This is a genomic window from Gilliamella sp. CG25 (genome assembly GCF_046635705.1).
Classification (GTDB): Bacteria; Pseudomonadota; Gammaproteobacteria; order Enterobacterales; family Orbaceae; genus Gilliamella; species Gilliamella apicola_I.
The window spans coordinates 1-57,671 of the sequence record NZ_JBIDFJ010000002.1 but is presented as its reverse complement, the minus strand read 5'-3'; the positions used below and the strand labels follow the sequence as shown (position 1 = coordinate 57,671).

Below are 57,671 nucleotides of genomic sequence, written 5' to 3'. Positions count from 1 at the left end.
CCTGGTGGATATTATCTACAAAATGGGGAATATAAAACTTTCGATCAATCCATGTCGGGTATGCGATTTAGACGTATCAGACGTTCACCCAATGGCGAAGATGTCCTTTACATATTTTATGATCCGAGTTCTGGTCGTTTAGCACTATTTAACTACAATATGATCGAACGAAAACTTGATAATCCAATTTTAGGTCATGGTTATGCAGTGTTTGAAGACGGTCGAATGGTGGTATTTGAAGGTGAAAATAATGACCCGACTCGTGTTCATCCAATGCAAATTTGGCAAACCCCCTTTTATAGTGACGAATTTGCAGCAACACAACCAACTAACAACAGTTTTTTAGGCAAGATTGGTAATGCGGAACTGGTCAGAGGGATTTCAGATCTTTACTTTATTGCACGTGAAATTGATAACCAATCGGTTTCATCCCAACTATACAGCAAACTAAGTGAAGACACAAAACGGTTATTTGACAGCTATTTTTGGCTCAACGACGAGAAAAATCTATCTTTTACGCCTGTACTACGTAACATTATACAAACGAGTGAATTAGTGATAGATGAATATGAAAAAGTGGAAAGCATACGCCGACAATCTGAAAGCGCCATGCGTGAAGCGATTTCAAACCAACAAGACTTATTAGCCAAACTCTATCCCGACAGCTGGCAAGAAACACAAGAATATGTCGATGCGCTAAATGCGATAAAAATGCAGTTAGGTAGTTTAGTGACATTAAGAACCTACCGTTATATTGATTTGAATCAGATGGACATAATGGAAAAAGCCTTAAAAGAACGCCAATCTATCGTATCATTAGCGACAGCCGAATTTTTAGGCAGTGACAAAGCCCTTGAACCGTTTATCACACAAATAGATGAAATTGAAAAGTATCTTACTAAAGCGGACACAGTCGCCAAGCTTATCGAACCGATAAAAACCGCTGACCAAATGTCTGAAAACTTAGATATGCTTTCACAATTAATGGCATCATTAAAATTTGATGACGTAACACTACAAACCAAAATCATTGAATCGATCGCCGAAGTTTATGCCAAACTCAATCAAACCAAAGCACGCATTAACCAAAAACGGAAAAATCTATCCAGCGTTGAAATGGTGGCGCAATTTGGTGCGCAATTCAAACTATTCAGTCAAAGTATTGCCAGTGCATTAAGCTTAGCCACCACGCCAGAAAAATGTGACGATGAACTATCAAGGCTATTAGTTCAACTTGAAGAACTGGAAAATCAGTTTAGCGAAAGTGAAGAATTTTTAAATGACATACTGGCAAAACGTGAAGAAATCTTAGAATCATTCGAAACGCACAAACAAGCATTACTTGAAGATCGAACAAGACGAACCGAATCGCTACTCACTGCTGCTGACAGAATTTTAGACAGTATTCCAAGACGAACCGCTAAATTTTCAGATCAAAACGAACTCAATGCCTTTTTTGTTGCCGATCCTTTAGCGCTGAAAATTCGTGAAATAGTCGAAAAATTACGTGCACTTTTTGATAATGTCAAAGCTGATGATATTGAATCACGCTTCAAAAGTGCCAGAGATCAAGCAATACGTTCTTTACGTGACAAATCCGAAATCTTTGAATCGGGTGGAAATGTCATTAAATTAGGGCCAAGACATAAATTTAGCGTCAATACACAAGAACTTGACCTTACCATTGTACCCAAAGAACATCATCTTTACTTACAATTAACAGGTACCGATTACCAAGAAAAAATAGTCCATCCAAAATTAGAAAGTTATCAACCTTTTTGGACTATCTCGCTTGAATCTGAATCCCCTACTGTCTATCGAGCAGAGTATCTTGCCTATTCGATCATCAACTCGGCATTAAAAAAAGAACATAATTTAAGTTATGAAGATTTAATCAGCCAACTTAATCAACCCGAAATTCTAAATAAAACGGTACGTGACTACGCTGCCTTACGCTATCGAGAAGGTTATGAAAAAGGGATACATGATCACGATGCGGTAAAAATATTATCGAAAATTGTTCCACTTGGTGAAGCCGCCAAACTACTTAGATACAATCCATTAGCACGTAGCTTAGCGATACTATTTTGGTATCACAATCAAAAAAATGATATCGTCAGATTATGGCCAGAACGTGCCAAAACGTGTAAGGATATACAAGCATTATTCGGACATGAAGAAGGATTAAAAAATCTACAACACGAAATATCGGTTGAACTTACTCAATTTTTACAAAAACAGCCTATCGACCATGAACCTTACCATATTAAACAGGCAAGCGAATACTTAAGCTATGTCTTAGCTGAAATTCCACAACAATTTACGTTAAGCAAATATAGCCATTATTTATATGAAGGATTAAACACTCGATTAGAAGAATCCCATATGTGGAGTGATTTTAACCAATCGCAATTAAATCTTAAAAAACGACTGGCTGACCGTTGGAATCTTATTGAAAGTTGGTTTAAAGGGCTTTGTACCCTACCCCAATATCAAAAATTGAGTGAATACATCGCCGAAGCCACTTTACTATGCATGTTGGATAAAGAAAGTAACATCACTTTAGCAATCAGCGAAATTGAACTGGATATCACCGTCAATGATTTATTAGGTGAACACCCTTCAATTACACAAGGGGTGTTACAAATCAATCTTGATGACTTCTTTAGTCGCATGCGTAAACAATCACGTGTCGTTATACCGCAATTCCAACATTACCAAAGCCTGCGTCAAGAAGTGCTGGATGAACAACGTGAGCAATTACATCTTGAAGAATTCAAAGCTAAACCACTCAGTTCATTTGTGCGTAATAAACTGATCAACCAAGTTTATTTACCAATCATTGGGGACAATTTAGCAAAACAAATGGGCACTGTCGGTGAAAGTCGCCGTACTGACTTAATGGGGTTATTACTACTTATCTCGCCACCAGGTTACGGTAAAACAACCTTAATGGAATATGTGGCTAATCGACTTGGCTTAATATTTATGAAAATTAACGGCCCGGCACTAGGACACAGCGTATTATCATTCGATCCACATCAAGCGCCAAATGCCACCGCGCGACAAGAACTTGAAAAACTCAATTTAGCGCTCGAAATGGGTAATAACGTCATGCTTTATATTGACGATATTCAACACACTAACCCAGAATTTTTACAAAAATTTATTTCGTTATGTGATGGTTCTCGTCGTATTGAAGGGGTATGGAAAGAAAAAACCAAAACCTATGACCTTCGGGGTAAAAAATTCTGTGTCATTATGGCTGGAAACCCTTATACCGAATCGGGTGAAGTTTTCAAAATCCCTGACATGTTAGCCAACCGTGCAGATATTTATAACTTAGGTGAAGTTTTAGGTGGCATGGATGAAGTGTTTGCATCAAGTTACATTGAAAACTGCTTAACATCAAATCCAATATTATCGCCATTGGCACTACGTGATCTTAATGACCTATATCAGTTTATCGACCATGCGCAAGGAAAACCGCTTAACACCAACGAACTTAGCTATGCCTATAGCCAAGCGGAAATTAGCGAAATTATCGCTGTACTGCGTCATTTACTGAAAATTCGAGAAGTAGTCTTTAAAGTCAATCAGCAATACATTATTAGCGCAGCGCAATCCGATAAGTACCGAACAGAACCGCCGTTCAAGTTACAAGGTAGTTATCGAAACATGAACAAATTAGCCGAAAAAGTTTCTTCCGTAATGAATGATGAAGAACTCAATCAAATTATTGAAGATCACTACTTGGGCGAGGCACAACTGCTGACCAACGGCGCTGAAGAAAATCTGCTTAAACTTGCTGAAATTCGAGGGGTGTTAACAAAAGAACAAACTAAACGTTGGCAACAAATCAAAGCTGACTTTATGCGCAATAAAACACTAGGTGGTGACGAAGCGAATACCGGTAACCAAATTGTTACCCAACTAGCTGACTTAGTACAAAGTGTTCAAGCATTAAAGTTATAAACTGGTTATTTTATTAAAAAAGCGGAAATTAATTTTCCGCTTTTTCTTAGAAAATGATGACCATGATTATTCAGTTAGGTTAAAACAAAATTGATAAACAATTAAACCAGACAATAATCAAGATGTTTAACTTAATAACATCAAATTCATTAATTCAGAAGACACATAAATATTCATTTTTAATTCAGGTGAATAAGGATCTTTATTCTTTAATTAATAATTCACCAAAGAATATAATATTAATTTTAAAACTAACTGTTCTATCATCATATATTGATATAAACGAGTAAAATTTTTCGCATCATGCATGAATCCTTAATTAATTAATGTTGTCACAGAATAATAAATTTCTCGCAATTTTTAAGTGATTATCAAATGTCCAATATATTGAACGAATTGATCATAATTCAGGGTAAGTTCCATCTTCCGTTGAAGCAATATATTGCTCTTCAAAACACGCAATGAGTTGGATTAGTAAAAACAAAATCATTAATTTAAACGTCACAAAATTTCTAATCAACATTTAGAAATATTGATTAAATACCTATCTCGTTTTCAAAATACAAAATATGAACTTTCAAAAAACAAATTTTATCGTTTAAGCATATGACATGATGACTATTTGCTTTAATTTTTAAATTCTGTTGCTTAATAACAACTCATTGATAATATTACATAATGTAATTTAATTTGATCAAAAATATTACATTTTGTTAGTTGTCTATTAAAAACAAACTGTAATAATTTAAGTTAAGGAGAAGTTTTATGCTTAACACATGGCAAAATATAGTAAAAAATAAAATGAGAATGTTAGGTGAAACTCAGGAGAGTTTGGCTGAAAAATTAAATGTTACCCAAGGTAGTATTGCTCACTGGTTGTCGGGTAGACGAAAACCAGATACCGATATAATCAGCTCAATAATGAAAACATTGGAAATTAATAAAATCATTATAAATTCCGATGGTTCTGCTTCAGAAAACATCACCCCGAACGAATTCAATGACGATAATTTTTACATCGAAGTTTTAGATATTACTTCTTATTCAGGTAAAGGTTATATTGATTCTGATGTTATGCAAGTTATTAAATTGGTTAAATATGATTTAGATCAAGCAAAAATAATATTTAAGGGTATTAATGCTAGTGATTTGAAAATTATTAATATAGCCAGTGATTCGATGCAGGGAACATTCGATAGTGGTGATGCTATTTATGTCGATGTCTCAAAGAAGGAATTCATCGGTGATGGCATTTATGTTTTTACTTTTGGACAGTGTCTATACGTAAAACGTCTTCAAAAAATCAAGAACAAACTTATTGTAATATCCGATAATAAAAAATACAAAGAATGGGATATTAGCGAAGATGAGATTGATCAACTTTATATACATGGAAAGGTTATGTTAAGCCAATCCATGTTATTGAGGAAGCATGGATAACCGAATTGACGGTTTTTTTTAGAAGAAAAGAGATAACCATAATTTTATATTTGATAACTAAAGAAGAAAATAGCAAGTAATATTATAGTACATAATATTTATAAAATAGTTCTAATTCCACCTAAAGTTATTTGGGAATAAAAATAAAACATAAATAAAATGATACGCTGTATACATACACTGAAATTATTGAGGTAAATATGATTAATTATGTCTTAAGATTAATTTTAACAGGTAGTTCAATAGCTCCCGTTTGTTTTACGGTATCGTTCATTGGATTTATGAATAATAATTACTATTTATTATTTATATCGCTTTCTGTAGGAATTTTAATTTGTTTTCTAGGTATCCTAATTATTTTTTTAATAAATAATTATGTACAGATATTAAAAAAAAAATTACATCTGTTACACCAGCTAACAAAGAAATTACTAATTACTTTATAGCTTATGTATTTCCTTTACTTGGTTCAGAATCCATTTTTCAAAATACAAGCATGACTATTTTTTTCTTCTTATGCCTGATTGGATACACACTTTTTTCTGAATCATACAATTTCAATCCACTGTTATCATTATTTGGTTATAAATTTTATGAAGCTCAAGATCCTAACGGTGTAGGGTTTGTTTTATTATCAAGAAATACTTTAATATCGATAGATCCAAAAAAATCAATTAATCTAAAAAAAATAACTAATTATATTTACATTTATTACGATGAAAAAGGAAATTAATATGGTGTACTCATTATTTGCAATTATGAATGACAACGTTGCAACTGGTGTATTAATGATAAATATGTCGGCTGATACCCAAAAAAAAGTAACAGATATATTAAATCAGCAGTTAAGCGTTTTTAACTCTCATTATAATCGTGAGATAGAATATTGTGCAGGTTACTCACCTAGCCAATCTGAAATATTTACAATAAATAATTTTACAGACTGTCATGAATTATTTCAGTATACTTCTGGAGAAAAGACAGCATCAGAATTTAATCACAAAACACATTCTGCAGACAATATTAAATGCCTTTTTGCAGGTGATTCAAAAACTATAATTTTACAAAATTTTGACAAAAAACAAGTTTTAAATGTAAATAAAACTTTATTTTTTTCAAACAACGTTTTTGAATTATCTAATTCTATTGGATTTAATTTACCCGATAAATTAGCTGGTGTAGTAATTGAAGATAAAATCCGTTTCAAATCATTTCAGAATTTAAGAAAAATATTTAATATGAACAAATATTTTAGAGAAGCCACAGAGGAAGAGCTTAAAACATTCGTTGCTAATGATAAATTCTATACAGATCCCGGATTTGATATTATAAGAATATCTGATACCGAAATTTTAACAAAAGTAGCTTTAATAAGCAAAATTAAGACAATGACACAATCTATTTCAAATATAAAAAAATATGCTAAACAAGTGGGCTTTACTTTAAAAACAACCATTGATAATGGTGAAGAAAAAATAGTAATGCCTACAGATAAAAAAGAGATAAAACTACTTTTAAGCTTTTTAAATGAAGACATTTTCAAGTCAGGTATGTCAAAACAAACATATAAATCAAACTCCAAAAGACCAATATAAACAGATAACTATTTAATTGTACCAGCGCAATTTTTTGAGAATTTTTTAACATCTAATATTGCCCTAAATTTTAAAGTATTGTGTTTGTTAAAAATAGGCAAATAATATTATATTTTATAATGTGCGCACATCAAAACAAGTTAAAAAGATTAAAATAGCTAATTAGGACATAATATGATCACACAACAATTTTGAGAATAATTATCAACAGTACAATTGGTTAAGCAACGTAATCACTTCTAGCCTCAACCTCGAGAGAGACCAAGTTCTTTAGTAAATAAATTACTACGATTATGCAGTAACCAGTGATTAGAGGCGATTACTGTTTGCTGATCCCGCTTAGTGAAGGGTGACATGATAAACTGTGAAAGTAAACCACCACACAGGCTGAATGGTCTAGATAATATTCAAAATAAATGCCCTTCAGTGAGAGATATCTAATTTGAACAGAATTGATGTTGGTCACCCCACCTTAACGGATGACCTAATAATTAGGGAACTTTTGTAATTGTTTGTATCGATTTATAACACTTCAGTGTGTTTACAGGTTAAAAATACAGATGTAAACGGTTGTAAGGCTACTGCGTAACTAAATGTAGTATGTCGCAGCTGTCATCATAGACTGAATATGCTGTCGCGCATAACCAGACAACCAAAGCTATCACTCTCCAATAAGTAACGCCATTATTTTTTAATAGATTAAATAAACCAACAAGAACCAGAATCGAATTTAAAAAATTAATTGAATAGATAAATAAGATTACGCTAATTCTAAGCAATGTTGGAACGTGATATGCGTTGAAAATAGAAGTAATTGCAAAATAAATTACAATTAGAATCACACTAAATAAAACACCGAACACCCAAAAAGTTACAGCTAGGCCTAGATCGCCTTTCACTAATCTCTTAAATATATTCATATCAGTTTCTCGTGTATAAATAAAGCACACTATACAGCCAAATACATTATTCACAAAATTATTTACGGGTGAATTTATGAATACTGATAGCTCGAAAAGACGAGCATCTTATATACTTTGCCTTCTTTTGAGGGCTTTTTTAGAGATGATTATGACTAAAAAAATTTTGTTAATGTGAAAATCAAAGATAGGTTTTAGAAAGTTTATGAGTTAATAAACTGCGAAATTAATTTTCACCTTACTTTGCACATACGTGGTGAATTTAGGTGGATTATTTGGCTTGTTCTACTGGATGTTTATCCTAGGTTTTGCAGATTCAATGGCTTTTACAATTAGCCTATTTACAGTATTTTTTTGTTGCTGAATTAGAATATACCGTAACGACACCGTTAATAGATTGGTGTTGTCAATCCTATAGAATCATATTAGATCGTGTTAAAAATTCTAAAAATCAAGTATCAATGGGATTTAATCGTGGTCGGTCGTCTTGAGTCATTGATGAAATGGCGTCCCCTACAGGATTCGAACCTGTGACCTACGGCTTAGAAGGCCGTTGCTCTATCCAGCTGAGCTAAGGAGACATGTTATCATTGATTTGTTGATTTAACGCTGTGTATTATATAAAGCTATTTCGATCCGTCAATGATTTTTAGTCGTTTGTCTGCTTAGATTATCAAAATATCATCAATTTATCGTTTTATTTGTCTATATTTGCTAATCGTTATAACGGTATTTGTAGGTTATCTGTTTATCGGTTTTATTTAACTTCTATCGATCACTTAAACATTTTCTATTTGGAAATTTTAATTTTAAATTTCTATCTGCTTTTTTCCGCCTGTTTTTAAATTTTTTCGAATCAAGTTTAATTGTAATTGATATTTATTTAGCATTGGCTATCTGCGCTTTTAACATAGCAAGTCTACTTTGTCCTTGTTGCATATTCTTCTCAGGGGATAATTTTGTTCGTTCATCTGTCCAATTGAGATCATCTTGAGGAAGTTCCAGCAAAAAACGGCTTGGCTCTACGTAAACTGTTTCGCCAAATTGTTTGCGTTGACGACTAAAGGAAAAAGTGAGTTCTTGTTGTGCTCGGGTAATGCCAACATAAGCAAGACGACGCTCCTCTTCTATATTGTCCTCATCAATACTGTTTTGATGCGGTAAAACGCCTTCAGACATGCCGACCAAATAAACATAAGGGAATTCTAATCCTTTAGATGCATGAAGCGTCATAAGCTGAACTTGATCGAGCTCTTCTTCGGATTCGTTGCGTTCTAGCATATCCCGTAAGGTAAACCTTGCTACGGCTTGTTCAAGTGTCATGCCTTCGTCAATGTCATCACCTTGTAACATATCATTTAACCAACTGATTAATTGCTCTACATTGCGCATTCGCATTTGTCCTGCGGTTGGTGAAGGCGATGTTTCATAAATCCAACTTTCATAATGGATTCCATGCAGTAACTCGTGAATGGCTTCCATGGGTTCATTATGGGATTTTTGAATTAGTGAATCAAACCAATGAATAAAGAGTTGTAGCGTTTCCATTCGTTTGCCAGATAATACTTCCGTAAGTCCCATATCATGACTTGCTTGATATAAACTGACAGCTCGATGATTTGCCCATTCCCCTAGTTTTTGGATCGTGACTGGCCCTATTTCACGTTTTGGCGTGTTGATAATTCGTATGAACGCATTATCGTCATTGGGATTTGTCAATAATCGCAGGTAGGCCATGAGATCTTTAATTTCAGTTCGAGCAAAAAAGGAAGTGCCCCCCGAAATTCGATAAGGGATCCGGTATTGCATTAACATTTTTTCGATCAATCTGGCTTGATGATTTCCACGATATAAAATTGCATATTGACCATATTGGCTGTTATTCGCAAATCGATGACCAATTAAATCATTGATCACCTTTTCCGCTTCGGACTCTTCACTATCGGCAGAGATAACTTTAAGCTGTTCACCATAACCTAGTTCTGAAAATAATTTTTTTTCAAATATATGGGGATTATTTTCAATTAAAATATTGGCAACTTTTAAAATTCGCCCGGAAGATCGATAATTTTGTTCGAGTTTTATAACTTCTAGATTAGGAAAATCTTGTTGGAGTAAAACTAAATTTTTAGGGCGGGCTCCTCGCCATGAGTAGATCGATTGATCATCATCGCCTACAACAGTAAATTTGGCTCGATTACCGACTAATAATTTAATGAATTCATATTGACTGGTATTAGTATCTTGATATTCATCAATGAGAAGATAACGAACTCGATTTTGCCATTTTTCTCGAACTTCTTCATTATTTTTTAATAATAAGGTAGGCAATAAGATAAGATCATCAAAATCCAAGATACTGCAAGCTTTTAATTGTTTTTCATAAAGCTGATAACAATGAGCAAATAATTTTTCTTTATTGGTTTGCGCTCTAGCCATGGCTATGGTTGAGTCGACAATATCATTTTTCCAATTCGAAATAGTTGAACGTAGTTGGTTAATGAGATCTTTATCGCCATCTAACCATTGTTGAGTCAGTTCTTTGAGTAATGCAGTTTGATCATGATCATCAAATAAAGAAAAGTTAGCTTTAATGCCAAGATGTTTATATTCTCGACGAACGATATCCAAACCCAGTGTATGAAAAGTCGAGATTTTAAGCCCTCTTGCCTCTTGTTTGCTGAGTGATTGAGCAATACGCTCTTTCATTTCACGCGCGGCTTTGTTGGTAAAGGTCACAGCAACAATGTGGCGTGGCAAATATTCCTTAACACGAATTAAGTAAGCAATTTTGTTTATTATAACCCGTGTTTTTCCCGAACCTGCACCGGCTAAGACCAGGCAAGGGCCAGAAACATATTCAACAGCTTGTTGCTGACTTGTATTTAACCGCACAGAATTTAGACCTTCATGAAAATGGCTTAATAGTATATAACGATTTGCTTGTCACCTGCAATTACGCTTAATTTTTAAACAACCATAACAACAGGATGACGCTGGCAATGTTACTGAATAAAGTTTAAAGCATGTTCGATAACTTCAATCCCTGCCCCTTTTTTATGTGCATTTTCGCTAAGATAGCGTCGCCATTGTTTTGCACCTTTTTGTCCATTAAAAATACCCAATGTATGACGCATAATGTGATTAAGTTGAGCACCTTGTAAAAGTTGTTGTTCGATATAAGGATAAAGACATCGTATTGCCGCTATTGGATCTATGGGTTGCGTATCTAAGCCAAAGATTTGGGAGTCAATTTGTGCTAATAACATGGGATTCTGATAGGCTTCTCGTCCCACCATGACGCCATCAACATAATTTAAATGGTGTTTTATTTCGTCGATCGTTTTAACACCACCATTGATGGCTATAGTTAAGTTAGGGTAATCTCGTTTGAGTTGATAAACTCGTTCATAGTCAAGTGGTGGAACTTCACGATTTTCTTTAGGGCTAAGTCCGGATAACCATGCTTTACGTGCATGTACAATAAACGTGTTAGTATAAGGTAGAACTGTTTCAATAAATTGGCATAAAAAAGCGTAGCTATCTAGATCATCGATCCCGATTCGTGTTTTAACCGTTACGGGGATATCAATTTGTTCTTGCATGGACTCAATACATTTAGCCACTAAATCAGCATTTCCCATTAAGCACGCACCAAACATCCCATTTTGAACGCGATCTGAAGGGCAGCCAACATTAAGATTTACTTCATCATAACCATGATTTTGAGCTAATTTAGCGCACTGTGCTAATGCATTGGGATCACTTCCGCCAAGTTGTAAAGCAATAGGATGTTCATCGACGTTAAAATCAAGGTAATTCCCTTTACCAAATAAGATTGCTCCTGTTGTTACCATTTCGGTATACAGTAAAGTTTGTTTGGTCAATATCCGATGAAAATACCGACAATGTTTATCGGTCCAATCGAGCATGGGCGCTACAGAAAATTTATTGTTTGTTGATTTCATTTATGTACCAGATTTAAAGCGGTAATTAAATTATGAAGCAAATAACTAAACATATATTCTATCATAAAACATAGAATACAATGATGTTAGGGTTTTGTGTTTAATTTAGAAGTGTATCAATAAAAAGTACATAATTTAACTTGTTTTTTATCTTGTTATATTGGATTTTAATTTATAAAGATATATTATTTAATTAATTCAATAGTTTTGTTAAATCTTTAAAAGATTACTTGTTAAAAGTCTTAAAGTTATTAAAAGTATCATATTTATACGAGTAACCTATCTATTCATCGTAGTCTTTATTTGCTGTAGAATTTTAATTTGTTGCGCAATAATGATAACTATTTATGAAAGAACAAACTATAACAATAAACCCCAGTTAAATAACTGAGGTTTATTTGGTTAGATTAATCAAATTTCAAATGGTCAAAAATGTACACTAATACAGCAAGTGCGAATTTGCCTATAAGATAAACAGAAATACACACTAATCCTATTATGAAAAGAAACGCCAAAGTAGTTGCAAGTGCATCGACGATTTTATTTTCAATCCGTAGATGATCATTAGAATTTGAACTAATTTCATTTGTGGTTTCATCAGATGTATCAGAATATAATACATTGTAATCCACTTTACACATGCCATAGACATGATACTTACGTTTCTTTAGATCAGGATAATCATCTATCAGTCTATCAAAACGCTTTGAAGTTAATTCAACTCCAATGGTACCTTCAATTTGTTCGCCGTTTCGCATTGCTACTAATTTAACAATTGAACGATCAGGATCCATCAATATTGCTATTGATACTCCCCTTTCACTGTTTTCGGATAAAAATCCGATGATTTTACAATCTGACATAATGCAATTTTTTTAATTAGGCATGTGAATTACTTCACCAGTAGGTAGTTATATAATTCATCATTGTGAATTAGACTAACCTGTTTTTATGTTAGACCGATAATCGTTAAATTTCAATATTTTTTTAATCCCCCAAACTGTTTTACTCAATTCTACAGTAATAATTTTTTTATCTCTTTAGTTAGTTTATTAAACTATATTGAATCAATTTAGCTTTTTATCAAAACACCATCAGCGTTAATATTAACTGTATTACCCAGTTATCATCCCAATTGATTTTAATTAATCATAGATTTCCAGCTAATTAAATAGCTTTTTTATTGAAAGAGGAGTGAAATGAATTGCGTAAAATTTGTAGATAATTTTAGTTTTATATCAAGGTAACTTTGGGTTAATTAGATGCAATATGATTGATAATTTATAAAGATATGTTATTTAATTAATTCAATAGTTTTGTTAAATCTTTAAAAGATTACCTGTTAAAAGTCTTAAAGTTATTAAAAGTATCATATTTATACGAGTAACCTATTTATTCATCGTAGTCTTTATTTGCTATAGAATTTTAATTTGTTGCGCAATAATGATAACTATTCATGAAAGACCAAACTTTAATAATAAACCTCAGTTAAATAACTGAGGTTTATTTTGTTGAATTAATAAAATTCCAAAACTATGGCCAAGAAAATAATTCTACTATATATAGAACAAATTTACCTAAACCAAAGAGTAAACAAGCCAGAATTCCAGATATACAAATAAGGAAGAGTATATGTATAAATACATGTTCTAGCGTTCTATGATTTCTCGGTACAGTACGAAACGTATTAGGATATAATACATTTTTATTTACTTTACACAAGCCATAGACATAATACTTACGCTCTGTTGGATCTGGATAATCATATAACAGTCTATCAAAATCCTTTGAGGTTAATTTAACTTCAATAGTACCTTCAATTTTCTTGCCGTTTCGCATTGCTACTAATTTAACAATCGAACGATCAGGTTCCATCAATATTGCTATTGATACTCCCTCTTCTTCTTGTTCGGATAAAAATCCGATTATTACAAAATTTGACATAATGGAATAAATTAATTAAATTTGTGAATACTTCACCAGTAGGTAGTTATATAACTCAACATTGTGAATTAGACTAACCTACTTTTATACTAAACCAATAATTCTGAAATTTCAATATTTTTTAATACCTAAGGTTTTTTACTCAATTCTACAGTAATCATTTTTTTATTTCTTCAGTTAGTTTATTAAACTATATTGAATCAATTTAGCTTTCAATCAAAACGCAATCAGCGTTAATATTAACTGAATTAGCCAGTTATCATCCCAATTGATTTTAATTAGTCATAGGTTTTCAGCTAATAAAATAGCTTTTTTATTGAAAGTGGAGTGAAATGAATTGTGTAAAATTTGTAGATAATTTTAGTTTTATATCAAGGTAACTTTGGGTTAATTAGATGCAATATGATTGATAATTTCAAGGCAATGAACCCTTATATCATTCAATAAAAACCCCAGTTAAATCAATAACTGGGGGGTAAAATAAATTAAAAATTTAATTTATTTTTTGGATTGAGACCATGTTTGATGTAAATCGCGAATCTTATTTAAATCTAATTTCATCAACTTCAATGCAATATGAAACTTCGTATAAGAATCAAAATAATCTTTGAAATTATCAAAATAATCACTTTTACTTATAAAAGTTTCAGTTTCACTAACAATGATATCTTCATCAAAGCGAAGAACCAATGAGTATTCTAAGTAAGGGAAATAAGTATAAACTAAGATTTCACATCCTTTTACCTCTTCACTAGAAAAACAACCATAATTAAATTTTCCTCTAGGCATACGTCTAAATCTTTTTTTCATGATTTAAATATTTTTTAGTTAATAAAATTTTTAAATTCATTAAGGCATAGGTAAATTATACTTTTGTAGTAAATTAATTTTAAAAATTAATTCTAGATTAGATTATATAGATAATCGGATTATGTCAATTACATTCCTAAAAGTGATTAATTGTGAAAGTCTATAATATTGATATCTGAATTCATAATATTTTTGCTCTCTATTAATAAGGAAGTTGTGAGTTTCATAAACTTTTAAATAATTCTTTAGTTTTAAATCAAGATAGCTTTGGATTGATGAGATATTTTATAATAGACTATTTAAATTATTCCATGACGACTTTTACTTAAGTCAAGCAATAAAAACCCCAGTTAGATCGACAACTGGGGGGAATTAAATTAAAATTTAATTTTTAAACATAATATAACTTTTTAAGAAAGACTATTATGCGTGTAAAGACATTACACAACTTCACTGTTTTATCAAACAATTCAAGACTTGAAATACCAGATAAATGGTCATTAAAGACTTGTTGACTTATTATAGTTACTGTTGCTTTAATGGGATTTGCATTAATACGAAGTACCAATAAGTACATCTCAGTTTCTTCGATTTCATAAATGAAGATGTCAATTCTTTCTGGCATTGACGCAACACATTTAGCCACTAAATCAGCATTTCCCATTAAGCACGCACCAAACATCCCATTTTGAACGCGATCTGAAGGGCAGCCAACATTAAGATTTACCTCATCATAACCATGATGTTGAGCTAATTTAGCGCACTGTGCTAATGCGATGGGATCACTTCCACCAAGTTGTAAAGCAATAGGATGTTCATCGACATTAAAATCAAGGTAATTCCCTTTACCAAATAAGATTGCTCCTGTTGTTACCATTTCGGTATACAGTAAAGTTTGTTTGGTCAATATCCGATGAAAATACCGACAATGTTTATCGGTCCAATCGAGCATGGACGCTACAGAAAATTTATTTAGTGTTGATTTCATTAATGTACCAAATTTAAAGCGGTAATTAAGTTATGAACTTAACATATATTCTATCATAAAACATAGTATACAATGATGTTAGGGGTTTGTGTTTAATTCAGAAGAGTATCAACAAAAAGTGCATAATTTAAGTTGTTATTTATCTTGTTATATTGGATTTTAATTTATAAAATTATATTATTTAATTAAATCAATAGGTTTGTTAAATCTTTAAAAGATTACTTATTAAAAGTCATAAATTTATTAAAAGTATCATATTTATACGAGCAATCTATTTATTCATCGTAGTCTTTATTTGCTATAGAATTTTAATTTGTTGCGCAATAATGATAACTATTTATGAAAGAACAAACTTTAACAATAAACCCCAGTTAAATAACTGAGGTTTATTTGATTAGATTAATCAAATTTCAAATGGTCAAAAATATACACTAATACAGCAAGTGCGAATTTGCCTATAAGATAAACAGCAATACACACTAATCCTATTAGGATAATAAACGCCAAAGTATTTGCAAGCTTATCTACGAATTTAATTTGAGTCCGTAGATGATCATTAGAATTTGAACTAATTTCATTTTTGATTTGATCAAATATTTCAGGATATAAATTAACGTAACCCACTCCACATAAGAGATAGACATACCACTTACGTTTCTCTAGATCAGGATAATCATCAATCAGTTTATCAAAATGCTTTAAACTTAATTCAAGTTCGCTAGTTCCTGCCATTCGTTCGCCGTTTCGCATTGGTAGTAATGTAACAATTGAACGATCAAGATCCATCAATATTGCTATTGATACTCCGTTTTCACTGTTTTCGAATAAGAATCCGATAATTTTATTATATGACATAATGTAAAAATATTGATTAATTAACTAATTAATTATGTGAATTACTTCACCAGTAGGTAGCTATTAACTCAACATTGTGAGTTAGGCTAACCTGTTTCTATATTAAACCGATAATCGTTAAATTTCAATATTTTTTCCATAATGTATTTTACTTAATTCTACAGTAATAATTTTTTATCTCTTTAGTTAGTTTATTAAACTATATTGAATCAATTTAGCTTTTTATCAAAACACCATCAGTGTTAATATTAACTGTATTACCCAGTTATCATCTCAATTGATTTTAATTAGTCATAGTTATTCAGCTAATCAAATAACTTTTTTATTGAAAGAGGAGTGAAGTGAATTGCGTAAAATTTGTAGATAATTTTATTTTTTATATCTAGGTAACTTTGGGTTAATTAGATGCAATATGATTGATAATTTTGATAATTTCAAGACAATGAACACTTATATCATTCAATAAAAACCCCAGTTAAATCAATAACTGGGGGGTAAAATAAATTAAAAATTTAATTTATTTTTTGGATTGAGACCATGTTTGATGTAAATCACGAATCTTATTTAAATCTAATTTCATCAACTTCAATGCAATATGAAACTTTGTATAAGAATCAAAATAATCTTTGAAATTATCAGAATAACTACTTTCACTTATAAAAGTTTCAGTTTCACTAACAATGATATCTTCATCAAAGCGAAGAACCAATGAGTATTCTAAGTCAGGGAAATAACTATAAACTAAGATTTCACATCCTTTTACCTCTTCACTAGAAAAACAACCGTACTCAGGTTTTCCTCTAGGCATACGTCTAAATCTTTTTTTCATGATTTAATTATTTTTTAGTTAATAAAATTTTTAAATTCATTAAGGCATAGGTAAATTATACTTTTGTAGTAAATTAATTTTAAAAATTAATTCTAGATTAGATTATATAGATAATCGGATTAAGTCAATTACATTCCTAAAAGTGATTAATTGTGAAAGTCTATAATATTGATATCTGAATTCATAATATTTTGCTCTCTATTAATAAGGAAGTTGTGAGTTTCATAAACTTTTAAATAATTCTTTAGTTTTAAATCAAGATGACTCTGGATTGATTAAATGCTTTATAATTGATTATTTTAACTATTTCATGACGATTTTCGTTTATATCATGCAATAAAAACCCCAGTTAGATCAATAACTGAGGGGTAAAATAAATTAAAAATTTAATTTTTGAGAACAGAAGAAAGTTTTATAAGAAAGAGTATCATGCGTGCATTGATATTACACAATCCCACAGCGTTAACAAACAAGGTTTCAAGAGTAAAATCACCCGCTAGATTGTCAATAAAGACTTGTTCACTTATCGTAGTTTCTGTTGATTTAACTGTTTTTCCATCAATACGAAGTACCAATAAGAACTTCTTAATTTCTTCAATTCGATAAACGAAGATGTCAATTCTTTCTTTCAAATTTGGACAGGAAATATAACCTAATTCGGTTAATTTCTTGCCGTCACTTCTTTTTTTCATGAGTTTAATATTAAAATTTAACAATAATTTAAATTCATTAAGGTATAGATAAATTATACTTTTGTAGCAAATTAATTTTAAAAGTTAATTCTATTCTATACTATATAGATTATCAAATTAGGTCAATAACACTTATAAAAGTTATTAGTTAATAAAGCCTATAATATTGAGATTTGAATTTATAATATTTTGCTCTCTATTAATAAGGGAGTTGTGAGTTTCATAAACTTTTAAATAATTCTTCAGTTTTAAATCAAGATAGCTATGGATTGATGAGATATTTTATAATAGACTATTTAAATTATTCCATGACGACTTTTACTTAAGTCAAGCAATAAAAACCCCAGTTAGATCGACAACTGGGGGGTGAATTAAATTAAAATTAAAATTTAATTTTTAAACATAATATAACTTTTTAAGAAAGACTATTATGCATGTAAAGACATTACACAACTTCACTGTTTCATCAAACAATTCAAGACCTGAAATACCAGATAAATGGTCATTAAAGACTTGTTGACTTATTATCGTTACTGTTGCTTTAATGGGATTTCCATTAATACGAAGTACCAATAAGTACATCTCAGTTTCTTCGATTTCATAAATGAAGATGTCAATTCTTTCTGGCAAATTTAGACAAGGAATATATCCGAATTCGATTAATTTCTTGTCGTTGTTTGTTTTTTGATTCATAAATTTGTAATTAAAATTAATTATTAATTTAAATTCATTAAGGTATAGGTAAATTATACTTTTGTAGTAAATTAATTTTTTTAAAATTAATTCTATTTAATATTATATAGATAATCGACTTAAATCAATAAAAAGATTAAAAATTATGAATTGAATAAGTCTATAATATTGTTAGTCCAATTCATAATATTATTACTTTCTATAAATATAGATATATCTTTATTAAATATCATTTTATTTGTTTATATCATTATTTACTTTTTTGAAAGGTATTTTTAGGGATCGTTACTAACTACTTTCGATGGGTATATGGAATATTTTGTTTAATGTTCCTTTCTCAAACTCACCATGCTTTATATAATAAAAACCCCAGTTAGATAACTGGGGTTCTTTTGGGTCAATAAAAAGTATTAAAAATAAATTAACACGATTTAGAAGCCAAATAAACTAAGGTAGCCATCATGATAATCAGAATCATCACTAGTAATAACGTAAAAGTGATTGCTCTGAAGCCATTTTTTGTTCGCAACATTGTTCAAATTCGTGTTTGAAATTTAAATCTCTTTTTGTAGATTCTTTTATAAATTCTTATTTTTTCTTTTAAAAGTATCTATAATTAATAACATACCTCTTTTCAATCCATTAAGTAAAGACGATAAAAACGGCTTTATCCCCTTTTTTTCTGAATTTGAAGAATTGACATGTACCACAAATCTACAAAAATAGAACTGATGAAAAATATTACATGCAATATTAAGATCCTTACAAAAAATCTCTTCATAAAGCTTTTTAGGCATTTCTAAAATAAGTGAATCTTCAACAATTTCATTTCCACGCATTAAAACTATGCGATAAATAGTAAGATCTGCATTTGCAAAAATTCCTAATGACATTTCATCTTGACTATCTAGGAGCAAATAGCCTTTAAAATCATAATGTTTCATTTTTTAATTTTTTAATTGATTTAAAATGTGTGTACCACACCTGGGAGTTAAAAGAAACTCAATAGTTATATTATACCGATAACAAAAATATTTCAATTTTTCTTAACTTATAATAAGATTTTTTGATAATAACACACAAATTCTAAATACATTTTCATTTGCAAATAATAACAATTAATCATAACCTTTAATTAACATCTATTAGCATTAAAACAAACTAGATTTGAAATATTCTTAAGTTACCTTAATATTGCTTTAGATCACATATTTACTCTTTAATTTATTCTAAGTATGACCTCAACAAGACTTTTGTTTTAATAATGTAATAAAAAAACCCCAGTTAAATAACTGAGGTTTATTTAGATCAATTAATTAAATTCAAGATGATCTTAAAAAACTTTTGACAGATAAAGGAAATTCTATCTAAAAAATATGAAGCCATTTACCTAACAAATAAAACAAAGCCATAACTAAAGCAATTATCAGCATAAATTCGAAATGTAAACGATCTCCCTTACTTAGTAAATATTTCTTAGATTTTGAATCAGTCCTAGCTATTGTTCGAACAATTACACTTGGTGATAATAAATCCTTGTCCACTTTACACATGTCAAAGACATGATACAAACGTTTTGATATGTCAGGATAATCAGCTATCAGTTCATCAAAACGCGCTGAAGTTAATTCAACTTCAGTTGTACCTTCAATTTTTTCGTCATTTCGCATTGCCACTAATTTGACCATCGAACGATCTGGATTCATCAATATTGCTATCGATATTCCATTTTCACTGTTTTCGGATAGAAATCCGTTAATTTTAAACATCATAATAAGATTTTAATTAATTAAATTTTGTGAATTACCTCACCAGTAGGTAGTATTTAATTCAATACTGTGAATTAAAGCAACCTGTTTTTATACTATACCGATAATCATAAATTTCAATATTTTTTTATCCCTAATGTATTTTAATCAATTCTACTATCATCATTATTTGTTCATCGAATAGTTTATTCAATACTTAATCACATTTTAACTTGATTAATTTATCTTTCAGCCAAAACGTCATCAATGTTATTACGTTTGATGTTAGCGGGTTATCACCTCGATTTGATATTAAGTTATCAGAGGTTTTCAGTAATTAAATAGCTTTTTTATTGAAAGAGCAATGGTGTGAATTGCGTAAAATTTGTATATAAAATTCTGTTTTAAATCAAGTTTGTTTTAGATTAATTAGATACAATATGATTGGCAATTTTGATAATTTGATGTCAATGTCTACTTACATCAAACAATAAAACCCCAATCTAAATTAATAAATTGGGGTTAGATAAAATTAAACTAATTTAATTTTTTGAGTCTAGAAGATATTTCTGTATAGATGGCAATCTTAACAGAATTAGAAGGAAACAACTTAAATGTTTTAACAACCCTTGTATATCGATCATCATAATTATCGAAATTTTCTTTAAAAACTTGTTCACTTATAATAACCTTCGTTCTTTCAATGGGCTGTCTATCCTTACAAAGGATCAACGAGTATTGATTGTCTTCTTCAATTCGATTAACTGAGATTGTCACCGCTTGGAACATTGAACACGAAAGCATTCCGATTTCGCGAACTGTTCTTTTTGTACTTCTTCTTTTTCTTTTTTGCATGATTTAATTTTTTTTATTATTTAAAAATTTTAAAATCATTAAGGCATAGTTAAATTATACTTTTGTAGTCAGTTAATTTTAATAATTAACTTTTTTATATTATATTGATAATCTACTTAAGTCAATAACATCCTTAAAAATTATCAATTAAGAAAGCTCATAAAGTTGATAACGAAAATCACAATATTCCTGCTTTCTACTAAATAAATATGTCTTGATTGAACATTATTTTCAATCGGTCGAATAATCATTCACTTTTTTTGAAAAGTATTTTTTTCGATTACGCTTAACTAGTTTGGATTGATATAAGTGACATTTTGTTAAATGTTTCTCACTTGAAATCATTCATGCTTACTATAATAAAAAACCCCAGTTGAATTACCGGGGTCTGTTTAGAACAATTAAAAGATATAAGAAAAAAATAGTCCCAATAACAAAATTATCAATAAAATCCAAATAACATTAAAAGCAATAATCGAGAACCTCACTATCAATCTTTTTAATTCAGCCCTTTTTTCCATTTTTCGGATAAGCTTATTAATTTCATCGATTTCTAATGTACAACCATAAGCTTTATAAGCTTTTAATAATCGTTTGTTTTTCCGACATACAGATAAAATAAATTTCTCATACTCTTCTTTAGTATAGTCGGCAAAAATGCTTTCACCTCTTTGTTCTGATTTCGAGCCTATTATGGCTATACGATAACAAGTAGAATTTATATCTGTATAAACTGCTACTGAGATTTCACCTGTACGACTTTCATATAAGAAGCCTTTAAATAGTAAATCATTCATTTCTTAAATTTTTATTTTTGTTTAATATGTGCACCTCACATGGGAGTTAACAAAACTCAGAATTTATATTATACCGATAATTCATATAATTCAAATTATTTATTTCTCAAAAACTGTTTTATGTAGACAGTAGGCAACGCTAACGCCACTGTCAGTTATAAAAATTATGGGAATGCTAATTTTGTTTAATAAATTAAAATAGAAGATTTGATAGAATTTGCCATTTTTTGTTTTGTTTATCTTGTAATGACTATTTATATAACTTCCATAGTTTATTGATCGATACTTAATCATACCTTTATTTGGTTAATTTATCTTACTGCCAAAACGTCATTAACATTAGTGCTGGTTTTGTTAGCTAGTTTATTAGCCCGATTTGATACTAAGTTATCAGAGGTTTTCAGTAAAAAAATAACTTTTTATTGAAAAGAGCAATGGTGTGAATTGCGTAAAACTTGTAGATAATTTTTAAGTTAAGTTAGTATTGGATTAAATAATAAAATATAATTGACAATTTAAATAATTTTTGATGATATCAAGCAACAAAACCCCAGTTACATAAATAACTGGGGGGTTGAATTAAATTAAAATTTAATTCGTTGTTAAACTTCCAAACACTAATTTGTCGAATCCAACCAACTTCATCGCATTATAAAACAGGATAGAAGAATCAAAATGACTTTGAAAATTCTGCCGATAAACTTGTTCAGTTATAATCGTTTCTGTTTGTTTAATGCGCATTCCATCGACATAAACACACAATTTGAAGTACACTCCTTTTTCGGAAGTTTTACCTCGAAAAACTAGAATTTGTAAGTTTTTAAAAATTGAACCAGGAATATACCCGATTCTGAATTCATGAACATTGGTTTTGAACTTTTTTGCCATCGTTAAAAGTTTTTGAATTAAACTATGTTTTAAATTCATTAAGGCATAGGTAAATTATACTTTTGTAGTTAGTTAATTTTAAAAATTAACTGCTGATTATATTATATAGATAATCGAATTAAGTCAATATCATTTATAAAAATAACTAATTTAAGAAAGCCTGTAATATTTAAGCATAATCTTATTAGAACTATCATTCTGATTATACAATAAAAAACCCCAGTTATTAATAACTGGGGTTCATTGGATGAAATCATGAATTATAAGGACGAATATCAAATTTTGCGTGCTTATTCAATCTACAAATTTGGGCAGTTTTAGTAAAAACATATCCAGATTCGTCGTCGTCACAATTACTGGTAATTTCATTATAAGTCTCTTCGCTAATTGAGACTTGCGTTCCAGGAATTGGTAAACCATAATACTCAGCTAATAATCCATAACACTCACAATTAGTCTCAGGATCTCGATAGCCTAGTACTTTGATTTCGAGACCTGACAGACATGATCCTGCGACACATCCTAGGTCTTTTAACTTAAAATTTTTAAGTTCGTTTTTCATAATAAAAATTTTTTTTAATTGCATAGTAACGCTATGTTCGTATCATTTCAAAACTAAAGAAATGACGATTTATATTATAACGATAACCTACAAAAGGTCAATACTAATCACTCACTTTAACGCATAAATTTTTTATAGTAACTTTAAACACTATTTATTGTGATTATTTAAATACTCTTTATATATAAAAGTATTTTCCCTAATTTTGCCTCTCAAAACATAAAGATTAAAATGTAAAAATCTTAAATATTATCGCAATTATGAATAGTAATTAAACCTTGTAATTTATGATGAAAAACGCCTAGACATCTATGATAAAACTGATATTCTATGCTCCTTTTTAAATACAAACTATAAATGAAGAAAGTGGAAAGAAATGAATACAACTGAAAATAAGATAATATCATTTAGTATGAACCAATTGTTATTTAAACAATTAAGATTTGTGGGAACGATGCAGCAAATTTTTGGGGTTTTAGGAATCATTAGTGGCTCTTTAACTTGTTTAGGTATTATTACAGCAATAGTAGGTGTTCCGTTAATTATAGCTGGGGTCAAACTGTTTCAATCGGGAAAAGGATTTAATCAAACAGCGACTCTTGGACGAGAAGAAGATATTATTTATGCTATTCAAAATTTACATGGTTATTGGAAATTCAATCTTATTGTTTTTATCTGTTCTATTGTAATGATGGTTATTTACTTTATATTTATCTTTTTATACATTTTTAGTGTAATGAATAATCAATATCATTAACAATGAGTTATCGTTCCTAAATTTAGGCTTTAAATATAAAAGATAACAATAAAAACCTCGTTAATTAATGAGGTTTTTATTTTTTGGGAAAAACAACTTTGGAATGAGTTTTATTCTATATCTTCGTTGTTGTCAGAAATTACATCGATAGGATCAGAAATGATTTGTTTATTCATTTCTTGTAGTGTTTTGGAACCATCAAGCGTTGAGTTTTTAATGTCAGTCACTATGCCCATTTCGTTAAAATAAATAGAATAAGTAATTTGGCTTATACCATTATGTTGTGGTTGTTGACGAAAAACATAATACCAAACGTTATCACCAAATACCGACGTTAACATAGGTGAACCCATTATAAAAATAACCTGATCTTTTGTTTGACCAACTTTCAATAAATCAATTGCATCTTGTGTTACATAATTACCTTGATTGATATCAGGTCTATATACCCAACGGTCTACCACTGAACAACCAGTTAATAATATACTAGCCACAATTGCAAGCGAGGTAAATTTACGAAACTGCATTTAACTTAATCCATATTGAAATTATAATAAAGTGTATTATCGCTGATATTTGCACTAAGTGCTAGCCAAATTAATAAATTCTTTATGCATTTTATAAAAAAAGCGTTATTCTATTTTATTAATTAATATTTATTCTGTTGATCACAAACTTAATGGGTCTCGAATACTGTTTATAAACGACAAACAAAAGGTAAAAAATGAAATTAGAAACCATAGATCAAAAAGCGAGTTATGCTATTGGATTACAAATTGGACAACAATTAAAGGAGTCAGGTTTGAATGGTCTAGATCTTGATGCATTAAAATTAGCTATGCAAGACGTTCTAGCAAATAATCAACCTGTTCTACCATTACAAGAACTGCATGATGCGCTTCGTCATATGCATGAAAAAGCCACTCAAGAGAAAGCAAAACAAGCTGAAAAAATTGCTCAAGCAGGTAAAGATTTTTTAGCAGAAAATATTAAAAAAGATGGAATTAAATCAACTGAATCCGGCTTGCAATATGAAGTCATTACCGAAGGTACAGGTTCCTTACCTAAATCAACAGACCGTGTTCAAGTTCATTATACGGGACAATTAATTGATGGTACGATTTTTGACAGTTCTGTACAACGTGGACAACCAGCTGAGTTTCCTGTTAATGGCGTTATTCAAGGTTGGGTTGAAGCTTTACAGCTAATGCCTGAAGGTTCAAAATGGAGATTGTATATTCCTCAAGAACTTGCTTATGGAGCACAAGGTGCAGGAGGCTCAATTCCATCCTACAGTACATTAATTTTTGATGTCGAATTATTGAAAGTTTTATAAATCTAATGGACGCATTTAAGCGTCCTTTTTTTATAATCTAACTATAGGCTCTAAATAACTTGCCAATAACAATAATGTTTAAAAGTTAACGACGATTAAAATAGAAATCAGCACCAATAATACCATCCTTTCCGATGTACCAAGAACAACAGATAAAATTGTTCATTTAAAGAATTACGATACATCACTTATATTACAGCATTTTAATTTTGCACGGTGTATAAGTCTTTTGTTTTCCGATATAATATTTGATAATATTTTGAAAATAGGTAAGGAAAATTTTATGTCAACTAACCTCATCCGTATCGCTATTGCTGGCGCAGGTGGAAAAATGGGACGTCAATTAATTCAATCTGTTGCACAAATCGAAGGAGTAACTTTAGGTGCGGCATTTGAAAGACAAGGTTCTTCCCTCATTGGAAGCGATGCAGGTGAACTTGCTGGAATAGGCATTTGTGGTGTCACTATTACAGATAATTTAGAACTCGCCAAAGATCAATTTGATTTGTTAATTGATTTTACCCGACCTGAAGGTACGCTTGCCCATTTGAATTTTTGTGTTGAACATAAAAAAATGATGATTATAGGAACCACTGGTTTTGATTCTACAGGCAAGCAAGCCATTACGGATGCGGCAAAAAATATCGCTATTGTTTTTGCTGCCAATTTTAGTGTAGGTGTAAATTTGGTGCTTAAATTACTTGAAAAAGCGGCAAAAATCATGGGAGATTATACGGATATTGAAATTATTGAAGCTCATCATCGTTATAAAGTCGATGCCCCATCGGGTACTGCACTTGCGATGGGTGAATCGATAGCTGAAGCTTTAAAATTCAATTTGAACGATCGTGCGATTTATTGTCGTGAAGGTCATACAGGTGAAAGACCCAAAGGAGCAATTGGTTTTTCAACTATTCGAGCGGGTGATATTGTTGGCGAACATACGGCAATTTTTGCCGATATTGGCGAACGTGTGGAAATAAGTCATAAGGCGTCTAGTCGGATGACATTTGCAAATGGCGCCGTCCGTGCTGCATTATGGCTTGCAAAACAGCCTGTCGGACTTTATGACATGCGAGACGTATTAAATTTGAATAATCTATAAATAATTGCAATGTCAGATGAATATTGGATGCAATATGCATTAACGCTTGCCAAACGTGCTGAATCCTTAGGTGAAATTCCGGTAGGAGCGGTAATTATCGATGAAAACAGTCAAGTCATTGGAGAAGGTTTTAACCAATCAATACTTACCCATAATCCAACTGCTCACGCTGAAATGCTTGCTATCGAGCAAGCTGGTAAGTGTATCAATAATTACCGTTTAATTAATACGACCCTTTTTGTCACACTTGAACCGTGTATGATGTGTGCTGGTGCCATTATACATAGTCGAATAAAACGAGTAGTATTTGGAGCAAGCGATTATAAAACAGGGGCTGCCGGCTCGTTTATTAATATTCTAGCTTATCAAGGCATTAATCACATTGCACAAGTGCAAGGTGGCGTATTAGCTGATGAGTGCAGCTTGCTACTCAGTCAATTTTTCAAAAAACGTCGCTTAGAAAAAAGAGCAGCCAAGATCGATGCTAACAAGATGATAGATAAGAACATACTATGAATAGTATAGGGTTATCAAATGTTATGCTAAGCAGATTAAAATAAGCTTTGTTATTCTTTTTATCTATGAAAATTGTTAGAATCTAATTTAAATTTTATTTTTTGAGTATTAGTAATGAAGAAACACACTTTAGAAATGATGATATCAACGGATGATATTCAAAAACGTATCAAAGAACTAGGGCAACAAATTAGTCAAGATTATAAACACAGCCAAAATGAACTTATTTTAGTCGGTCTGCTACGTGGTTCATTTATTTTTATGGCGGATTTAAGCCGTGCTATTACTGTAGGGCATGAAGTTGATTTTATGACCGCATCAAGTTATGGTAATGCCGTTGTCAGTAATCGAGATGTCAAAATATTGAAAGATTTGGATGAAGATATTCGTGATAAAGATGTGCTAATTGTTGAAGATATTATTGATACTGGTAATACGTTAAGTAAAGTCATGGCAATTTTAAAATTACGTCATCCTCGTAGTATCGAAATTTGTACGCTTTTAGATAAGCCATCACGTCGGGAAGTGGCTGTACCAGTAAAATACATTGGTTTTTCAATTCCTGATGAATTTGTCGTTGGTTATGGAATTGATTATGCTCAACATTATCGCCATTTACCTTATATCGGTCAGGTTACACTGCTAGAAGCCTAAATAAATGTTGGTCGAAAATTTAGTCATTAATAGAATAAATCTGTGATACGACTTAATTAAAAGCCCTTAGTATTAAACTGAACAAATGTTAATAAATCGTAGTTTGCATAATCATTTAAAGTTATAGTACTGCATTATAGCGCAATCAATAACCTTTTTAAAATTTCTGAAACAAAAAAGGATCGATGTCTATCAATCGATCCTATATCAAAACAGCTAAATATTTTTTTACATTTTAATAATGTTAACTTAAGGTATCTGCATAAATTAAGTAAATATACCATTAATTAGTCCCTACTTTGCTTCATTGATATTATACATTAATGAAATAGTAGAAATCTTAGTCCCACTTTAGAATAAACTAAATGCTTATAGTAATTTATAATATTTTATTTGCTTATAAAAGGTTTTTCCCAAAGATCAATGGGTTACCTTTACAATCTTAAACTTAAAATGTTAAAACTCAATATTAATAATATTAGACATTGATCCTTACAAAAGATGATATCAAAACTGATTTAGTTAGCTTATCATAGACGATGAAATATTAAATATGTTAAATTTACGTTCATGATTAGCCCAGAAATTAACAATTGATCGTTTTTTAACTTAAACTTCTTCGAGGTCTTTGTGTCACAATTTTACTTTAGGTTTTGTTTACTTTTAATGTTTACAATCATATCAACATCAAGCTATGCTGATATGAAGTTATCGATTAAAGGTTTATCGGGTGAACTTGCTGACAATGTCGATGCTCGTGTTTCATTAATTACCCCAGACAAAGTCGATAATACGCCTAATTTTAAACGGTATTTTGAAAGCGAGGTTAAAAAAGCGCTCCGAGCTTTGGGTTATTACGCTCCTGTGTTTCAATATAACACTCAAAATCCAAGAGTATTAGCGGTAACGATTTCAGCTGGTGAACCGATTAAAATTGAACAATTAAATGTGATTATTGAAGGTGAAGGCCAGCATGATAATGATTACCAACATTTACTCGAAAAAAACCTACCTAAAACGGGTGATATTTTAAATCATGGCATTTATGAGTCTTTCAAGAAAAGTTTGAAAAATCTCGCGTTAGAAAAAGGCTATTTTGATGCCAATATGACGCAACACCAATTAGCGGTGTCCATGGATCATCATCAAGCTTTTTGGAATATCGATTTTAATACCGGGCAGCGCTATAAATTCAGTCAAGTTAAATTTTCTAATACCAAAATTAGAGATGATTATCTTAAAAATATTATACCGTTTAAAGAAGGTGAACCTTATAGTGCCGAAAAACTTTCCATTCTTAATCGTCGATTAACTTCTACAAATTGGTTTAGTTCAATTGTTGTTGTTCCTGATTTTCCAAATGTTACAGCAGACAAATCACTACCAATCAATGTTGTCACCTCTCCCCGAAAAAAAAATAGCATGGATTTAGGGCTTGGATACTCAACCGACAATGGCGTATATGGCAAAATAACTTGGAATAAACCGTGGATTAACAGTCGTGGACAAAGTTTACAAAGTAATTTATCACTTTCTTCACCCGAACAATCCATTACAATGAGCTATAAGATCCCACTCAAAAAATCTCCCCTTGAACAATACTACACTGTTCAAGGTGGTTATAAAAAAATTGACAATAACGATACTAAATCACGTTCCTATACCTTTGGTGTGGTTCGATATTGGGACAATTTTGAAGGGTGGCAAAGCGCGCTAGGTTTAAATCTTTTACATGATGACTTTACGCAAGGTGACTCAAGTTTTAATACCCTTTTGTACTACCCTTCTATTAGTCTTTCACGAATTCGTAGCGATGGCAATCTTATGCCAATGTGGGGAGATTCACAACGCTATTCTGTTGAGGCAGCTACAAATTCTTTAGGATCCGATCTCAATCTTATTCGTTTTCAAACGCAACAAACTTGGATTCGATCCTTGTTTGATAGTCATCGATTTATTTTTCGGGGCAATTTCGGCATAATTCAGGCAAATAATTTTGATCGTGTTCCGCCTTCATTTCGATTCTTTGCAGGGGGTGACCGTAGTATACGAGGTTATAGTTACCAATCTATTTCGCCTAAAGATAAAAATGGTAAATTAAAAGGTGCGTCAAAGCTCATCACAGGTTCAGTTGAATACCAATTTAATTTAACAGGTGCTTGGTGGGGTGCTGTTTTTATTGATTCAGGTGAAGCAATTGATAAAGTCGATAAAACTAAATTTTATACAGGAAGTGGTATTGGTGTGCGTTGGGCTTCTCCGGTTGGACCAATAAAATTCGATTTAGCAACTCCGTTAACGCGAAGAGACTCTGGTTCAGTTCACCTATATATTGGTTTAGGATCCGAATTATAATATGGCTAAAAATCCCATTAGAGAAAAAAAATTAAAAAAAATTAAAAGAATACGAAAATGGAAAAAGCGTAGTATTGTAGTATTATCTATTTTCGTGTTTTTGGTCGTGTTTATTATCTTACTGCTTTATACCAGTTTAGGCGTTAAGTTGACCACTTATGTCTTAGGTAAAGCCCTACCCGAATTGAAAATTGAACAAGTGGAAGGGACATTAAGCGATTTACAGGTGAATGGTCTTTCATTGCAACTACCGGGTATTGATGTTCAGGTTGATAATGCATCGTTAAAATTATCTGGGTTATGTTTGCTTGAAACTAAAATCTGTATCGAACAGTTTGAATCAAAGGGTATTAAAGTAAAACTGAACACCGATCAGATTATTACTGACCCCAATAAGCCAATACCAGACAAACGGGTTATTTTGAAAACCCCATTACCAATCGAGCTGAAAACGGCACATGTATCAGATGTGAAAGTTGATATTGATGATATGCAATTTGGTCTGTCTTATTTTACGGGTAAGGCGACTTGGGTAAACGAAAAAATTTATGTATTTCCTGCTGAAGCACAGGATTTAAGTGCTATTTTTGCTGATCACCCACAAGTAAAATCAACAACAGATTCAGTTCAGAATGATTTGCCTCTAAATGAAAAGATAAATCAATTATTCAATCAGCCGTTAATCGAATCATTACCCCAAGTTACTATTCCTCTCGATATCAATGTCGGACGCTTAACGGGTAACAATTGGCTTTTACATATTGGCGGAGAAGATTATCGATTTAACAATGTGACTATTCAAACTAATATCATCGATAATCATATTATCGTTCAACAGGTGAATACAGATGCGATAACTCCTTATGCTAATGGACATGCTTTTGTTTCAGGAGATATTACATTAGGCAATGATTGGCCTATTTTGGCATTTATTCAATTAAAAACAACCAGTAATCAATTACATAGCCAATTTTCAGGTAAATTGTTAGGTGAATTGACGACAAATACGGTACTTGAAGGACTGAATTCAGCAAAAATTAATGCAAAAATCAATTTTATCGAAAAATATTTACCGGTGATGACCGACTTAAAGGGTAAACACATTCAATGGCCAATTGAAGGACAAGCGCAGTATCAAGTTAATAATTTTAATCTTTCAATAGGGGGTAACGTCCAACAGTATGACTTATCAGCTAAAGGTAAATTTAAAGGTGACGATCTGCCCGATACGTCGTTTGATGTTATAGGCAAGGGAACGAATCAATCAGCCATATTCGATCATGGAATAGTGAAACTACCACAAGGGGAAATCAATGTTTCAGGTAATTTCGACTGGCAAAAAGCCTTACACTGGGATGCAAAAGTTAAATTTACTGATGTTGATACCAGCAAAGATTTACCAAACTATCCTATACGATTAAATGGTCAACTTAAAACCAATGGTCAGTTAGAAGGTGATAAATGGCAATTGAATCTTTCCGAAATCCAATTAAAAGGTAATATTAATCACGCTGATTTTTCAACTAATGGCAGTATTCAAATTAATTCTCATCAATCAATCAGTGCGAATAATTTTGTTATGGATTGGGGAAAAAATCATATCAATATCAATGGCGCTTCAGATAAAGAAAATTTAAGTGCTAAGTTAGAGTTATCCTCTTTATCATTATTGGCTGATGACTTACAAGGTTCAATTGTCGGCACGTTGAAAATGAATGGCAGCTTTAATGAACCAAACGTGGATACCGATATCAATATTCACCAATTAAGTTTGATGAATATGTCAATATCATCAGCCCAACTTTCCGGAAAAATAGAATATAAAAAACAAATTAGTGGACATTTAAAACTCATAGGACACGATATAGAACTTCCTAATCAAAGCATAAAAAATGCCAATATTGAGCTTAAAGGTAATGAAAGTCATCATGTTTTAGATATCAATCTTACAGGAACACCAGCCTCATTTACAACATCACTCAATGGAAAATTAGATCCTGATCGAACAAAATGGACGGGGGATTTATCCCACGCTGTGTTAAATTTAGGTGATAAAAATCATTGGCAATTGGTTAAAACATTACCTTTATCTTATGATGTTACTCATCAAGTGTCCACTATAGGCACGCATTGTTGGTCAAACCAAGGGTCAAGTATTTGTTTAGATCAAGCACTATCTCCAACAGCTAACAGTAATACAAGTATCACGTTAAAAGATATTGATCTGGCAAAACTTCCTATTCCAAACGATGGTGAAACAAAACTAGCTGGCTTGATAAATGGTAAAGCTTATATAAAATTTAATGCAAATAGTGAAATGCCGAATATCAAGGCCAATATCAAAGGGAATGAAGTTTATATTCAACAGATGATCACATCCCAATCATTATCTATTCCATTTGAAATATTTACTATTAATGCTGAATTTAATCAACAACAAGCAAAGTTTGATTGGTTATTTAGCTTAAAACAATTAGGTAAAATGAGCGGTGATTTAACTATTATCGATCCCACTCAACAAAAGAAATTAAATGGAAAATTAAACATTGATCATCTTGCCTTAGCAATAATCAATCCCTTATTAGATAAAGATGATTTTGCTAAAGGCTCGATAAATGGCAACGTTAATTTTTCCGGGTCTTTAATGGATCCTTATTTAACAGGTAATATTGATTTAAAACACAGTGAAATAAAATCCAGTCAATTACCAATTGATTTGAAATCAGCAAAGGTAGATCTTAATTTCAATGGTAAATCCTCCAACTTAAAAGGAGTTTTAACCACCAAGTCTGGTAATATTGATATTAACGGTCACGCCAATTGGGATACATTTGATAAATGGCAAGCGGATCTTTCTGTCACGGGTGCAGCAATGGAAGTTACCGTACCTCCAATGGTTGTGTTAAGTATTATCCCCAATATTAGAATTGATGCGACCCAAGATGAGATAATTCTTTCCGGAAAAGTCAGTATCCCTAAAGGTAAGATTACCGTCGAATCGTTACCGGCATCCAGTGTTGATGTATCGCCTGACGAAGTTATGTTAGATAAAAATTATCAAGTAATCGAAAAACAAAAACTTGGCATAAAAATCAGTAGCCATATTGAAATTGATATTGGTGAACATGTGACTGTCGATGCTTTTGGGTTAAACGCATCACTGAAAGGCAATCTCCTTGCAGCACAAACCAACAAAGGCTTAGATCTGCATGGGCAAGTTTTGATTCCAACAGGAAGATTTCACGCTTATGGTCAAGATTTAGTTATCCGTAAAGGTATTATCACTTTTTCGGGCCCTACTGACCAAGCTAAGTTAGATATTGAAGCTATTCGTAATCCAGACTCAATTGATAACAGTAGTATTACAGCGGGTATTCGTGTAACAGGATCTTCGGAAGAGCCCAAAATTGAAATATTTTCAGATCCTGCTATGTCCCAGCAAGAAGCATTATCTTATCTAATACGAGGTCAAGGACTTGAAAGCACCGACCAAAGCGATAATGATATGATGACCGCCCTACTCGTTGGTATCGGTACGGCAAAAACAGGTAAATATATTGGTGATATTGGTAATGTCTTTGGAATAAAAAATCTTTCTTTAGACACGCAAGGAGCCGGTAATAACTCTAAAGTAGTTGTTAGTGGGTATATTTTGCCTAACTTACAACTGAAATATGGAGTAGGTATTTTTGATTCACTGGCGACATTTACTTTACGATACCGATTGATGCCAAGACTCTATTTAGAAGCAACATCTGGACTTGCACAAACGTTAGATTTTATCTACCAATTTGAATTTTAATCACTTATTAGGATAATTGAGTTAGCCTTATCAATTATTTGGTTAAGGCTATCTCATTTTTACTGCCGATTAACATTTCTCTTTTTAAGCCAAAACCTTTTTGTTTTATCACATTGAATCCAGCATTGATTAAGTTTCGCCGAACAAATCCAGCCGCACTAAAAGTTGCAAACGTTCCCTTTTGTGACGTATATTCAAAACAGCTTTTAAATAAGGATTCTGACCACATGTCAGGATTTTTAGCGGGTGAAAATCCATCAAAGAACCAAGCATCAATCAACCCATTTTGTTTAGCCAAAAATTCCGGAAAATATTGAATTTCATCATAAAGTATATCTAAACTGACCTTGTCTAAATGACAGGTGTTATCCGTTAAATAAGTATATAACTGCTTGGCTAATAGTTGAAGTTGGCGTTCATCTTCTATGGCGGCTTGATGCATCTTCATCATTTCTGTCACTGATAACGGATATTTTTCAATACTAATAAATTTAAGTTGCTGAAGTTGATGGTTGGGATATTCTTTTTTAAAAGTTAAAAACGTTTGCCAGGCTATAAGAAAACTTAACCCCGAACCAAAACCCGTTTCACCAATAATAAAAGTATCTTTATCATGTTGGATAAAACGTTGCTGTAGATGATTGCCTTCAATAAAAACATATTTTGTTTCAGCAACTGCACCTTGTGTGTTGAAATAGATATCATCAAAATAGACAGACACTGGGGCTTGATTTTCGTTCCAAATAATAGTTGATTTTTGCATGACGCCTCTTTACTCAGTTATCGTTGATCAAACTGTATATTGGCACAGTTTACGTATATAATACGCTAAATCAATTTATGAGGTAAATTATGGTTTTTCTTTTCCGCTTAATTACAGTTGTATTAATAGGTATTGTAGTTTGTGTACTGGGCGTTATATTTTGCCTATTCAATCCTCGGAATCCCAAAAACGTAGCCAGATTTGCACATTTATTTAGTTTTTTCTTTAAACCTATTTTGGGCGTTAAAGTTGATACTCGTCTCTATCCTGAGATTAGTAAAATAGGCAGTTGTGTTTATATCGCTAATCATCAAAACAACTTTGATATGGTTGTTGCCGCAGACGTTGTCCAACCGAAAACCGTGACTGTCGGAAAAAAAAGTTTAGCGTGGATTCCTTTTTTTGGGCAATTATACTATCTCACCGGTAATATTTTAATTGATCGTAATAATAAATCAAAAGCCCACGATACCATTGGACAAGTTGTTAAAGAAATTAAAACACGTGGCATATCGATTTGGATGTTTCCTGAAGGAACACGAAGTCGAGGACGTGGATTATTACCGTTTAAAACAGGTGCATTTAAAGCAGCAATTGCGGCAGGCGTCCCTATTGTGCCTATTTGCGTCTCTGATACCAATAACATTCAATTAAATCGTTTAAATAACGGTCATATGATTGTTGAAATGTTGGATCCTATTGACACCAAATCGTTACGTAAAGAAGACGCCAGAACATTAATGGAACAATGTTATCAACAAATGACTGAAAAATTAATTGAAATCAACAATGAAGTTAAGCAACTAAACAGTAAAAAATAATTAATGAATATGCAAGACCGTAATTTTGATGATATCAGTCATAAGTTTGCACAAAATATTTATGGCACAAGTAAAGGAAAAATTCGTGAAGCCATTGTCTGGCAAGAATTAGAAAATATATTAGCCACATTTCCAACAACCAAACCGTTGAAAATTCTTGATGCAGGTGGTGGACAAGGACAAATGGCTTGTCGATTGGCAAAATTAGGACATCATGTCACATTATGTGATATTTCTATGCAAATGCTAGAACTGGCACAAAAAAATGCCCAAGCAGAAAAGTTAAATATTAATTGTCATTGTTGTGCTATTCAAGATATTGATCATATCATTAATGAACAATATGATATGGTGATTTGTCATGCAGTATTAGAGTGGGTTGCCGATCCGATCAGTGTTCTTGAATCATTAAAAAAACACCTCAAACCCGAAGGTTATTTATCCTTGATGTTCTATAATTATCATGCACTTCTTTTTAAAACGGTGACACTTGGTAATTTTGGTTATACTCAATCAGGGCTTGCAAAACGTAAGAAAAAAACATTATCACCCGATTTCCCTCGAATACCAGATGATGTCTATCAATGGTTAACCACGCTAGATTTTCATATTATTAAAAAAACGGGAATTCGTCTATTTCATGATTATATGAATAATAAAGAAAAAATAAATAGTCATTTTGATCAGTTATTGGCACTTGAAAAGCAGTACTGCCAAGCAGAACCGTATCTAAGTCTTGCTCGATACATTTTAGTTACTGCAAAAAATGGTTAACACTTTTCATCATACTGATACTAAGCTTGAAATAGTTAAACTTCACTCGAAAATATTGGCTTAACTCGGTATGATAAACAGCGTAATTTAATTAATTAAGGAAAATAATGATAATCATCATAACTGATGGTATTGTCTCTATTGAAAGTAATATTGTTAATAGTCTGAATAATCAAAAAATTAAAGATGTTTTAGACGTTGATAATTTAACTGATGAGACAAAATTTGCCAATTTACTTGATTTAAATATGGCTGATTTTATTGATAAAGATGACTTTACTACGGCTATCGTTGCCGATCAGCAGTTAGACATTAAAGCAATATTTCATCACAATGTTTGTTCATCAACGATTATAAAAGGACATTAAATGAGAACACTAATTATTGGTCCTTCATGGGTTGGCGATATGATGATGTCGCAAAGTTTATATCGAACGTTAAAACAACTTCATCCTAATATTGAAATTGATGTTATGGCACCCGCATGGTGCCAAGCACTATTGAATAAAATGCCAGAAGTGAATCAAGCTATTGAGATGCCAATTGGTCATGGTAAATTCGGTTTAACCCAACGCTATCGACTCGGCAAATCACTCCGTCATAATCATTACGACCAAGCGATAATTTTACCTAATTCGTTTAAATCAGCTTTAATCCCTTTTTTTGCAAGGATTCATCAGCGAACAGGTTGGAAAGGTGAAATGCGTTATGGACTGATTAACGATCTTCGTAAACTTAATAAACAAGCCTTTCCATTAATGGTTCAACGTTATGTTGCCCTTGCCTACCCTAAGGATCAGATCCACACAGCAGAGCAAATACCACAACCCATACTTTGGCCTAAACTTGAAGTTTGTCAAACAGACATCAATGGCACGCTTAACACGTTTAAGATCAATGATAATTTGCCGTTAATTGGTTTTTGTCCTGGTGCTGAATTTGGTCCAGCAAAACGTTGGCCGGATTATCATTATGCCGCTCTTGGTGATATGCTTGTAAAGCAACATGCCAAAATTGTTATTTTTGGTTCTGATAATGATCGCCAAGTTGGCGAAAAAATTATTGAACAAATGACACAAGGCGATCAGTGTATTAATCTTGCCGGTAAAACAAAATTGGATCAAGCGGTTAATTTAATTGCGGCTTGTAAAGCAATTGTGACTAATGATTCAGGATTGATGCATGTCGCCGCAGCTTTGGATCGCCCTTTGGTTGCGCTTTATGGTCCAAGTAGTCCAGACTTTACCCCACCCCTTTCTGATAAAGCTGAAGTTATTCGCTTAATAACAGGGTATCATAAAGTCCGTAAAGGCGATTCAGAACAAGGCTATCATCAAAGTTTGATTGATATAAAACCTGAAACTGTGTTTGAAACTTTAATGAAGCTTATTGCTCGTTGTGAAAAGAGTCATTAATTATGCGTGTACTTATTGTTAAAACATCTTCAATGGGTGATGTACTTCATACTTTGCCCGCGTTAACTGATGCTGCCCGTCATTTACCTAATATGACTTTTGATTGGGTGGTTGAAGAAAATTTTGCGCAAATACCAACATGGCATTTTGCGGTAGATAAAGTGATCCCTGTGGCCATTCGGCGCTGGCGTAAAAACTGGTTCGGTAAATCTATTCGTCAAGAGCGTCACCAATTTATTCAATCACTACTTGAACGGGAATATGACTGTATTATTGATGCGCAAGGATTAATAAAAAGTGCTTTTTTTATCACACGTAAAGCAAAAGGCATTAAGCACGGTTTAGATCGTCATAGCATAAGAGAACCGATTGCCAGTTGGTTTTATGATGTTAAACATTCTGTTCCAAAATCAATGCATGCCATTGAACGAGTACGACAACTCTTTGCAAAAAGTCTTGGGTACGACCTATCGGGTGACATGGGTGACTATGCAATTTCAAACCATTTTTTGTCAGAATTACCGTCTGACCATGGACAATATTTGATATTTTTACATGCCACTACCAGATATGAAAAACATTGGACAGAAGACGCTTGGCGTCAATTAATACAATTGATAGCGCCAACCGGTTTAAAAATTAAATTACCTTGGGGAACGGCGAATGAAATGCAAAGTGCTCATCGCTTAGCACAAGGATTTAATCATGTCGAAGTGCTACCAAAATTGTCTCTTTCTCAAGTGGCGACTGAACTTGCTGGGGCTAAAGCTGTAGTTTCAGTCGATACAGGATTAAGCCATTTAACTGCGGCACTCGATCGCCCAAACATAACTTTATTTGGTCAAACCGATCCGAAATTAATAGGCGGTTATGGTAAAAATCAATTTAGTCTTGTCTCTCCAGATCAAAAAATGCAAACTATCTCAGCAACGAAGGTATATGAGCAATTAGCCCGTTTTTTGTAAAACAGGATAGAATTGAAATAACGTTATTGAAAAAGATTAAAGGAATCTAACTAATGAATAAATATTGTGAGCTCATTCGGGAAAAATATGCTCAAATCGGCAGTAATGAATTAGGCTATGTTGAAGATGCGTTAGGAGCCGTTATGTTGGTTTTAAATGAAGTTGCAGCTGATAAACAAGTACCTACTGAACTTAGAGAGAAAGCTGCTTATGCAGCAGCTAACTTATTAATGAGTGACTATGACATTAAATAGCCGTTGGTAAATTGATAATAAAACGTGTCGATTTATCATCTGATTCTACATAAATTGATCCCTTATGGGTTTCAATAATGGATTTAACAATGGCTAGCCCAATACCTGCGCCGGAACTGTCATTACGATGACGTGATTCATCGACACGATAGAATCGGTCAAAAAGATGTGGTAAATGTTTTTTATCAATTTTTTTGCCCGGATTAGAGATAATAATCTTAACCCGTTTTTCACTCATTTGACTTAACGTGATAGTTATGACCTCGTTATTCGGTGTATAACGAATCGCATTAGACAAAATATTACCAATTGCACGCCCTAACATCATTTTATCACCTTGTATGTGAGAACAGTGACCGTCGAGTTGAAAAGTAATATTTTTTTCATCGGTGAGAGGCTCAAAATAATCACACATCATCATAACCATGTTAGTAAGATCAATGTCAATCAAATTAGGCACAAGCTGGCGATTGTCTGCCTGCGCCAAAAATAACATATCAGAAATCATTTGTGACATTTTTTCATATTCTTCTAAATTAGAATATAAAATTTCACGGTACTCATTTGTCGTACGAGCGTTATTGAGTACAATTTGCGTTTGCGTGGTAAGATTAGTAATTGGTGTACGCATTTCATGTGCAATATCGGCAGTAAAATTATGCTGACGAGTAAAAACATCTTCCATACGATTAAGCATGCTATTAAATGCTCTGACCAAGCTTACATATTTAACCGGTACTGACGAGGTTGGAATACGATAATTTAAATTATTTAAACTAATTCTTTCAATCTTCTTGATTAAGCGATTGATTGGTTTTTGAGTATAGTAAATACTGATGAATGAACCGATTAATGCTAACACACAAGAAATAATAATTAGCAGACCTAATCCGTTTCTTAATCGATTAATAAATTCAAGTTGCACATCACGACGAACGGCAACAATCGTAGTGAATCGTTTACCGTCTTCCCCTATCACCCTTGATGCCGCAATCCGATAAGATGATTTATCTATCGTCTCAATAGAAGTACTGTCATTTTCAATAATCCGTTCTAACTCTTGTGATTTTAGTGCTATCGCTAAGTTGGGGCCTCGAGTGCGATAGACTATTTTGCCCATATCATCAATGATATAAACAAATAAGTGATGATGCCCGGTGAGAATTAGCAATAAATTTTGGATAAATTCATCACGATTATCATTCGGAGAATAATAAGTTAGTTCTCTTTCTATAGAGGTAATAACCGAATTTAATTCGGTCACATTTTGTCTGATTGAAAATTTTTCAAAAGACCGCTCGATCAAATAACTGAAACAATAAAGTAGTCCACATGTTATCAGACAAACAATAATGGGTAACCGAACGGAAATTAATTTACTCTGTTTCATCTAATACATCTATTTTATAACCCATTCCACGCACAGTATGAATAAGTTTAGGTTCGAATCCAGCATCTATTTTGTTACGTAACCGTCTTATGGCTACATCAATCACATTAGTATCGCTATCAAAATTCATATCCCAAACTTGTGAAGCAATTAACGATCGCGGTAACACTTCACCCGGATAACGTAAGAAGTATTCAAGTAATAAAAACTCTTTATTGGTGAGATCGATACGTTTATCTGAACGCGTCACTGTTCGCTTTGGCAAATCCATGACTAAATCAGCAATACTTAATTGATAATTGTTTACTTGCGGCACATTTCGTCTTAATAACGATTTAACTCTCGCTAATAATTCAGCGAATGAAAAAGGCTTCACTAAATAATCGTCGGCACCTAAATTTAATCCTTTAACTTTATCTTCAACACTTCCCATTGCTGTCAGCAATATAATTTGGGTGTCTTTACCCGCTTCACGCAATGACTGAACAATTTTCCAACCAACAATATCCGGTAACATTACATCCAGGATAATTAAATCATAATCTTCTGTCATTGCCCGATGATAGCCATCTAAACCATTTTTGGTTAGGTCAACAATAAAGCCTGATTCAATTAATCCTTGACGAAGGTATTCACCTGTTTTCTGTTCATCTTCAACAACTAACAATTTCATTTTAAATATTTCCTTTGCCAAAGTATCAGGTTATCTAACTTACATAATACTGTTCCTATGATATATGAAAAGTTCAAAAACATTCATGATATTTCCATGACTATTTTGTAATCTACTTGTCATTAATCCGTTTGAATGTGTTTGTTATAGTATCCACACAATGATTCATGAGGCTAGACATTATTGTTTCATTGTTTTATTTCCTTTCATCCATTCCTTGCAATTTAATGCAGCCCTAGTTTATCTAGGGTTTTTTTTGCTTATAAATCACGATAAGCTCGAATTAATCTCTGAAACAATAAATGATTGACTTTAAAATCTCGGCATTCTAACAAAAATAACTGAATCTGAATATCAAATTCAGTTATTTTTATGCAAAACTACGCCTGTTTCGATGTGTTCTGTATAAGGAAACTGATCAAACAAAGCAAAATGTTTAATCGAGTGCGTTTCTGTCAGTTGCTGTAAATTTTCACGCAATGTATGAGGGTTACAAGAAATATAAATAATGGTTTTATAACTTTTTAAATTATTTAATGTTTCTATGTCTAATCCTGCACGAGGAGGATCAACAAGTACCGTATCACACTGATAGTCATCTAAATTAATTCCTTTCAATCGATTAAATTCTCGTTCTTTTCTTATAGCTGACGTAAACTCTTCAGCCGATAATCGAGCAATAATCAGATTATTAATATGATTGACCGCAATATTATGTTGTGCCGAATAGACCGAAGCTTTGGCAATTTCAGTGGCTAATACCTTTCGGAAATTTCGAGCCAACGCAATTGAAAAATTACCATTTCCACAATAAAACTCTAGCAGATCACCGGATAAACCTTGGGTGACCGAAGTAGCCCACTCAAGCATTTTAATATTGACGGCTGCATTAGGCTGCGTAAAACTATTTTCAACTTGGCGATAAATCAAATTGTTACCCATAACCGGTAAAACTTCATCAACATAATCAACATCAATAACAATTTTTTGATTACTTGCTCGACCGATAATATGGCAGTTAACACCTTGTTCAGCTAACTGTTGCTTTAATTTTTCAGCTTCTACCCGCCATTCATCGGATAATTTTTTATGATATAAAAGTGTAATAAGCAGTTCACCACTTAATGTCGAAAAATAATCGATTTGAAAAAGCATATGGCGAAGCAAATAATTAGGTTTTAAAAGTGGAATAATTTTTTGCATAGCATCATTAACAAGTGCTGTTACAATCGGGAAAGTTTCTACTTTTATTCGCTTTTTTGTATTTTTATCGTACATGATATGATAAAGGTCATCTTTATCATGCCATATTCTAAATTCTGCACGCATACGATAATGACTGATTGGAGACGAATAAACGGTTAAATCAGGTAGTGAAAAATGTGATAAAAGCGCTTTTAAATTCGTGACTTTATTTTCAAGCTGTTGTTGATATTTTTCGTTAGAGAAACATTCTGCCATTTTAATTATCAGATTATTAAAAAGTGGTTATAAAAAATTAGTCAATTTGATTTAATGCTATAGACTAAACAGAGATATAAAAATTGATTTTCGCTTAGTATATCACAATAGATTTTAGCCCCATTATTTTATCTATGTTATCATAAACCACTATCAATGGTAAGCCTGATACCACCCAACGTTAACTTTAAGTCACTTGCCATCAAATTTGCATCATGAAATTCAATTTATGCAGTTGGTCAGAATTGACGTTTCTCTTAATGAATATTACATTCACTTAAATAAGTTATTTTCATTCATTGACATTAATTATCTGGGGATTTACTAAAATTAGCGCATTAAGCTTTCATTTGGTTGAAATGTTGGTATCACCATAGACAATCATTGGTGTGATAATATTGTAGTTATATTGATTGCCGTTATAATGTGTTTTAAATTTCTCGTTATAAAGGTCATTATGACAACGCAAACTTTTTCCGATTTACAAATAGATGATGTATTAATTAACAATCTCGAAGCCCAAAATATTATTACCCCTACTGTAATTCAAGCACAAACGATCCCTGTAGCTTTAGATGGCAAAGATATCTTAGGATCGGCACCAACCGGTACCGGTAAAACACTTGCTTTTTTAATCCCAGCGGTACAACATCTTTTAGACTTTCCGCGTCGAAAACCGGGGCCACCAAGAATTTTAATTTTAACGCCAACGCGTGAGCTTGCAATGCAAATTGCAGAACAGGCAAAAAACTTAACGCAATCAACGCATCTGAGTATTGCGACAATTACTGGTGGTGTCGCTTATATGAATCATGCAGAAGTATTTAGTAAAAACCAAGACATTGTCATTGCCACAACCGGACGACTATTGCAGTATATTAAAGAAGAAAACTTCGACTGCCGAGCGGTGGAAATGTTGATATTAGATGAAGCCGATCGCATGTTAGACATGGGCTTTTCACAAGATGTGGAAACAATTTCTGCCGAAACCCGTTGGCGCAAACAAACCTTACTTTTTTCAGCGACACTGGAAGGTGAAGGTTTATTCAATTTTGCCAGTCGAATTCTCGATCAGCCTGTTGAAATTAATGCGACTCCGTCCCGTAAAGAGCGTAAAAAAATCATCCAATTTTATTATCGTGCTGATGATCTCAATCATAAAGTTGCTTTATTAACCCATCTTCTCAAGCAAGATGAATTTAAAAAAACAATTGTATTTGTTCGAAAACGTGAACGGGTACACGAACTGGTAACTTGGTTACATCAAGCAGGTATAAAAAGTTGTTATTTAGAAGGCGAGATGGTACAAGCAAAACGCAATGAAGCAATAAAAAGAATCAGTAACAACACCGTAAATGTCTTAGTGGCTACTGATGTGGCTGCTCGGGGAATCGATATTGATGATGTTACACACGTCATCAATTTTGATGCGCCAAAAACAGCAGATGTCTATCTACACCGTATTGGTCGTACAGCAAGAGCAGGTAAAAAAGGGACGGCTATCATGTTAGTTGAAGCGCATGACAATGATCTATTACTGAAAATTGAACGCTATATTCAAGAACCCATAAAATTGAGAACGATTGAAGGATTACGTCCTAAAACTAAAGCACCAAAACCGACTAGCAAGAAAAAACCGTCAAATAAATCAAAATTGAAGCGTGGTGCAAAAAAACAGGATGACACAGCAAAGAAAAAAGTTAAAGTCCGTTTACGTGACACCAAAAATAAAGGTAAACCTAAACAAAAATTAAGCGAATCGAATAATTCAAAAGTTTGACATAGTCAGAGCTTATGAAAGCGATTGTTAATAACAACTTGGACAATTTTTATCAGTTGCTATAATACATTCCATCAAGGTTTACAATATTTTTTGGTTTTATACAAGGAGAAACACATGACATTAGTCACGCGAAAAGCACCTGATTTTACTTCATCAGCAGTTTTAGGTTCTGGTGAAATTGTAAATAACTTTAATTTAACTCAGCATATTCAAGGTAAATATGCCGTTGTATTCTTTTGGCCAATGGATTTTACTTTTGTTTGTCCATCAGAAATTATTGCTTTCGATCATCGTCTTGAAGAATTCAAAAAACGTGGTGTTGAAGTTATTGGTGTTTCAATGGACTCAGAATATGTTCATAACGCATGGCGAAACACTCCGCAAGATAAAGGTGGAATTGGCGAAGTTAAATTCCCAATTGTTGCCGATATCAAGCACACTATTATGCAAGCTTATGGTGTTGAACATCCTGAAGCAGGTGTAGCGCTTCGTGCATCATTCTTTATTGATAAAAATGGAATTGTTCGTCACGAGACTATCAATGATTTACCTATTGGGCGTAATATTGATGAAATGATCCGTATTGTTGATGCTTTCCAATTCCATGAAGAACACGGTGAAGTTTGCCCTGCACAATGGACTAAAGGTAAACAAGGTATGCAAGGCAATCCTAATGGTGTTGCAAGCTACTTAAAACAACACGCTAACGAACTTTAATATTCTACTCTATACTGAATAACTTATTGAAAAGATTAACTTTCAATTCAAGTTACTTTGTTAAACCGGAGATGTTCTCCGGTTTTTTTTATTCTTAATTGTTTTCTTAATTCCCTTTTTACTTTGAATAAATTCATTCAATAGTTTTGTGTACATTAACTAGAAGATGAAAAGATTGAAATGAATGTCTATTTAGATAAATTCTGTGACTTGAAACGGATCTTTTATCAATAAAAATACTTTATCAAATTGAGTTATCCAGTTGAAAATAGTTTGCGAACGATTAAAAACAATAATGGAAAATAATTTAACACTTCGTTTTACATTGTCATATGCAGTCCAACCACGCCAACAATAATAATGACCAATCCCAATAAACGCGGTAAATTTTTAGGCTCATTGAATAAAAACATATTGGCAAATACTGCTCCGGATGTGCCAAGTCCAACCCATACGGGGTAAACAATACTCAGTTCAAGATAATGAAGGGAGAAATAAAAAAGAACAAAAGAAACAAAAAATCCGCCCCAATATAAAACTAATCTTATTATTTTTTTTTGTTCAGCATAGAGCTTCAATCCTATTGCCCCTATCACTTCAAAAAATGATGCTGTTAATATTAAAAGCCATCCCATAATAAAATCCTCAATCTGATCTTTGTCGATTAACTATCTGTACGTTTAAGTTGCACAACGCCAATTATGATTAATGCTACAAAAAAGAGTTGCATCATTTTGATTTCTTTACCAAAAAGCACCATATCAATAATCGTTGCCCCAACGGCACCAACGCCGGAAAATATGGCATAAACAGTGCCTGTTGGAATGGTCTTACAGGCATTAGTTAAAAATGTAAAATCGACAATAATTAATGTGATAATAATCATCCAATGCCAATACTCCGTTGCAACACTAAATCCTAAAATCCAACATAATTCAAAAAAGCAGGTCAATATAACAAATCCCCACTCTTTATTAATGCTAAACATAGCTACCTCGCTGCTATCATTTTACTTATTGCTTGATTTTGCTTTTTCTACCGATGTTTATATCGTTGAAAAATAAGATGGTTCGCAAACATGAAGGTTTGCCACCGAAAGATCAACATGTTAATGCAGAAAAACTACGTGGTTTAAGATTAAACTAACTTAAGTCGCACTAAAACATTTTGATATATCATTACTAGTTTACTTAGCTTATTCTTATTCAATTCTATAATGAAGATACAAAATTGGCAAGGCTAACCCTGATCATTCGCTATTTCAGTGTTTCATTAAAAAATTGAAGATAAGTTGATTAAAACGGTTTAAACAGATATGAATAAATGTTTAAGCACACAATTACACGTAAATTTACTTCCCTATATAAAAGGAAGTAAACTTCTAACGTAATGATTATAAAGACTGTAAATAGTTTGCTATATCTTCTATTGTCACGACAGGCAATTGATGCTTTTTAGCGAATTCAACCACTTGGGGCGCTCTTGCCATTGAACCATCATCATTCGTTAATTCGCAAATCACAGCGGCAGGTTTCAATCCAGCTAGCTTGACCAAATCAACCGATGCTTCAGTGTGTCCTCGACGAGCAAGTACTCCGCCTTCTTTTGCTACCAGTGGAAAAACATGACCAGGATGATTTAAGTCACTGGGTTTAGCTTCATCGGCTACGGCAGCTTTAATCGTGGTAACGCGATCTGCCGCTGATACGCCAGTTGACACACCCTTTGCCGCTTCAATTGAAATAGTAAAGGCAGTATGATTTTTACTGGTATTGTTTGCCACCATCATGGGAAGATTCAATTTTTCACATTGTTCTTTTGGCATACATAAGCAAACGATTCCACTTCCATAACGAATTGTCAGTGCCATTTGTTCTGTCGTTATGGTTTGCGCTGCCCAAATAATATCACCTTCATTTTCCCGATCTTCATCATCTAAAACTAACACGCCTTGCCCTGCTTGAATCGATGCAATCGCTTTTTTGACACGTTCTGATGGGGTTCCAAATTCATTTAAATTAAACTGATTCATGGTAAATACCTAGGTCCTTTTTTAATATATTTATTATTTTTCTAAATTATCTTGGTATTCCAAATTAATACTCATCAATCGTATTTTATGCATTTCCAAGCTAATTTAATTAAAAATAAACTTAATACCAGAATCAGGGCTGTGCTTGACCATAGTGATATTGCTAAAAAGTAAACTATGCAACTAATAGCAAATTAAGAAAAGATAAGCAACTCTCTTTTATCCAGACTTTCACTGTCGGCTTTGGAATTTCACCAAATCTGCTAGACCTTAATACCTATTAATCATCTTCAAATTCACTTCAAATCATTTTGCACAACAATGAAATTGATTAGCTATTTGAAATATTGACTGACTAAAATATTAAGCGCTCGTGGGCTATACCACCGGTGGGGACTTGCACCCCGCCCTGAGAATTTTGTTAGTAAACTAACACTCAACACTATAATATAAATCTAGTAAAAAGACACGGATATTTTGAAAGGAAAATATTGCCGCATTGTGCGGCAATATTAAGTTTTAAAAAGATTTAATGCAAGCGAGTTTCACGCAATCGACGACGTTCAGATTTACGCATCCATAACCACGAAATAAATCCAATAATGCCAACAATTAACAAAATAATTGTGGCAAGTGCATTAACTTGAGGATCCACACCTAAGCGAACTTTGGAGAAGATCAGTTTAGGTAATGTCATCGCACCTGGGCCGGTCACAAAATTAGCAATAACCACATCGTCAAGTGATAATGTGAATGCAAGCAACCACCCTGACACTAATGCCGGCGCAATCATTGGTAAAGTAATCACGAAAAAGACTTTTAATGGATTTGCGCCTAAATCTAATGCAGCTTCTTCAATGGATTTATCCAACTCTCGTAACCGTGCGCTAATAACGACGGTGACATAAGCTGTACAAAATGTAGTATGAGCCATCCAAATCGTGATCGCCCCGCGATCTTTTGGCCAACCCAGTACCTGCCCCATTCCTACAAAGAGCAATAGCAAAGCTAAACCCGTTATTACATCAGGCATAACCAAAGGTGCTGTTGTCATAAAAGAAAACAGATTTGACCCACGAAAACGCCTAAAACGGATAATGGCAAAAGCAGCTAAAGTACCAAGTACAATCGCAAATGTTGCTGCACAAGCTGCGATAGTTAAACTTAAACCAACCGCCTTGAGTAAAGTTTGATTATGAATCAATTCAACGTACCATTTGGTTGAAAATTCTGCCCAAACAGTCACCAAACGTGAACTATTAAATGAATAAACAATCAAAATAATCATTGGGATATATAAAAAAGAGAATACCGCCAATAATATAAGCCCTTTTAAACATCGGCAAGCTAACGCTAATGTAATAATTAACGTGACAATCAGACTAAAAACAAAACAGCCCACGTAAACACTGCCATTTGTAATAAGTTCAAATCCCGATGATGAAATTAAAAGCGTTAATATAAATGAACCGATCAACAATGACACAAAGACAATCAAAGCTGAACGTAGGATAATTGGTAAATTGTTCATCTATTTACCTCCCATTTGTCGATTTTGGAATTTGTTGAAATAATAAATCGGCACAATCAATATTAACAACATCACCGATGCAACCGCTGAAGCAGCAGGCCAATCATGATTATTAAAGAATTCTGTCCATAACTGAGTACCTATCATGATTCCTTCTGACGGCCCCAATAATTCAGGAATAACATATTCACCAACGGCAGGAATAAACACTAACATTCCCCCTGCAATTACTCCATTTTTTGTCAATGGTACAATGATTTGAAAGAAGGTTTTAATCGGTTTACAGCCTAAATCTAACGACGCTTCAATTAGCGTTGAATCAACTTTGATTAACGATGTATAAATCGGTAAAACGACAAAAGGCAAATAGGAATACACAATTCCTATATACACAGCGAAATAGGTTTTCATAATGATTAACGGCTGATCGATAACGCCTAACCACATTAAAAAATGATTTAAAAGCCCATTAGGATTTAAAATACCTATCCACGCATAAACACGAATCAAAAAAGATGTCCATGACGGTAAAATAATCAGTAAAAGCAAAATATTTCGCGTTGACGGTTTACATTGCGAAATAGCCCAAGCTAGTGGGTAACCAATTAAAATACATAATAAAGTTGATATTGCCGCAATTTTTAATGATTGCAAATAAGAATCAAAATAGATGGTATCACTCAATAAATTGAGATAATTACCAAAATTTAAGGTTATATTGAGCAATCCATCGTCAAAGCTAAATAAATCCGTATACGGCGGAACAGCGGATGCTATTTCGGAAAAACTGATCCTAAAAACAATTAAAAATGGTAATAAAAACAGTAGCAGCATCCATAAATATGGAATAGCAATGACTGTTAAACGACCATAAAGCGTCATCAAATCTGTATCATCAGGCTGTTTTTTAATTTTCTTAATTGCAAAATAAATAGCAACTAAACCAGCGGGTATAAATAGAATACTGCCAGCAATAATCATTCGATAAGCAAGTCTAGAAGGCTTGTAATTTGCTAAAAACAAACCAAAACATGACATTAAAAAACTTAATACTAATGCAGTAAATAGCGCATCTAAAAATAAGTTATCAAATGCATCTGTGGTGACAAAACGCCAATAAACACAGAGCAAGACAAATGCATTTAATACTACACTCCAAAAAATGGAACGCATCGTTATATCCTCTTTTGTTTATTCGGTAAGTACCACACAGCTATCAACTTCCCAACTTAGGTTAACTATATCTCCCCAAGTAGGCATTCCTTTTCGATAACGGTGCTCATTTTGTAGTTGTGCAATGATAATTTGCCCACTTGATAACTTAACATGATATATTGATAAATCACCTAAATAGGCAATTTCAACTACTTCACCTGTTGCAACGTTATAACCGTCTTCTGGAATGTCGTCACATAATTTGATTTTTTCCGGTCGAAGCGCAACTTGAATTGGCACACCTTCAACCGCTGGTGAATCATAATCAACTTTTATTGGATGTTTTATCATTGGACAGCTAATAATCAATCCGTCTTCAAGTGTTTCTTGTAAAATGCCATCAAACACATTTACCGATCCAATAAACTCAGCACTATAACGACTGTTTGGATGTTCATAAATTTCTTCAGGCTCACCAATTTGAACAAATTGACCTTTATTCATAATGGCAATACGACCAGCCATGGTCATGGCTTCTTCTTGATCATGGGTAACCATAACACAAGTTGCCCCTACTTGTTCTAAAATACTGACAACTTCAAGTTGCATACGATCACGCAGTTGCTTATCTAACGCTCCCATCGGTTCGTCAAGAAGCAATAATTTTGGACGTTTTGCTAAACTACGTGCTAACGCTACGCGTTGTCTTTGACCACCAGATAATTGATGTGGCTTACGTTTTCCAAATTGTTCCATATGCACAAGCGCAAGCATTTCTTCAACACGGTGTTTGATCTCTTTATTGTCTAATCTATCTTGCTTTAAACCAAAAGCAATATTTTGCTCAACCGTCATGTGAGGAAAGAGAGCATACGATTGAAACATCATATTGATTGGGCGATTATAAGGCGGAACTTGCGACAAATCTTTACCATCTAAAATAATTTGCCCAGATGTTGGTTGTTCAAATCCTGCTAACATTCGTAATAGGGTCGATTTACCACTACCTGAAGCACCAAGCAAAGCAAAAATTTCACCGGTGTAGATAGTGAGATTAATATCATCAACAGCATAATAATCATCATTAAACACTTTGGTTAAATTTTTGATCTCCAATAATGGCGTAACCATCTTTTTTTTAGGCTGAACCTGAATTGTTGTTTTATTATTCACTCTTTTTTCCTCATAACAACAAGCCATAAAAAACGAAACGGAAAGATTAAATCAATCTCTCCGTTTATAATAAATAACACTTAATAATCAATTATTTGTTAAAACTTTATCGACCAGTTTTAAGTTTTGTCCACGTACGAGTAATCACGCGTTCAAGTTTAGGTTCTTTAACTTTTAATGTAAACAATTTTTCCATGACTTCAGGTGATGGATAAACCGCAGGATCGTTTTTAATTTCCGGTTTAACAAAATTGTCATTTGCGACTTTATTGGCACTCGCAAAATTAACATCATTCGTCACTTGTGCAGCGATTTCTGGCTTCATGATAAAGTTTAAAAATTCATGGGCTTCATCAACATTAGCCGCATCTTTTGGAATCGCAAAAGTATCAAAAAAGACTAATGCCCCTTCTTTAGGTATTTGATAACCGATATGGACACCATTTTTAGCCTCATTTGCGCGATCTCGTGCTTGTAAAATATCGCCAGACCAACCTAAAATGACACAAATATCACCATTAGCAAGGTCGGTTATATATTGAGATGAATGAAAATAACGAATATTCGGTCTTACTTTTGCTAAAAGATCATAAGCCGCACCAGTATAATCTTTGGCATCAGTGCTATTAGGATCTTTACCTAAATATTGTAACGCACTGGCAAAAATTTCAGTAGGCGCATCTAAAAATGCAACACCACAATCTTTAAGTTTTTCCATGTTTTCAGGTTTAAAGACTAAATCCCAACTATTAACTGGGGCATCTTCACCTAAACGCTCTTTGACTTTATCGATATTATAACCGATACCCGTTGTCATCCAGACATAAGGAATAGCATAAGTATTATCTGGGTCATGGGTCGCCATTAGTTTCATTAAGTTAGGATCAAGATTTTTCCAATTCGGTAATTTACTTTTATCTAATGGAAGATAAATACCTGACTTAATCTGTCTTGCTAAAAAGCTATCAGAAGGTGAAACAACATCAAAGCCGGAATGCCCCGCCATGAGTTTTCCTTCAAGTGCTTCATTAGAGTCATAAACATCATAAACAAGTTTAATTCCTGTTGATTTTTCAAAATCATTAATGGTTTCATGACCAATTTGACCTGCCCAATTATAAAAATGTACGACACGATCTTTAGCAATAGCAGATTGAGATAACGCTAGTGTGACACCAGCAAGAATTGAAAGAATTGTTTTACGTTGAGTAAACATGCTCACCACTTCTCCTCTAGTAATAGGGATATTACATGTTAAACACAAGCCCACTGAATCAAAACAATGGACCCCCAAATTTTACCAAAAACCTGTTAAAAAACATAGTCTGGCGAAACCGAGGTAAGCAAGCAAATTATTTATTATTATATTGATAAAAATAAATGGTTAGCTTTGCATTACGTGGCATAAAATACCTTTTTTTTCAAAGAAGTCTACATAAAATGTAAAATAACTTAAGATTTGAGATTGAGTGACGATATTTTGTTCACTCAACCCTTTTTAACGATACTAAAAATAGATAACGCCAATAGCGTCCTTTCCAATTTTATTCAGCTATGGCTGGTAGAATTTTTGCATCAGGTTGCCAAACACGATACTTAATTTGGAAATCATTTGGTGCATAAATGACAATTGGTAAGCGACTATTATAGTCTAACCAACCCAAATTATGATGAAGAGTAACAAACTGATTTTTATTAGAACCTGCCGGGCAAGCCATCATGGTTGATAGAACACCGTTACCGGCTTCTACAACATAATAAGAATAACCCCAACCTTTTAATTCTTCCTCTTTAACTGTCCCTGCCAAACGTTGAGAATTACAATCAACATTCATTTCTTTGCCAATTAGTAATTCAATACGAGCATTATTCTCATCAGGCAATGCAGGTAGATTTATTGCAAAACGGGTGTAACCAGCTTTCGCTTCAGGATAAGGTGCAATGTCATTCACATTTTGCACTGTTTCTGGCAATTTAGTTTTTTCAGCACAAGCAAATAAAGATACGCCCATTAAGGCTACCAATATTATTTTTTTCATTTTTTTGTCTCCTGTAAAAATAGGTTCATTAATATTGCATGATATGCTTTTTAAATGATAATGCGTATAATAGCATTATATTTACTATTTACTATGGTTATAAAATGCCTAAAGAAAAAAATACTAATGATTTATTAAAATTAATTCTTAATCTGCTATTAATTGGATTATTTATCATCATTACTTATCGGATTGTTGAACCTTTTTTGTTTGGATTCTTCTGGGCGGTCATGGTCGTGATTGCAACTTGGCCACTTATGATCAAAATTCAAAACAAACTTTTCCATAAACGCTGGTTATCTTTGTTGGTTATGGCATTAATTTTAGCCTTTGTTTGTGTCATTCCTTTTCTTCTCATTATTAGTAGTGTAGCACAAAATGGACACTATCTGATTGAATGGGCAAAATCACTATCTCATCACGAGTTACCCACTCTTGATTGGCTAAATAGCATTCCTATGTTTGGTGAGGAATTACATCAAAAATGGTTAGAGCTGATCAAAACCGATGGTTCAGATTTAATGAGCAATGTTCAACCCTATATTGGCACTATGATTAAGTGGTTGATCGAGCAAGTAACTAATTTAGGTATTTTCATTTTCCATGCTGGTGTCATGATTATTTTTAGCCTGTTACTTTTCTTAAAAGGTGAAAGTATTACCAAATATGTTTATGTATTTGCTAATCGACTCTCTAAACAATATGGCGAAACAACCGTCACCTTAGCAGGCCAATCAATTCGTGCAGTCGCATTAGGCGTAGTGGTAACCGCCATTACTTTAGCTTTAATTGGTGGTTTAAGCTTTGTGTTAACGAATATGCCGTTAGCGGGTCTATTAACTCTAGTACTATTTATTTGTTGTGTTGCCCAAATTGGGCCAGTTGTCGTCATGCTAGGTTGTATAATTTGGCAATTTTGGAGTGGTCATACGGCTTCAGGTATTATCTTAATTGTCGTCGCAGTAATACTGACGACACTTGATAGTGTTATGCGTGCTTATTTAATCAAAAAAGGCGCTGATTTACCTTTTTTACTTATTCTATTTGGTGTTATTGGTGGATTACTTGGATTTGGTATTATGGGATTATTCATCGGGCCAGTCGTATTAGCCTTAACCTATAAAATTATTCAGACATGGGTTGATGAACAATCTTAAACAATTTATTATCATCCCGAAAATAAGATTTTATAACGTTGTGACTAAACACATTAACAAATGTTGTATAAAAAGGAGAATTATTTTCTGATATAATTCGTATTACTCAACGATATGCGTCAGTTAAAATGATATAGAAATCATGCGAATACCATTTATAAAATATAATCACCAAAAACAGCTTGATGAATTAGCAAAAATTTCTCAACATGCCGATCAATACCGTATCATATATAATCCTACAGACTATCGGCTTGCTTTGCTTGATGCAATTAAACATGCCAAGGAACGCATCTATATTGTTGCGTTATATTTAGAGCAAGATGAAGCAGGAAAAGAATTTCTTAAAGAATTATATAATGTTAAGCAACAAAATCCCAATTTAGATATAAAAATCTTTGTCGATTGGCATCGAGCACAACGCGGTAGGATTGGTGAAGACAAAAGTCAAACTAATGCAAAATATTATTACCAATTAAAACAAGAAAATCCTCAAGTTGATATTCCTATTTATGGTGTGCCTGTTAATCGCCGTGAAGTGCTGGGCGTTCTTCACCTTAAAGGGTTTATTATCGATGATACCGTGATTTATAGCGGTGCAAGTATAAATAACGTCTATTTACATAAGCTGGATAAATATCGCTATGACCGCTACCACTTTATTACCAATAAAGTACTCGCCGATAGTATGGTGAACTATATTAATGACAATTTTTTACCTTTTAGCGGATTACAACGGCTGGATGGTGAAAACCATAAAACCAGAAAACAACTAAAAGCTGAGATTAAAGCCCTTCGTCAACATTTAATGAATGCAAAATATCATTATACGGGCGATGCCGATAATCAATCCCTTTCAGTATCCCCTATTTCAGGTTTAGGCCGTAATAACTCATTAAATAGAACGATACATCACCTAATTAATATTACTCAGCAAAAAATTATCTTTTGTACCCCTTATTTCAACTTACCTAATATTTTAGTTCGTGACATTATTCGCTTATTGCGCAAAGGTAAACAAGTAGAAATTATAATCGGTGACAAAATCGCCAATGATTTCTATATTCCAGAAGATAAACCTTTCAATATTTCAGGTGGGTTACCTTATTTATATGAAATTAACTTAAGAAAATTTATCGAACGAATGCAACCTTTTATTGATAAAGAACAACTCATTATTCGATTATGGAAAGATGGCGAACAAACTTATCACCTTAAAGGTATTTGGGTTGATAAAAAATGGGTATTAATTACGGGTAATAATCTTAACCCAAGGGCATGGCGATTAGATCTTGAAAATGGTATTTTAATTCATGATCCTAAACAAGAATTGCAAGATCAGTTTGATAAAGAACTTGATACAATCAGAGAAAAAACCACATTGGTGACACATTTTCAACAAATTCAAGCCAGCCAGTTTTATCCACCTCACGTACATAAGTTAATTAAAAGATTAACTCGCATACGTGTTGATCGGATCATAAAACGCTTATTATAAAACGAAAATAAATGATAGGCTGTTAGTAAATCGTCAACTAAAATAAGCTATAGAGAATAAAATTGACTAGTTATTAAAGATAGTAACAACTGTTCTTAGTCAAATTTCATCTCTATAGCTTTAAAAATTTAACGAAATAATATTTATTCAGGGCTATTTTTTTGCAAACTTAAAACCGTTCGGCCATTTGAAGCACTAATTGCAAAAATATCAATCGCTCTAAGCACAATGCGTCTAAACGGCTGTTATCTTAGTATTTTTAGAAGCATAGCAATTATACAAAGAATATTGCTTGATTTTTCAATAATTAAACAATAACACAATCATTCATCACAGTATCTACAGGCTGACCATTAATATAAAAAAACCGTAACCGACAACATCACCAAGTCCAATCCAAGCAATACCAGCTCTAACAGTTAATGCTACTCTATTTTGTATAACTTATTTTCGTAAAATGGTTTATCCTTGTGCATACAGGGAACACGTGCATTTAGCTAAATAAACATTGGGTACATACGGTTTATCCCTGTGTATACAGAGAACACGCGTCCGCCACTAAAACTAACTACGTGTTTCGATGGTTTATCCCTGTGTATACAGGGAACACCAAATAAAATGGTTAAGAGAAAACAAGTTTTGCGGTTTATCCCTGTGTATACAGGGAACACGCATGAATTGAGATGCGCTTATACGGTCACTCACGGTTTATCCCTGTGTATACAGGGAACACATTTTTAGTTGAGATTATGGACGTACTATCGCCGGTTTATCTCTGTGTATACAGGGAACACGTGATTTTCCCCCGACCCATTTTAAAAATGATCGGTTTATCCCTGTGTATACAGGGAACACGATTATATAGCGACGGACTGAGAGGAGATGAACGGTTTATCCCTGTGTATACAGGGAACACTTCCCCACTGTTTTAAGTTGTCCCAAATATTGCGGTTTATCCCTGTGTATACAGGGAACACCCGCATCATTTCCCGACCGTCGACAGCGCGCCCGGTTTATCCCTGTGTATACAGGGAACACTAACTTATCACCAACTGTTAAAGCCTCGCCAGCGGTTTATCCCTGTGTATACAGGGAACACCCAGGTAAAACACATTTTAAGTTAGAACACGACGGTTTATCCCTGTGTATACAGGGAACACCCTAATTATAACCTATTGTTTATTAATTAAAATAGCAAAGTGTAAAATTCTACCAACTTTTTTTTGTTTTTTTAGGCGATCTGCTTTGTTAGCCATCTAAAATAGAATTAAATATTTATCATATAGTTAGTTACTTTCCAAATGATATTTTAGGCATTTCATCTTTTTACAACTTTCTTGCGTACCAGCCTATTTTTGCCTACAGCCTGACTTGTCTTGTTTCATTAATTGGTCATGACTAATTGCCATGTATCATCTTCCTTTTGTGCCCTCGCCTTATTTTTACTTAACTAATGGGCTATCCCATTAATTCACTTAGCAAATCTAAGCGATAAATAATCAGTTAGTGTTTAAAAGTATGTTCAATAATTTTACGGATGAAGGGGTTGTACTTTAGCAACTAAATACACGGTCGCTATATTTTCAATCGTTTAAAAATTAACAATTGATGATTAAACCGAATATAAAGAAATTATACCTATATTCAAAGAGCCAAAAATAAATTCATTATTCTAACTTTGATCGGCTATTGCTTGTGCAATACCATTTGATTAATGATTTATAATTAAAATTTGTTTGTTGAGATTAAAAAAATAACGGGTAATTATTTCCAATAAATTGCGTATTTGTTTCCAAAAAAGAAAAAAAAGCTTGTCGCCTGTCAAAAAATAATCTATCCTAAAAAAATGGTTTTATATAAAAATGTAAAATAAAACCATAAAATGCAAAATGTTAGCTTTAAATCGTCGGTTTAAGCTTATGCATTACGGATTTGGTATATAAGGGATAGAGAACAACAAGCTGTATGAAATGTTATAAATTGATT

General features: G+C 32.7%; 45 protein-coding genes, 1 tRNA gene, 2 pseudogenes, 1 CRISPR repeat array and 1 riboswitch (1 of these 50 running past the window's edge). Of the genes and pseudogenes, 20 read left to right on the top strand and 28 right to left on the bottom strand.

Translation table 11 applies throughout. The features are described 5' to 3' along the window. The 3 genes from ACGH6P_RS01765 to ACGH6P_RS01755 all read left to right on the top strand — a co-directional run. On the top strand, nt 1-3,975 hold the 3' portion of the coding sequence (locus tag ACGH6P_RS01765; RefSeq protein ID WP_411596566.1) for a DNA repair ATPase. 969 nt of this gene lie to the left of the window's left edge; the window shows 3,975 of its 4,944 coding nt (coding positions 970-4,944); the start codon falls outside the window, past its left edge; the stop codon is at nt 3,973-3,975. Between the two features lie 765 nt (nt 3,976-4,740). Next, nucleotides 4,741-5,415, top strand: coding sequence for a helix-turn-helix transcriptional regulator (locus ACGH6P_RS01760; protein ID WP_267380607.1), 675 nt, complete (start codon nt 4,741-4,743; stop codon nt 5,413-5,415). A gap of 734 nt (nt 5,416-6,149) precedes the next feature. Then, on the top strand, nt 6,150-7,010 hold the full coding sequence (locus tag ACGH6P_RS01755; RefSeq protein WP_411596565.1) for a DUF4868 domain-containing protein: 861 nt from the start codon (nt 6,150-6,152) through the stop codon (nt 7,008-7,010). A gap of 1,424 nt (nt 7,011-8,434) precedes the next feature. Here ACGH6P_RS01755 and ACGH6P_RS01750 read toward each other — a convergent pair. The 15 genes and pseudogenes from ACGH6P_RS01750 to ACGH6P_RS01680 form a co-directional block, all read right to left on the bottom strand. Continuing rightward, nucleotides 8,435-8,511, bottom strand: a tRNA-Arg gene (locus ACGH6P_RS01750). 298 nt (nt 8,512-8,809) lie between these two features. After that, nucleotides 8,810-10,825 carry a DNA helicase Rep gene (gene rep / locus ACGH6P_RS01745; RefSeq protein ID WP_411596564.1) on the bottom strand — a complete coding sequence of 672 codons (2,016 nt, stop codon included), beginning with the start codon at nt 10,823-10,825 and terminating at the stop codon, nt 8,810-8,812. A gap of 110 nt (nt 10,826-10,935) precedes the next feature. After that, a complete protein-coding gene (gene dusA, locus ACGH6P_RS01740; protein WP_411596563.1) occupies nt 10,936-11,898 on the bottom strand; it encodes a tRNA dihydrouridine(20/20a) synthase DusA in 963 nt (320 codons plus the stop codon). Nucleotides 11,899-12,305: 407 nt separating this feature from the next. Further along, nucleotides 12,306-12,761 carry a hypothetical protein gene (locus tag ACGH6P_RS01735; RefSeq protein ID WP_267350733.1) on the bottom strand — a complete coding sequence of 152 codons (456 nt, stop codon included), beginning with the start codon at nt 12,759-12,761 and terminating at the stop codon, nt 12,306-12,308. Between the two features lie 670 nt (nt 12,762-13,431). Further along, a complete protein-coding gene (locus ACGH6P_RS01730) occupies nt 13,432-13,842 on the bottom strand; it encodes a hypothetical protein (protein WP_065558183.1) in 411 nt (136 codons plus the stop codon). Between the two features lie 498 nt (nt 13,843-14,340). Next, nucleotides 14,341-14,631 carry a hypothetical protein gene (locus ACGH6P_RS01725; protein ID WP_267350730.1) on the bottom strand — a complete coding sequence of 97 codons (291 nt, stop codon included), beginning with the start codon at nt 14,629-14,631 and terminating at the stop codon, nt 14,341-14,343. 625 nt (nt 14,632-15,256) lie between these two features. Further along, nucleotides 15,257-15,640, bottom strand: a pseudogene (locus tag ACGH6P_RS01720) (tRNA-dihydrouridine synthase); the annotation flags it as partial. A 399-nt stretch (nt 15,641-16,039) separates the two neighbouring features. Further along, complete coding sequence (locus ACGH6P_RS01715; protein WP_267350728.1) at nt 16,040-16,372, bottom strand: hypothetical protein; 333 nt, start codon at nt 16,370-16,372, stop codon at nt 16,040-16,042. Between the two features lie 640 nt (nt 16,373-17,012). Then, nucleotides 17,013-17,324, bottom strand: a complete 312-nt coding sequence (locus ACGH6P_RS01710) for a hypothetical protein (RefSeq protein WP_411596562.1) — start codon at nt 17,322-17,324, stop codon at nt 17,013-17,015. A gap of 386 nt (nt 17,325-17,710) precedes the next feature. Further along, nucleotides 17,711-18,016, bottom strand: coding sequence for a hypothetical protein (locus tag ACGH6P_RS01705; RefSeq protein ID WP_267350724.1), 306 nt, complete (start codon nt 18,014-18,016; stop codon nt 17,711-17,713). A gap of 1,271 nt (nt 18,017-19,287) precedes the next feature. Beyond that, nucleotides 19,288-19,653 (bottom strand): hypothetical protein, encoded by a 366-nt coding sequence (locus ACGH6P_RS01700; RefSeq protein ID WP_411596561.1) that lies wholly within the window; start codon nt 19,651-19,653, stop codon nt 19,288-19,290. A 423-nt stretch (nt 19,654-20,076) separates the two neighbouring features. Next, on the bottom strand, nt 20,077-20,481 hold the full coding sequence (locus ACGH6P_RS01695; RefSeq protein ID WP_267350721.1) for a hypothetical protein: 405 nt from the start codon (nt 20,479-20,481) through the stop codon (nt 20,077-20,079). A gap of 1,232 nt (nt 20,482-21,713) precedes the next feature. Further along, on the bottom strand, nt 21,714-22,109 hold the full coding sequence (locus ACGH6P_RS01690) for a hypothetical protein (protein WP_267350720.1): 396 nt from the start codon (nt 22,107-22,109) through the stop codon (nt 21,714-21,716). Between the two features lie 591 nt (nt 22,110-22,700). Next, the gene (locus tag ACGH6P_RS01685; RefSeq protein ID WP_411596560.1) at nt 22,701-22,997 is read right to left on the bottom strand and encodes a hypothetical protein; all 297 of its coding nucleotides are present in this window, start codon (nt 22,995-22,997) and stop codon (nt 22,701-22,703) included. Between the two features lie 253 nt (nt 22,998-23,250). After that, entirely contained in the window at nt 23,251-23,583 is a 333-nt protein-coding gene (locus ACGH6P_RS01680) for a hypothetical protein (protein ID WP_267350716.1), read from the bottom strand. A gap of 352 nt (nt 23,584-23,935) precedes the next feature. Between ACGH6P_RS01680 and ACGH6P_RS01675 the strand changes: the two genes are divergently transcribed. Then, nucleotides 23,936-24,316, top strand: a complete 381-nt coding sequence (locus tag ACGH6P_RS01675; protein ID WP_411590933.1) for a DUF5362 family protein — start codon at nt 23,936-23,938, stop codon at nt 24,314-24,316. A 110-nt stretch (nt 24,317-24,426) separates the two neighbouring features. Here ACGH6P_RS01675 and bamE read toward each other — a convergent pair whose 3' ends face one another. Next, nucleotides 24,427-24,843, bottom strand: coding sequence for an outer membrane protein assembly factor BamE (gene bamE, locus ACGH6P_RS01670; RefSeq protein WP_065559463.1), 417 nt, complete (start codon nt 24,841-24,843; stop codon nt 24,427-24,429). A gap of 197 nt (nt 24,844-25,040) precedes the next feature. Between bamE and ACGH6P_RS01665 the strand changes: the two genes are divergently transcribed. The 6 genes from ACGH6P_RS01665 (at nt 25,041) to ACGH6P_RS01640 (ending at nt 34,084) form a co-directional block, all read left to right on the top strand. Continuing rightward, nucleotides 25,041-25,652 carry an FKBP-type peptidyl-prolyl cis-trans isomerase gene (locus tag ACGH6P_RS01665; protein WP_411596559.1) on the top strand — a complete coding sequence of 204 codons (612 nt, stop codon included), beginning with the start codon at nt 25,041-25,043 and terminating at the stop codon, nt 25,650-25,652. Nucleotides 25,653-25,935: 283 nt separating this feature from the next. Next, on the top strand, nt 25,936-26,757 hold the full coding sequence (gene dapB, locus ACGH6P_RS01660) for a 4-hydroxy-tetrahydrodipicolinate reductase (protein ID WP_267350711.1): 822 nt from the start codon (nt 25,936-25,938) through the stop codon (nt 26,755-26,757). A 9-nt stretch (nt 26,758-26,766) separates the two neighbouring features. Continuing rightward, complete coding sequence (tadA, locus tag ACGH6P_RS01655) at nt 26,767-27,273, top strand: tRNA adenosine(34) deaminase TadA (RefSeq protein ID WP_267359635.1); 507 nt, start codon at nt 26,767-26,769, stop codon at nt 27,271-27,273. 114 nt (nt 27,274-27,387) lie between these two features. Further along, nucleotides 27,388-27,927 (top strand): hypoxanthine phosphoribosyltransferase, encoded by a 540-nt coding sequence (hpt, locus tag ACGH6P_RS01650; RefSeq protein ID WP_267350709.1) that lies wholly within the window; start codon nt 27,388-27,390, stop codon nt 27,925-27,927. 702 nt (nt 27,928-28,629) lie between these two features. Next, the gene (locus tag ACGH6P_RS01645; protein WP_411596558.1) at nt 28,630-30,282 is read left to right on the top strand and encodes an autotransporter assembly complex protein TamA; all 1,653 of its coding nucleotides are present in this window, start codon (nt 28,630-28,632) and stop codon (nt 30,280-30,282) included. 1 nt (nt 30,283) lies between these two features. Then, a complete protein-coding gene (locus ACGH6P_RS01640; protein ID WP_411596557.1) occupies nt 30,284-34,084 on the top strand; it encodes a translocation/assembly module TamB domain-containing protein in 3,801 nt (1,266 codons plus the stop codon). 34 nt (nt 34,085-34,118) lie between these two features. On the opposite strand, the gene mnmD is transcribed toward ACGH6P_RS01640, so the two are convergent. Next, the gene (gene mnmD / locus ACGH6P_RS01635) at nt 34,119-34,847 is read right to left on the bottom strand and encodes a tRNA (5-methylaminomethyl-2-thiouridine)(34)-methyltransferase MnmD (RefSeq protein WP_411596556.1); all 729 of its coding nucleotides are present in this window, start codon (nt 34,845-34,847) and stop codon (nt 34,119-34,121) included. Between the two features lie 89 nt (nt 34,848-34,936). Between mnmD and ACGH6P_RS01630 the strand changes: the two genes are divergently transcribed. The 6 genes from ACGH6P_RS01630 to ACGH6P_RS01605 all read left to right on the top strand — a co-directional run bounded on the left by ACGH6P_RS01630 (nt 34,937) and on the right by ACGH6P_RS01605 (nt 39,076). Further along, nucleotides 34,937-35,668, top strand: a complete 732-nt coding sequence (locus tag ACGH6P_RS01630) for a 1-acylglycerol-3-phosphate O-acyltransferase (protein WP_267359643.1) — start codon at nt 34,937-34,939, stop codon at nt 35,666-35,668. Nucleotides 35,669-35,677: 9 nt separating this feature from the next. Continuing rightward, on the top strand, nt 35,678-36,442 hold the full coding sequence (locus ACGH6P_RS01625; RefSeq protein ID WP_411590936.1) for a methyltransferase domain-containing protein: 765 nt from the start codon (nt 35,678-35,680) through the stop codon (nt 36,440-36,442). A gap of 107 nt (nt 36,443-36,549) precedes the next feature. Further along, nucleotides 36,550-36,810: a hypothetical protein gene (locus tag ACGH6P_RS01620; RefSeq protein WP_267350701.1), complete on the top strand. Its 261-nt coding sequence runs from the start codon at nt 36,550-36,552 to the stop codon at nt 36,808-36,810. Then, complete coding sequence (gene rfaF, locus ACGH6P_RS01615) at nt 36,811-37,857, top strand: ADP-heptose--LPS heptosyltransferase RfaF (protein WP_411596555.1); 1,047 nt, start codon at nt 36,811-36,813, stop codon at nt 37,855-37,857. It abuts the gene before it with no gap. A gap of 2 nt (nt 37,858-37,859) precedes the next feature. Then, on the top strand, nt 37,860-38,822 hold the full coding sequence (rfaC, locus tag ACGH6P_RS01610) for a lipopolysaccharide heptosyltransferase RfaC (protein ID WP_411596554.1): 963 nt from the start codon (nt 37,860-37,862) through the stop codon (nt 38,820-38,822). Between the two features lie 53 nt (nt 38,823-38,875). Continuing rightward, nucleotides 38,876-39,076, top strand: coding sequence for a YaeP family protein (locus ACGH6P_RS01605; protein ID WP_411596553.1), 201 nt, complete (start codon nt 38,876-38,878; stop codon nt 39,074-39,076). On the opposite strand, the gene ACGH6P_RS01600 is transcribed toward ACGH6P_RS01605, so the two are convergent. The 3 genes from ACGH6P_RS01600 to trmA form a co-directional block, all read right to left on the bottom strand. After that, nucleotides 39,069-40,466, bottom strand: coding sequence for a heavy metal sensor histidine kinase (locus tag ACGH6P_RS01600; RefSeq protein ID WP_411596552.1), 1,398 nt, complete (start codon nt 40,464-40,466; stop codon nt 39,069-39,071). The two genes, ACGH6P_RS01605 and ACGH6P_RS01600, sit on opposite strands and share 8 nt — an antisense overlap. Further along, on the bottom strand, nt 40,453-41,139 hold the full coding sequence (locus ACGH6P_RS01595) for a heavy metal response regulator transcription factor (protein WP_065559449.1): 687 nt from the start codon (nt 41,137-41,139) through the stop codon (nt 40,453-40,455). Before ACGH6P_RS01595 ends, ACGH6P_RS01600 begins: the two co-directional genes overlap by 14 nt. A 360-nt stretch (nt 41,140-41,499) precedes the next feature. Beyond that, a complete protein-coding gene (gene trmA / locus ACGH6P_RS01590; protein WP_411596551.1) occupies nt 41,500-42,600 on the bottom strand; it encodes a tRNA (uridine(54)-C5)-methyltransferase TrmA in 1,101 nt (366 codons plus the stop codon). Between the two features lie 457 nt (nt 42,601-43,057). Between trmA and srmB the strand changes: the two genes are divergently transcribed. Together srmB and ACGH6P_RS01580 are read left to right on the top strand one after the other, a co-directional pair. Continuing rightward, nucleotides 43,058-44,380 (top strand): ATP-dependent RNA helicase SrmB, encoded by a 1,323-nt coding sequence (gene srmB / locus ACGH6P_RS01585; RefSeq protein WP_267350688.1) that lies wholly within the window; start codon nt 43,058-43,060, stop codon nt 44,378-44,380. Nucleotides 44,381-44,497: 117 nt separating this feature from the next. Then, nucleotides 44,498-45,100, top strand: a complete 603-nt coding sequence (locus ACGH6P_RS01580; RefSeq protein ID WP_267350686.1) for a peroxiredoxin C — start codon at nt 44,498-44,500, stop codon at nt 45,098-45,100. A gap of 320 nt (nt 45,101-45,420) precedes the next feature. Here ACGH6P_RS01580 and ACGH6P_RS01575 read toward each other — a convergent pair whose 3' ends face one another. The 8 genes and pseudogenes from ACGH6P_RS01575 to eco form a co-directional block, all read right to left on the bottom strand. After that, nucleotides 45,421-45,735, bottom strand: a complete 315-nt coding sequence (locus ACGH6P_RS01575; protein WP_267350685.1) for a DMT family transporter — start codon at nt 45,733-45,735, stop codon at nt 45,421-45,423. Between the two features lie 29 nt (nt 45,736-45,764). Beyond that, nucleotides 45,765-46,088 (bottom strand): DMT family transporter, encoded by a 324-nt coding sequence (locus ACGH6P_RS01570; protein ID WP_267350683.1) that lies wholly within the window; start codon nt 46,086-46,088, stop codon nt 45,765-45,767. 405 nt (nt 46,089-46,493) lie between these two features. Then, the gene (ribB, locus tag ACGH6P_RS01565) at nt 46,494-47,132 is read right to left on the bottom strand and encodes a 3,4-dihydroxy-2-butanone-4-phosphate synthase (RefSeq protein WP_267350682.1); all 639 of its coding nucleotides are present in this window, start codon (nt 47,130-47,132) and stop codon (nt 46,494-46,496) included. Between the two features lie 207 nt (nt 47,133-47,339). Beyond that, a riboswitch (FMN riboswitch) is annotated at nt 47,340-47,553 on the bottom strand. A gap of 108 nt (nt 47,554-47,661) precedes the next feature. Further along, on the bottom strand, nt 47,662-48,420 hold the full coding sequence (locus ACGH6P_RS01560; RefSeq protein ID WP_411596692.1) for an ABC transporter permease subunit: 759 nt from the start codon (nt 48,418-48,420) through the stop codon (nt 47,662-47,664). A gap of 243 nt (nt 48,421-48,663) precedes the next feature. Then, a pseudogene (gene potH, locus ACGH6P_RS01555) lies at nt 48,664-49,533 on the bottom strand (putrescine ABC transporter permease PotH); the annotation flags it as partial. A 321-nt stretch (nt 49,534-49,854) separates the two neighbouring features. Beyond that, a complete protein-coding gene (gene potG / locus ACGH6P_RS01550) occupies nt 49,855-50,949 on the bottom strand; it encodes a putrescine ABC transporter ATP-binding subunit PotG (RefSeq protein WP_065559507.1) in 1,095 nt (364 codons plus the stop codon). 148 nt (nt 50,950-51,097) lie between these two features. Continuing rightward, on the bottom strand, nt 51,098-52,207 hold the full coding sequence (locus ACGH6P_RS01545) for an extracellular solute-binding protein (protein WP_065559442.1): 1,110 nt from the start codon (nt 52,205-52,207) through the stop codon (nt 51,098-51,100). 328 nt (nt 52,208-52,535) lie between these two features. Further along, the gene (eco, locus tag ACGH6P_RS01540) at nt 52,536-53,030 is read right to left on the bottom strand and encodes a serine protease inhibitor ecotin (RefSeq protein WP_411596550.1); all 495 of its coding nucleotides are present in this window, start codon (nt 53,028-53,030) and stop codon (nt 52,536-52,538) included. A 104-nt stretch (nt 53,031-53,134) separates the two neighbouring features. Here eco and ydiK point away from each other — a divergent pair, with 104 nt between their 5' ends. After that, nucleotides 53,135-54,187, top strand: coding sequence for an AI-2E family transporter YdiK (gene ydiK / locus ACGH6P_RS01535; RefSeq protein ID WP_267350674.1), 1,053 nt, complete (start codon nt 53,135-53,137; stop codon nt 54,185-54,187). A gap of 142 nt (nt 54,188-54,329) precedes the next feature. Beyond that, nucleotides 54,330-55,685, top strand: coding sequence for a CDP-diacylglycerol--serine O-phosphatidyltransferase (gene pssA / locus ACGH6P_RS01530; protein WP_267359658.1), 1,356 nt, complete (start codon nt 54,330-54,332; stop codon nt 55,683-55,685). Nucleotides 55,686-56,143: 458 nt separating this feature from the next. Beyond that, a CRISPR array of direct repeats spans nt 56,144-56,845; the repeat unit is 29 nt; unit sequence CGGTTTATCCCTGTGTATACAGGGAACAC. Nucleotides 56,846-57,671: the final 826 nt, after the last annotated feature.

Coding starts and splice junctions, on each gene's coding strand:
- ACGH6P_RS01560 (WP_411596692.1), bottom strand. CDS start 48,420: ATGATTATTTTGATTGTTTATTCATTTAATAGTTCACGTTTGGTGACT.
- ACGH6P_RS01690 (WP_267350720.1), bottom strand. CDS start 22,109: ATGAATGATTTACTATTTAAAGGCTTCTTATATGAAAGTCGTACAGGT.
- ydiK (WP_267350674.1), top strand. CDS start 53,135: ATGCCTAAAGAAAAAAATACTAATGATTTATTAAAATTAATTCTTAAT.
- ACGH6P_RS01680 (WP_267350716.1), bottom strand. CDS start 23,583: ATGCAATTAAAAAAAATTTTTATTATGAAAAACGAACTTAAAAATTTT.
- ACGH6P_RS01645 (WP_411596558.1), top strand. CDS start 28,630: ATGAAGTTATCGATTAAAGGTTTATCGGGTGAACTTGCTGACAATGTC.
- ACGH6P_RS01705 (WP_267350724.1), bottom strand. CDS start 18,016: ATGAAAAAAAGAAGTGACGGCAAGAAATTAACCGAATTAGGTTATATT.
- ACGH6P_RS01625 (WP_411590936.1), top strand. CDS start 35,678: ATGCAAGACCGTAATTTTGATGATATCAGTCATAAGTTTGCACAAAAT.
- ACGH6P_RS01695 (WP_267350721.1), bottom strand. CDS start 20,481: ATGATGTTTAAAATTAACGGATTTCTATCCGAAAACAGTGAAAATGGA.
- ACGH6P_RS01545 (WP_065559442.1), bottom strand. CDS start 52,207: ATGTTTACTCAACGTAAAACAATTCTTTCAATTCTTGCTGGTGTCACA.
- ACGH6P_RS01715 (WP_267350728.1), bottom strand. CDS start 16,372: ATGGCAGGAACTAGCGAACTTGAATTAAGTTTAAAGCATTTTGATAAA.
- eco (WP_411596550.1), bottom strand. CDS start 53,030: ATGAAAAAAATAATATTGGTAGCCTTAATGGGCGTATCTTTATTTGCT.
- rfaC (WP_411596554.1), top strand. CDS start 37,860: ATGCGTGTACTTATTGTTAAAACATCTTCAATGGGTGATGTACTTCAT.
- dusA (WP_411596563.1), bottom strand. CDS start 11,898: ATGAAATCAACAAACAATAAATTTTCTGTAGCGCCCATGCTCGATTGG.
- ACGH6P_RS01675 (WP_411590933.1), top strand. CDS start 23,936: ATGAATACAACTGAAAATAAGATAATATCATTTAGTATGAACCAATTG.
- ACGH6P_RS01730 (WP_065558183.1), bottom strand. CDS start 13,842: ATGTCAAATTTTGTAATAATCGGATTTTTATCCGAACAAGAAGAAGAG.
- ACGH6P_RS01710 (WP_411596562.1), bottom strand. CDS start 17,324: ATGAAAAAAAGATTTAGACGTATGCCTAGAGGAAAACCTGAGTACGGT.
- ACGH6P_RS01575 (WP_267350685.1), bottom strand. CDS start 45,735: ATGGGATGGCTTTTAATATTAACAGCATCATTTTTTGAAGTGATAGGG.
- ACGH6P_RS01760 (WP_267380607.1), top strand. CDS start 4,741: ATGCTTAACACATGGCAAAATATAGTAAAAAATAAAATGAGAATGTTA.
- ACGH6P_RS01580 (WP_267350686.1), top strand. CDS start 44,498: ATGACATTAGTCACGCGAAAAGCACCTGATTTTACTTCATCAGCAGTT.
- ACGH6P_RS01630 (WP_267359643.1), top strand. CDS start 34,937: ATGGTTTTTCTTTTCCGCTTAATTACAGTTGTATTAATAGGTATTGTA.
- bamE (WP_065559463.1), bottom strand. CDS start 24,843: ATGCAGTTTCGTAAATTTACCTCGCTTGCAATTGTGGCTAGTATATTA.
- tadA (WP_267359635.1), top strand. CDS start 26,767: ATGTCAGATGAATATTGGATGCAATATGCATTAACGCTTGCCAAACGT.
- ACGH6P_RS01620 (WP_267350701.1), top strand. CDS start 36,550: ATGATAATCATCATAACTGATGGTATTGTCTCTATTGAAAGTAATATT.
- ACGH6P_RS01600 (WP_411596552.1), bottom strand. CDS start 40,466: ATGAAACAGAGTAAATTAATTTCCGTTCGGTTACCCATTATTGTTTGT.
- ACGH6P_RS01685 (WP_411596560.1), bottom strand. CDS start 22,997: ATGGCAAAAAAGTTCAAAACCAATGTTCATGAATTCAGAATCGGGTAT.
- ribB (WP_267350682.1), bottom strand. CDS start 47,132: ATGAATCAGTTTAATTTAAATGAATTTGGAACCCCATCAGAACGTGTC.
- ACGH6P_RS01605 (WP_411596553.1), top strand. CDS start 38,876: ATGAATAAATATTGTGAGCTCATTCGGGAAAAATATGCTCAAATCGGC.
- ACGH6P_RS01755 (WP_411596565.1), top strand. CDS start 6,150: ATGGTGTACTCATTATTTGCAATTATGAATGACAACGTTGCAACTGGT.
- hpt (WP_267350709.1), top strand. CDS start 27,388: ATGAAGAAACACACTTTAGAAATGATGATATCAACGGATGATATTCAA.
- trmA (WP_411596551.1), bottom strand. CDS start 42,600: ATGGCAGAATGTTTCTCTAACGAAAAATATCAACAACAGCTTGAAAAT.
- ACGH6P_RS01665 (WP_411596559.1), top strand. CDS start 25,041: ATGAAATTAGAAACCATAGATCAAAAAGCGAGTTATGCTATTGGATTA.
- dapB (WP_267350711.1), top strand. CDS start 25,936: ATGTCAACTAACCTCATCCGTATCGCTATTGCTGGCGCAGGTGGAAAA.
- srmB (WP_267350688.1), top strand. CDS start 43,058: ATGACAACGCAAACTTTTTCCGATTTACAAATAGATGATGTATTAATT.
- ACGH6P_RS01595 (WP_065559449.1), bottom strand. CDS start 41,139: ATGAAATTGTTAGTTGTTGAAGATGAACAGAAAACAGGTGAATACCTT.
- mnmD (WP_411596556.1), bottom strand. CDS start 34,847: ATGCAAAAATCAACTATTATTTGGAACGAAAATCAAGCCCCAGTGTCT.
- ACGH6P_RS01700 (WP_411596561.1), bottom strand. CDS start 19,653: ATGAAACATTATGATTTTAAAGGCTATTTGCTCCTAGATAGTCAAGAT.
- ACGH6P_RS01725 (WP_267350730.1), bottom strand. CDS start 14,631: ATGCCTAGAGGAAAATTTAATTATGGTTGTTTTTCTAGTGAAGAGGTA.
- ACGH6P_RS01640 (WP_411596557.1), top strand. CDS start 30,284: ATGGCTAAAAATCCCATTAGAGAAAAAAAATTAAAAAAAATTAAAAGA.
- rfaF (WP_411596555.1), top strand. CDS start 36,811: ATGAGAACACTAATTATTGGTCCTTCATGGGTTGGCGATATGATGATG.
- potG (WP_065559507.1), bottom strand. CDS start 50,949: ATGGTTACGCCATTATTGGAGATCAAAAATTTAACCAAAGTGTTTAAT.
- ACGH6P_RS01570 (WP_267350683.1), bottom strand. CDS start 46,088: ATGTTTAGCATTAATAAAGAGTGGGGATTTGTTATATTGACCTGCTTT.
- ACGH6P_RS01735 (WP_267350733.1), bottom strand. CDS start 12,761: ATGTCAGATTGTAAAATCATCGGATTTTTATCCGAAAACAGTGAAAGG.
- pssA (WP_267359658.1), top strand. CDS start 54,330: ATGCGAATACCATTTATAAAATATAATCACCAAAAACAGCTTGATGAA.